Source organism: Pseudomonas sp. PHC1 (assembly GCF_046487845.1).
Taxonomy (GTDB): Bacteria; Pseudomonadota; Gammaproteobacteria; order Pseudomonadales; family Pseudomonadaceae; genus Aquipseudomonas; species Aquipseudomonas sputi.
Window position 1 is genome coordinate 171,304 of record NZ_JBJXHJ010000003.1, and the last position, 57,671, is coordinate 228,974.

Consider the following 57,671-nt stretch of genomic DNA (forward strand, 5'->3'; position numbering starts at 1 on the left):
AGTTGCTGGTGTGCTCCAGCGCCCTGACCGAAGACTTCTACAAGGCTTTCCTGCGTAAATCCGCTTCGCAAGTCGAGCTGGTATGGGTCGGTCGAGCGATGGTGTTGCTGGTTGCACTGATCGCCATCGCGATGGCCGCCAACCCGGACAACCGTGTGCTGGGTCTGGTGTCCTACGCCTGGGCCGGTTTCGGTGCTGCCTTCGGTCCGGTGGTGCTGATCTCGGTGATCTGGAAAAAGATGACCCGTAACGGCGCACTGGCCGGCATCCTGGTCGGCGCGATCACCGTGATCGTGTGGAAGCATTTCGAACTGCTGGGCCTGTACGAAATCATCCCGGGCTTCATCTTCGCCAGCCTGGCGATCTACCTGGTCAGCCTGATGGGCCAGCCGAGCGCCGGCATGGTTCAGCGCTTTGAAGCAGCCGAGAAGGATTTCCATCTGAACAAGTGATGGGAATGAGCTGAGGCTCACAAGAAAACGGCTCGTTTCCTACCAGGAAGCGAGCCGTTTTTTATTGCCTGCGATTTTTCCGAAGGAAAAGTCTGTAGTCGAATGCGCCGATTGTTGAAGGGAATATCGAAGTTTCAAGTAGGGCAAATCTGATTTTCCAGTCACTCAACCTGCACCCCTTGCCCCTCATGCAGAATCGCCCGCCCTCCATCTGCAGAGAGACATCGGATGTTCGCGCCTGCCAATCAACCGCGTTTCACGTTGACCGTCGAAGGCGCCCAGTTTGACCTCAAAGTCCTTGAGTTCACGGGCAAGGAAGCCATCAGCCAACCCTTCCGTTTTGACCTGGAGCTGGTCAGTGAACGGCCGGATCTGGATCTGGAAAGCCTGCTGCACTGTCAGGCGTTTCTGGGTTTTGATGAAGACGGTTCCGGTATCCACGGTCAGATCTATCGGGTCGGGCAGGGGGATTCCGGCAAGCGTCTGACCCGCTATCACGTCAGTCTCGTTCCGCGTCTGGCCTATCTGGGGCATCGGATCAATCAGCGAATCTTCCAGCACCAGAGCGTGCCGCAGATCGTGACGCAGATCCTCAAGGATCACGCGATCCTGAGCGATGCCTTCGCGTTTCGTCTCGGCAGCGATTACCCGCCCCGTGAATATTGTGTGCAGTACGCCGAGAGCGATCTGGCGTTCATTCAGCGGCTGTGTGCCGAAGTGGGCATTCATTTCCATTTTCAGCACAGCCCGGACGGACATCTGTTGGTGTTCGGCGACGATCAGACGGTATTCCCGCGTCTGGCCGGGCCGACGCTGTACCTGCCGGGCAGCGGCATGGCCGCATCGGCACCGGCGATCAAGCGTTTCACCGTACGCGTTGAAACCCGCACCAGCGTGGTCACCCGGCGTGATTACGACTTCACCAAACCCCGGCTGGCGCTGCAAAGTCGCGCCGAAAGCGAACAGCGCCCGGTGCTGGAGGATTACCACTTTCCTGGCCAGTTCACCGAGCGCGAAACCGGCAAGCAACTGGCCCAGCGCACCCTTGAACGACATGTCGCCGACTACCGTCAGGCCGAGGGCCGCAGCGATCAATCCGCCTTGGTCAGCGGACATTTCCTGCAACTGAGTGAGCATCCGCGCCAGGATTTGAATGATCTCTGGCTGCTGACCTCGCTCGAACACCATGGCCGGCAGCCGCAAGTGCTGGAGGAATCGGTGACCAGCGATGGCGAAGAATTCCAGGGTTACCGTAATACCTTTCTCGCCACGCCGTGGGACGTGTTCTTCCGCCCCCCCATCGGCCCGGAAAAACCACGGATGCTTGGCTATCAACCGGCCGTGGTCACCGGCCCGAAAGACAGTGAAATCCATTGCGACGAATATGGCCGGGTCAAGGTGCAACTGGCCTGGGATCGCGACGGTGAACTCAACGAGCATTCCAGCTGCTGGCTGCGGGTCGCCAGCGGCTGGGCCCATGATCGTTATGGCAGTGTGCTGATCCCCCGGGTCGGCATGGAAGTGCTGGTGGGGTTCATCGATTCCGACGCCGACAGACCGCTGGTCATGGGTTGCCTGCCGAACGCCGCCACGCCGGTGCCGCTGGAGCTGCCGGCCGACAAGACCCGCAGCATTTTCCGCAGTCAGAGTAGTCCGGGCGGCGGGGGCTACAACGAATTGCGCATCGAGGATCGCAAAGGCGCCGAGGAAATCTACCTGCGCGCCCAACGAAACTGGACGCAGCACGTGTTGAATGATCAGCAGGTGCAGGTCGACAACCAGCGCAGCGTCGTCGTCACGGGCCTTGCTAAACATGAACTGAAAGCCGATGAGCAGCGCATCACCCACGGCCAGCGTCAGACCGAAGTGAAGCAGGACGACCACCTCACGGTGACCGGCGACCGGCACATCCGCGTGAACAATCAGGCGATCAACGCCAGTGCTCAATTTCACGTCAGCGCCGGCCAGCAAGTGGTGATCGACGGCGGGGCGAGCGCGACGATTCAGGCGGGCGGGCAGTGGATCAACATTGGCCCCGGCGGAATCTTCAGCAGCGTGCCGATTGTGGTGGGTGGCGCGCCGATGGCGGCGATGAGTGCAGCGCCGACAGTGCCCGGCTTGCCGGAAAACCTGATGGCGGCACCGGCAGCTATTCTGACTGCCGCGCAAATCATGAGCCTGAAAGGTGATGCGCCTTTCTGTGAAGAATGCGAACGCTGCAAGGACGGTGTCTGTGCGGCCTGATCAATGGTTGAAGGATGTGCCGCTGAAACCGTCGGAGCAGTTGTTCGCGATTTTCAGCAGTTCCAGTGCGGTAGAGCCGCTGAAAGCCTGGCCGTCGAATGCGCAGGTGCCGAAACCGATCTGGGCGGAAACGATCTACGCCGAGTGGGATGCGGTGATGCCCTACGTGGGAATCGTCGAAGCGGACAGTGAGTTTCTGGATTGGGTGGCGACCACGGAGTCTCGCGACTGGGGTTGGTTGGCCGTATCTTCGGCGGGGCTTGAAGCGGTGGTCGAGCACTTCCGCAGTTTGACCCAGGTGCTGATGCCTGACAGGAAAGCGGTGTTTTTCCGATTTTGGGATGGGCGGTATTGGTTGCCGATCCTTGAGTGGCCCGAGGTGGATGCCGGGCGATTACTGCCGGTCCTCTCGCGAGGATTAATCAACGGTCAGGCCGTCGAGATCGGGGGCAGGGCGCGGGTCTCGGGTCGGGAGTTTCCTTGGTGGTCGGTGCCGGAAAAGCTGCTGGCGCAATTCGGCGATGATGCCCGGATCAACAACGCCTTGCAGTGGTTGAGCGAGGAGCAGCCGGCGTTGTTCGAAGCGTTCCCCGCCGATGTCTTGCGCTGCAAGGTTGTCAGATTCTGTGCGGCTTCAGCGTCGGACGAATCGTCGGCTTCGGCATTGCTGGACTACTTGCGGGACGAATCAGAGTGAAATTTCCGGGCAAAGGCTTCGGACGTTTCCTGCGAGTTGCGGCGGTTTGCGTGAACTGGTGGGTGATGAGGTGTGGGGTTAGTCTTTTGGCTGTCACCGCCAATCGGTGACGGGGCGTAGGAGCCCCTTCCTCATGGTGCAACAGCTTTGTCGTTTGTTTGCGGCACTTGAATCGTGTCCGTAACATCGTTCGCGGCGGCTATGCGCAGGACACGCTTCGGCGTGGCCGAGGTCCATGAGTGCTCGGTTCTCCTACTCCTGCGTATGGCTGCCACCCTACCTGTAGGAGGGTGCGGCGGTGGCCCGCATTCACACTCATGGAGGTTACAAATGAAAAATCTGCATCCCGATCCACCCTACGAGCCCTTCATCCCCCACCCCGACAACCGCCTCATGGCGCTGACCAGCAACTGCAACGACATGCCCACCCTGTTCATCGACACCCACGCCCCGCTCGACATCCTGATGGACGCCGCCAACTACCGCATCCGCGCCGTGATCCAGGTCCTGGAAAACATGTGCATGCGCGGCTCGGTCGAGTGCGACTCGGTCATCCTCAGCGACTTCGCCCAGCTCTGCGTGATTCCGCTGCGTGACGGCTGTGATGTGCTGGATGTGATTGGCAAACGCCTACACGCCATACCGTCCTGACTCGATCGTTCCCACATCGAGGCGTCAAACCGTCTACGTGGGAATGCCTCCAGGGATGCACCGCGTTCCAGGCGTCCACCGCAATTGTGGCTGATACCCCATGCGACGCGGAGCGTCACGGGCTGCATTCCCACGCGGAGCGTGGGAATGATCATTAGTGCAGCGGCACGCCACTCAGCTGCGAGCCCCTGACTTGCCGCCCGGTAAAAGGTAAACTTCACGGCCCTCGCAGGAGCAGCCATGAATTATCGTCACGCCTTCCATGCCGGCAATCACGCCGATGTGTTCAAACACCTGACCTTGACCCGCCTCATCGCCCTGATGTCGCGCAAGGAGCAGCCGTTTGCCTATCTCGACAGCCACGCCGGCATCGGTCTGTATGACCTGCAGGGCGATCAGGCCAATCGTACCGGCGAGTACCTGGAAGGCATCGCGCGGTTGTGGGATCAGCCGGACCTGCCGACGCTGACCGCTGACTACATGAGGGTGCTGCACGAGATGAACCCGGATGGCCAGTTGCGCTATTACCCGGGTTCGCCGGAGCTGGCGCGGCGTCTGACCCGTTCCCAGGATCGTGTGTTGCTCAACGAGAAGCACCCGGAAGACGGCGTGCTGCTCAAGGACAACATGAAGGGTGACCGCCGTGTGGCCGTGCATCTGGGCGAGGGCTGGCATGTAGCGCGGGCGCTGCTGCCGGTGGCCGAGAAGCGTGCAGTGATGTTGATCGATCCGCCGTTCGAGAAACTCGACGAGATGCAGCGTTGTGCGGCGTCGCTGAAAGAGGCGATCTCGCGGATGCGCCAGACCGTCGCGGCGATCTGGTATCCGGTGAAGGATCAGCGCGCGCTGCGTCGTTTCTATCAGGATCTGGCCGGCACCGGTGCGCCGAAACTGCTGCGGGTCGAACTGCTGGTGCATCCGCTGGACACGCCGAACAGCCTGAACGGTTCTGGCCTGGCGATTGCCAATCCGCCGTGGGGGCTGGAGGAAGAATTGCGTGAGTTGCTGCCGTGGTTATCCAAAAAGCTTGGGCAGACCCAGGGTGGATGGCAGATGGACTGGTTGATCGCCGAGAGCTGATCAACCGTCAATCGCTCCCGCACATAGCGCGGGAGCGATCAGGGCGGGCTTAGTTACCCGCCAGACTCGGTGGCATGCACACGCCCGTGCCGCCAATCCCGCAGTAGCCTTCCGGATTTTTCGCCAGGTACTGCTGGTGATAGGTCTCGGCGAAGTAAACGGTCGGCGCCTGTTCAATCTCGGTGCTGATTTCACCCAGGCCCGCCTTCGACAACTCAGCCTGATAGACAGCCTTGCTCTTCAGTGCCGCGTCCAGTTGCTCCGGATGGGTCGCGTAGATCACCGAACGGTACTGGGTGCCGATGTCATTGCCCTGACGCATGCCCTGCGTCGGGTTGTGCAATTCCCAGAACATCGCCAGCAGCTCTTCGTAGCTGACCTTGGCCTTGTCGAACACCACCAGCACCACTTCAGCGTGGCCGGTCAGGCCCGAGCAGACCTCTTCGTAGGTCGGGTTCGGCGTGAAACCGCCGGCGTAACCGACCACGGTACTGACCACGCCTTCGCGCTGCCAGAAGCGGCGCTCGGCACCCCAGAAGCAACCCAGGCCGAAGATCGCGAAGTCGACGTCCTGAAAGAACGGGCCCAGCAACGGCGTCTCGGTGAAAACAAAGTGTTTTTCAGGCAGGGCCATCGGGGTTTCGCGGCCAGGCAGAGCTTGTTCTTTAGTCGGTAGCACGTTTTTGTTCACCAGAATTTCCGAGCGCAGAACCATGATCGTTCCTCTCAGTCAGGATGGGAAGTCTATAAGCAGACCCACAGTGTGCCCAATGATGCCCGGTTAATCACCAGGCAAAATGTGCGGATAGTGTCCTGTGGGTTACAGAGAGAGCGGGCCACGCGGGTAGCGCTTGAGCGCCTGGATCAGCTCGCCGCCCGGAATCGGCCGGTCGAACAGGTAGCCCTGGCCGACGTCGCAGCGGTGCCGACGCAGGAACGCCAGCTGCTCGGCGGTCTCGATGCCTTCGGCCACGACCTTGAGTTTCAGGTTGTGGGCCATGGCGATCACGGCGGAAGTGATTTCCATGTCGTCCTGGTTGTCCGGAATTTCATGGATGAAGCTGCGATCGATCTTGATGATGTCGATCGGGAATTTCTTCAGGTAGCTGAGCGACGAGTAACCGGTGCCGAAGTCGTCCATGGCCAGGGTCAGGCCCAGGCGCTTGAGCTGGTCGAGCTGCAAGTGGGTGTCTTCGGTGGCTTCCAGCAGCAGGCCCTCGGTCAGCTCCAGCTCCAGCAGATTGGCCGGCAGTGCTTCTTCCTTGAGGATGTTGGCGATGGAGGCCACCAGATCCGGGTCGGAGAACTGCTTGGGCGACAGGTTGATCGCCACTTGCAGATTGCCCATGCCAGCGGCGGTCAGCGCCTTGCTCATGCGGCAGGCCTGGCGGGCGATCCACTTGCCGATCGGTATGATCAGTCCGGTTTCCTCGGCGACGCTGATGAACTGGTCCGGGCGGATCATGCCGCGCTCCGGGTGGTTCCAGCGCAGCAGCGCTTCCATGCCCAGCAACCGACCGCTGCGCAGGCACAGCTTCGGCTGGTAGAACACGTCCAGCTCGTTCTGGGTCAGGGCCCGGCGCAGGTTGTTCTCGACGAACAGTTTGTAGCTGGCTTCGGCGTTCAGCGCTTCGGTGAACACCTGCACCTGATGTTTGCCGTTGGCCTTGGCCTTGTGCAGGGCCAGACCGGCGTTGCGCATCAAGGTCTGCGGGTCGCGACCGTGCAGCGGTGCGCAGGCCAGGCCCACGGAGCCGGTGACGCTGATCAGCTGGTTGTCGACGAACATCGGTTTATCCAGCGTCGCCAGCAATTGGTTGGCGATCTGCTGCCCGGTGGCAAGGTCAGTGTCGTCGAGCAACACGGCGAATTCGTTACTGGCGAACCGTGCCAGGCTGCCGCTCGGGCTCAGGCTGTTGCGCAGGCGCCGGGCCAGGCTGATCAACAGTTTGTCGCCGGTCTGGTGGCCGAGACTGTCGTTGATTCGCTTGAAGTTGTCGATGTCCACCAGCAGCAGGCTGATCGGGGTATCGCTATCCCGGGCGAAGCGTTCATCCAGATTGCGGATAAATGCAGGCCGGTTACCGAGGTTGGTCAGGTTGTCGGTGTAGGCCAGGCGCTCGATGCGCTGCTGCGCCAGTTTGGTCTGGGTGATGTCTTCGTAGATGCCGATGTAGTGCGTCAGCTCACGGTTGTCACCGTAGACCTTGGAGATCGACAGCTGGCCCCAGTAGGGTTCGAGGTTCTTGCGGCGGCTCTTGAACTCGCCCTGCCAGCTGTTGCTCTTGGCCAGCGCCGAGGGTGCGTCGAACAGCAGCTCGCTTAAGTTTTCCAGGGCTGGCAGCTCCGACAGGCGCTGGCCGTGGACTTCCTCGGTGGTGTACTGGGTGATCGCCGTGAAGCTCGGATTGACGTATTCGACCACGCCGTCGCAATTGACCAGCAAAAAGGCGTTGGCACTTTGCTCGACCGCGCGCTGGAACAGGTGCAGCGCGCTGGTGGCGGTGCGGCGGTTGTGATTGTTGATGACCTGGGCGAACTGGTCGGCGAGTTCACCGGCAAAGGCGATTTCGTCGGACTGCCAGGCGCGGGTGACGCCGGTCTGCTCCAGGCACAACACGCCCACCACCTGGCCGTCGACGCGGATGCTGGCGTCGAGCATGGCATTGACGTCGCGCGGGCGCAGGGCTTCGGCCATTTCCCGGGTGCGCGGGTCGCGCATTGCGTTGTGCGCGTCGATGGCGCGACTGCCGTGCAGGGCGTCCATGTAATCGGGGAAGCCGCTGACGTCGATCACCTCCGGCAGGATGTATTCCTGGGTGGCGCGGTGGTAGGCCGAGATCGGTATCAGCTTCTGGCCTTCGAGGTTCCACAGGCTGGCGCAGTCGATTTCATAGATATCGCAGGCGCAGCGGGTAATCAGCTCGGCAGCTTCCTGCAGGGAGTTCTGGCTGCTGTAGCGCTGGCGGGCCAGCAACAGGATCAGATCCTGCTGGGCGCGCACCCGCTCCAGATGTTGCAGCTGTTCCTGCTGGGCACGCTGATTGAGCTCAAGGGCAATTTGCAGGCGCGAATTCTGGGTTTCCAGGTCGACGGACGGCAGCGGTTGTGCTTCCTCGAATACATTGTCGACCACCATCAGGTAACCGCGCAGCAAGTGGCGGTTGTGCTGTTTGTAGGCTTCACCGAGTTCAAGAATGCTCAGCGCGCCAGCGGTGGTATGCAGGGTGTAGCGCACCAGATAATGCGGGCTTTCGCCAAGTTGCTGCTGGATCGCGTCATGCAACTGATAGCGTGCTTCGGGCTCCATCAGGCTGGCATAGGGTGAACCGACCAGGGCGCAGAGTTCGACGGCAGGCTGGCCGAACTGGCGTTCGCAGTTGGGGTCGAGAAACAGCATCGCCCAGCTGGCTTCATTCAAGCGCTCGAAACGCAGCATGCCGAGCCGCGAGGGCACAGGCAACTGCGTCACTACCTCGGCCACCATACGGCTGGCGGCATCGGGTTGGCTCTTCATGAAGGGAACTCGCTTGGAAATTTGCTGAACGCGCCGGGCTCTCGCCCTCTTTACTGTTGCCTGCGGCAAGGTTGCATCATTGCGGCACCGACTGACAAGAGACATGAAGGCCAAGTGCTATAAGAATATGTCGGCTGCAATGAACATTTCTCCAGCGGTTGCCGGAAAGTAATGCCGTTCAGTGCGCAGAGTGCCGTTCCAGAGCCCTCCGGCATCCGGAACGGTCGTGCCGCTGGATTCATCGCAACGCAATGTCGATGGATTGCAGGTGCCTGCCATCCCGATCGTGATAGTTGACCCGGATCCGCCCGGTCTCGACCACCATGTGCGCGAAGTTGTCCTGGCTGACGACCTGGCTGGTCAGTTCGTGCCGGTATTCGCCTGCCGCGGTCTGCGCCAGTGGCTGATCGAGCGTGAAGGTCGAGAGGGTGGCATAGGGCAACAGTTTGCTGTTGCTCAGTGGCGAGGACACGACGGTGTGCACCTCGAAGTCCGGGTCTTCGCTGTGGGTCAGGCGACTGGTCAGTGAGCCATGCACATCGCCGGAAATGAACACGACATTCCTGAGTCGATGCTGGCGGATGGTTTCCAGCAGGCGCAGGCGCTGTTCGGGGAAGCCCGCCCACGCATCATCGCCGTTCATTTTGCGGTCGGGATAGAACATGACGCTGGTGACCACAAACTTGACCCGCGCCGGGCTATTGACCAGCCACTTGCACAGAGCCTGTTCCTGTTCTTCATCGAGGATGCGGCGGTTCTCGGTCGACAAGTTGCGGCGAGTTCGACTGTCCGTCACAAACCATTCGATATCGCCGTCGCTGAATGGATACCAATAGTGCTTGAGCGAAGTGCGGTCGATTGTGCCGTTAGTTGTTGTCGAGCAGATTGGGCTGTGACTCGCTTGATAAACATCGTAAGCCGCCATTGCATTGCGATAGAGGGGTTTATCGTGCTCGTTGGCGTTTGCTGGCCAGTTGTCTTGTATTTCGTGATCGTCCAGGATCATGTAGGTCGAAGTGCCGGACATCAACCGTCGGATATTAGGCAGGGAAAACGCCGCACGATACTTCGCAATGAACTCGTCATAGTCACGATCCGGGGCGAACAGGTTCAAGTCGTCGGCGTAGATCTGATCGCCACACATCATGATCGCGCTGATTGCCGGTTGTGCGCCCTCGATCAGTTGGCTGATGGAGGCGAAGATCCGGTCGCCCGGATGAGGGAGCACCGGGATGCCGGCGGTCATGCGCAGGTAACGGCATGAGCCGAGGATGTAGGCGCGCGGCTGCAAGGGCTGGTGGCTGAAAGTGCGCAGGCGATAGGTTTCCCGTGGCCATTGCAGCGGCAACTCCGCCACGCTGTGGATGGTGTGGACGGGACTCATCGGGCTGAACCAGCCGGTCTGGTATTCGTATTCGGTGTCAGCCTCCAGATGATCGAGTACGAGCACTTCCGTCATGTCGCGGGTTGAATCAAGTTTGACAAACTGACCGGGTTGCCATTGTTTCGAATCCAGTGACCGATAACGAATACCGGCAAATACGGCCGCGTTATGTTGCAGTTCACCACGAATAAAAATCCGCGCCTGATTAGTTGTTGTGTGGCCGATGATCGGGCCGACAGTAGGTTTGTGCATGTTCGAATCCATTCGAATAAGTATTGGTTATGAACTAAGTTGCTCGGGTTTATTGGTGCAACTTTTATTCGCCAAGGTTAGTTGCCTGCTGCTGAAAAATATCGATAGGAAATGGACTAAGTTCGTGGCTTATATCAGCACCCTTTGTGGGAAAAGTTCAGGCGGCCGTTATTTCAGGCAAAAAAAAGCCCCGCCAAACTGACGGGGTTGAGGTACGAGCGTGTGGCGCTCGAAAACGTGGAACACGTTCGGCCCTCCGTTGCCGGAGGGCCGAACGCTTTACAGCAGGATGGTGCGGATGTCCGCCAGCAGGTCGCTCAGACGCTTGGTGAAGCGTGCAGCAGCGGCGCCGTTGATCACACGGTGATCGTAGGACAGCGACAGTGGCAGCATCAGTTTCGGCTGGAAGGCTTTGCCGTCCCAGACTGGCTGGATGGTTGCCTTGGAAACACCGAGGATCGCCACTTCCGGCGCGTTGACGATCGGCGTGAAGCCGGTGCCGCCAATGTGGCCGAGGCTGGAAATGGTGAAGCAGGCGCCTTGCATCTCGTCCGACGAGAGCTTCTTGGTCCGGGCTTTTTCAGCCAGGGAAGCGGCCTCGGCGGCCAGTTGCAGCAGGCTCTTCTGGTCGACGTTCTTGATGACCGGTACCAGCAGGCCATCCGGGGTGTCGACGGCGAAGCCGATGTTCACGTATTTCTTGCGGATGATCGCCTTGCCGCTTGGTGCCAGCGAGCTGTTGAAGTCCGGCAGTTCCTTGAGCAGGTGGGCGCAGGACTTGAGCAGCAGCGGCAGAACGGTCAGCTTGACGCCGGCCTTCTCTGCAACGGCTTTCTGGGCGGTGCGGAACGCTTCCAACTCGGTGATATCCGCCGAGTCGAATTGCGTGACGTGCGGCACGTTCAGCCAGCTGCGGTGCAGGTTGGCGGCGCCGACCTGCATCAGGCGGGTCATCGGCACTTCTTCGATTTCGCCGAAACGGCTGAAATCGACGACCGGAATCGGCGGGATGCCCGCGCCACCGGTTGCGCCAGCCGCAGCGGCCGGTGCTTCCTTGGCCTTCTGCATCATGGCTTTGACGTACACCTGCACGTCTTCTTTCAGGATGCGACCGTGCGGACCGCTGGCGCCAACGGCACTCAGCTCGACGCCGAATTCGCGAGCCAGCTGACGCACGGCAGGGCCGGCGTGAACCTTGGCGCCCGGCTTGGCAGGAGCGGCAACCGGAGCGGCAGCAGCAGGTGCAGCGGCGGCCGGAGCAGCAGCGGCTGGTGCTGGAGCGCTCGGTGCAGCAGCGGCAGCTGGAGCCGGGGCAGCAGCCGGAGCGGCGCCTTTGACTTTCAGCTTGAGGATCAGGTCGCCAGTACCGACTTCGTCGTCCAGCTTGATGGAAACGCTTTCCACCACGCCGGCGGCAGGCGACGGGATTTCCATGCTCGCCTTGTCGGATTCCAGGGTGATCAGCGACTGGTCGGCTTCAACGTTGTCGCCAGCCTTGACCAGCACTTCGATGATCTTGGCCTTGCCGGCCGAGCCGATGTCCGGAACGTGGATGTCCTGAACACTGTCGGCAACCGGTGCGGCTGGAGCAGCGGCAGGCGCCGGCGCAGCGGCAGCGGCTGGAGCGGCAGCCTGGGCCGGAGCGGCCGCAGCAGGGGTTGCAGCACCCGCCACTTCCAGATCCAGGATCAGGTCGCCAGTGCCGACTTCGTCGTTCAGCTTGACGCTGATGGCCTTGACCACGCCAGCGGCAGGCGACGGGATTTCCATGCTCGCCTTGTCGGATTCCAGGGTGATCAGCGACTGATCAGCCTCGACGGTGTCACCGACCTTGACCTGGATCTCGATGATCTGGGCCTTGCCCGACGAACCGATGTCCGGCACGTGCACTTGCTGAACCGAAGCGGCAGCAGGGGCTGCGGCAGGCGCAGCCGGTGCAGGCGCGGCGGCCGGTGCAGCTTCGGCCTTGGCGGCAGGAGCGGCAGCCGGAGCAGGGGCCGCTTGCGCGGCGCCCTCGACTTCCAGTTCCAGCAGTTCGTCGCCTTCTTTCAGGCGATCGCCCAGCTTCACTTTCAGGCTCTTGATGACGCCGGCCTTCGGGGCCGGCACTTCCATGCTGGCCTTGTCCGATTCCAGGGTCAGGATGCTCTGGTCGGCTTCGATACGGTCGCCGACCTTCACAAACAGTTCGATTACTTCACCTTCACCGCTGCCGATGTCAGGTACGCGAATGAGTTCGCTCACAGAGTTTCTCCTCAGCAGTCCAGTGGGTTGCGTTTTTCCGGGTCGATGCCGAACTTGGTGATGGCCTCGGCCACGACTTTAGGTTCGATATCACCACGGTCAGCCAGTGCTTCCAGGGCTGCCAACACCACGAAATGACGGTCGACTTCGAAGAAATGACGCAGTTTCTTGCGGCTGTCGCTGCGGCCGAAACCGTCGGTGCCCAGGACTTTGAATTCCTTGGACGGTACCCACTGACGGATCTGCTCGGCGAACAGCTTCATGTAGTCGGTCGATGCGATGACCGGACCCTTACGGCCGCTCAGGCATTCTTCGACGTAGCTTTGTTTAGGCTTCTGGCCAGGTTTCAGACGGTTGCTGCGCTCTACGGCCAGGCCGTCGCGACGCAGTTCGTTGAAGCTGGTGACGCTCCATACGTCGGCGCCGATGTTGAACTCTTCACGCAGGATCTTCGCCGCTTCACGCACTTCACGCAGGATGGTGCCGGAGCCCATCAGCTGTACGTGGTGCGCCGCGTCGCGAGTGTCTTCTTCGAGCAGGTACATGCCTTTCTTGATGCCTTCTTCGGCACCGGCCGGCATGGCTGGCTGCTGGTAGGACTCGTTCATCACGGTGATGTAATAGAAGATGTCCTGTTGCTCTTCGGTCATCTTCTTCATGCCGTCCTGAATGATCACCGCCAGCTCGTAGCCGTAGGTCGGATCGTAGGTGCGGCAGTTCGGGATGGTGGCAGCCAGCAGGTGGCTGTGACCGTCTTCGTGCTGCAGGCCTTCACCGTTCAGGGTGGTACGGCCGGCGGTGCCGCCGATCAGGAAGCCACGGGTACGGCTGTCGCCGGCAGCCCAGGCCAGGTCGCCGATGCGCTGGAAGCCGAACATCGAGTAGAAGATGTAGAACGGCAGCATTGGCTGGTTGTGGCTGGAGTACGAAGTACCGGCGGCGATGAAGGAACTCATGGCGCCCGCTTCGTTGATGCCTTCTTCAAGGATCTGACCTTTCTGGTCTTCCTTGTAGAACATCACCTGGTCTTTATCGACTGGCTCGTAGAGCTGGCCGACGGACGAGTAGATGCCCAGCTGACGGAACATGCCTTCCATACCGAAGGTACGGGCTTCGTCCGGGATGATCGGCACGATGCGCGGGCCGATTTCCTTGTCCTTGACCAGTTGCGCGAGGATCCGCACGAAGGCCATGGTGGTGGAAATTTCACGGTCGCCGGAACCGTCGAGGATCGCCTTGAGGGTGTCCAGGTCCGGAGTCGGCACGCTGAAGCTCTGGGCGCGACGCTGAGGCACGAAACCGCCCAGTGCGGCACGGCGCTCGGCCAGGTAACGGGCTTCGGCGCTGTTTGGCTCCGGCTTGAAGAACGGCAGGTTTTCCAGCTCTTCGTCTTTTACCGGGATGTCGAAGCGGTCGCGGAACAGCTTCAGGCTGTCGACGTCGACTTTCTTGGTGTTGTGCGCGGTGTTCTTCGCTTCGCCCGCACCGGTACCGTAACCCTTGATGGTCTTGGCCAGGATGACGGTCGGTTGTTCCTTGTGGTTGACTGCTTCGTGGTACGCCGCGTAGACCTTGTACGGGTCGTGGCCGCCACGGTTGAGTTTCCAGATCTCGTCGTCGGACAGATCGGCAACCATCGCCTTGAGCTCAGGCGTGTTGAAGAAGTGCTCGCGAACGAACGCGCCGTCTTTGGCTTTGTAGTTCTGGTACTCGCCGTCGATGACTTCGTCCATGCGACGTTGCAGGATGCCGTCGACGTCCTTGGCCAGCAACGGGTCCCAGAAACGGCCCCAGATGACTTTGGTCACGTTCCACTGAGCACCGCGGAACACGCCTTCGAGTTCCTGGATGATCTTGCCGTTGCCGCGAACCGGGCCGTCGAGGCGCTGCAGGTTGCAGTTGATGACGAAGATCAGGTTGTCCAGCTTCTCGCGGCCGGCCAGGGAGATCGCGCCCAGGGATTCCGGCTCGTCGCACTCGCCGTCGCCCAGGAAGCACCAGACTTTCTGTTTGCCCGGCTGGATGAAACCGCGGTGTTCCAGGTACTTCATGAAGCGTGCCTGGTAGATCGCCTGGATCGGCCCCAGACCCATCGATACGGTCGGGAACTGCCAGAAGTCAGGCATCAGCCAAGGGTGCGGGTAGGACGACAGGCCCTGACCGTCGACTTCCTGGCGGAAGTTGTTCATCTGGTCTTCGGTGATGCGGCCTTCCATGAAGGCACGGGCGTAAACGCCTGGCGAGGTGTGGCCCTGGAAGTAGATGAGGTCGCCGCCGTGTTCGTCGGTCGGGGCCTGGAAGAAGTAGTTGAAGCCGATGTCGTACAGGGTCGCACTGGAAGCGAAGCTGGAGATGTGACCACCCAGGTCAGAATCTTTCAGGTTCGTACGCATTACCATGGCCATCGCGTTCCAGCGTACCAGCGAGCGAATGCGGCGTTCCATGAACAGGTCGCCAGGCATGCGTGCTTCGTGGGTAACGGGGATCGTGTTGCGGTAAGGCGTGGTGATCGCGTAAGGGAGCTGCGAACCGCTGCGGGTCGCCAGTTCACCCATACGGGTCATCAGATAGTGAGCACGGTCTTCGCCTTCTTTGTCGAGAACCGATTCCAGGGCGTCCAGCCATTCCTGGGTTTCGACGGGATCGAGGTCTTGCATGGCTTGCTCCAGGGCGGAAAGGCTTCCAGAATCGGTTGCCTGAGTTTGCGACTGGCCTTGTGGGCAGACGATTTAAAATTCTTGGATTGCCGACAGGTTGTTCCGGCGGCGTGTAGTTTTACTACAAATCATCCGGCATTTCAGCCTTTCGAATGTATAGACGAGTAGTAAAACTACAGATGAAAGGCTTGTGGCCTCCAACTGCGTTGTGAGAATAATCGTTAAGGTTAGTCTTTAGCTATCCGAAAAAGGTGAAAGTTTGATGCTGACTGCCAAAGAAAAAGAAATTTCAGCTATTTCTCACTTTTGTTCGACAGTCCTTCGCGTAGCGGTTTTTCATTCATCACTACAAGCGGCCATTTACACGCCGATCAAGGATAGACCATGACCCTGCCCGCGCTTGCCGAACTGCCCGCCATTCTCCTGCCGTTGGTCAGCCGATCGGAGCAGTCGTTCCGTACGGCCGTCGCGCAACTGGAAGACGATCACGGCTTCTCGTCCTGGACGCCGGAACGCTGGGCGCAGTTCGCCCGCGTCAGTGCCGCCAGCGATTTCGTCATTGAACAGAGCGTTCGTGACCCTTTGATGTTGTTGTCGCTGGTGCAGTCCGGCGAACTTGACCGGCCATTCGCCCCCGGCGAATTGTGTGGGCAGATCGCACAGGCGGTCAGCACCGCGCAGACCGAAGATGAACTGGGCCGCGTCCTGCGCCGTCAGCGCGCCCGGCATCAGGTGCGGATCATCTGGCGCGACCTCAACCGTCAGGCCGATCTGGTGCAGACCTGCCGCGATCTCTCGGACATGGCCGATGCCAGCATCGACCAGGCCTATCAATGGTTGTACCGCCGCCATTGCGACCAGTTCGGCACGCCGACCGGCCGGCGCAGCGGCGAACCACAGCAAATGGTGATCCTCGGCATGGGCAAGCTCGGCGCGGTCGAGCTGAACCTGTCCTCGGACATCGACCTGATCTTCGCCTACCCCGAGGGCGGCGAAACCGTCGGCGTGAAGCGCCCGCTGGACAACCAGGAATTCTTCATCCGCCTCGGCCAGCGCCTGATCAAGGCGCTCGATCCGATCACTGTCGACGGTTTCGTGTTCCGCGTCGACATGCGCCTGCGCCCGTATGGATCGTCCGGCGCGCTGGTGCTGAGTTTCAATGCGCTGGAGCAGTATTACCAGGATCAGGGCCGCGACTGGGAACGCTACGCGATGATCAAGTCGCGGGTGGTGGCCGGCGATCAGGTGGCGGGCGAGCAATTGCAGGAAATGCTGCGGCCGTTCGTGTACCGGCGCTATCTGGACTTCTCGGCGATCGAAGCGCTGCGCACCATGAAGCAGCTGATCCAGCAGGAAGTGCGGCGCAAGGGCATGGCCGACAACATCAAGCTTGGCTCCGGCGGTATCCGTGAAGTCGAGTTCATCGCCCAGGCCTTTCAACTGATTCACGGCGGTCGCGACCTGAGTCTGCAACAGCGGCCTCTATTAAAGGTGTTGAGCACGCTCGAAGGGCAGGGCTATCTGCCGCCGGCGGTGATCGGCGAGCTGCGCGAAGGTTACGAATTCCTGCGTTACACCGAACACGCGATCCAGGCGATTGCCGACCGCCAGACCCAGATGCTGCCGGACAGCGCTCAGGATCAGGCGCGTATCGCGTTCATGCTCGGTTTCGCCGACTGGGAGGCGTTCCACGAGAAGCTGATGTTCTGGCGCGGTCGCGTGGCCTGGCACTTCGCGCAAGTGATCGCCGATCCCGACGAGGACGCGGGCGTCGAGAGTGAAGTGGTGGTTGGCGGCGAATGGCTGCCGCTGTGGGAAGAGGCCCAGGACGAAGAGGCGGCCTGTCGCCAACTGGAGGAGGGCGGTTTCGCCGACGCAACCAAGGCCCTGAGGGCGCTGGCGAGCCTGCGTACCAGCCCGCAACTGCGGGCGATGCAGCGTCTGGGGCGCGAACGTCTCGATGCCTTTATTCCGCGCCTGCTCGCTCAGGCGGTGGAGCATGAAAATCCCGATCTGGTGCTGGAGCGGGTGCTGCCGCTGGTCGAAGCGGTGGCCCGGCGTTCGGCTTATCTGGTGCTATTGACAGAAAACCCCGGCGCGCTGCGCCGCTTGTTGACGTTGTGCGCCGCCAGTCCGTGGATCGCCGAACAGATCACCCGTTTCCCGCTGCTGCTCGATGAATTGCTCAACGAAGGTCGTCTGTTCAAGCCGCCGCTGGCGCCGGAACTGGCCGCCGAGTTGCGCGAGCGCCTGACACGAATCCCGGAAGACGACCTTGAACAACAGATGGAGGCCCTGCGCCATTTCAAACTGGCGCACCGCTTGCGCGTCGCCGCCTCGGAAATCGCCGGCAGCCTGCCGTTGATGAAAGTCAGCGATTACCTGACCTGGCTGGCGGAGGCGATTCTGGAACAAGTGCTGGCCCTGGCCTGGCGCCAGACCGTGGCCAAGTACGGCACGCCGCTGCGCACCGATGGCACGCTGTGCGATCCCGGCTTCATCATTGTCGGTTATGGGAAAGTCGGCGGGATCGAGTTGGGGCATGGTTCGGACCTGGATCTGGTGTTCATCCACGATGGCGATCAGCAGGCCGAAACCGATGGCCCGAAACCCATCGATGGCACGCAGTTCTTCACCCGGCTCGGCCAGCGGATCATCCACTTGCTGACGGCGCAGACCAACTCCGGCCAGCTGTACGAAGTGGACATGCGCCTGCGTCCGTCCGGGGCGTCCGGGTTATTGGTCAGTTCGCTCGGCGCATTTGCGCGCTATCAGGAAAACGAAGCCTGGACCTGGGAACATCAGGCCCTGGTGCGAGCCCGGGTGCTGGTGGGCAGCCAGGATGTCGGCCAGGCGTTCGAGAACGTCCGGGCCCAGGTGCTGGGCAAGGCGCGGGATCTGGCGAAACTGCAACAGGAAGTGAGCGAGATGCGCGCCAAGATGCGCGATAACCTCGGCAGCAAGAGCACCGCCGCCGGTACCGGGGCGAATGCCTTCGAGGCCACGGCGCCGTTCGACCTCAAGCAGGACGCCGGAGGTATCGTCGATATTGAATTTATGGTGCAATACGCGGCCCTGGCGTGGTCGCAGGCCCACCCGCCGTTGCTGCGCTGGACGGACAATATCCGCATTCTGGAAGAGCTGGAACACGAAAGGCTGATGCCTGCCGAAGATGCCAGTCTGTTGCGCGAGGCCTACAAGGCCTATCGTTCCGCTGCCCACCGGCAGGCCTTGCAGAAGGACGCCGGGGTGATACCGGGCGATCAGTTCGCGGACGAACGGCGGCAGGTGATGCGGATCTGGCGTGAGCTGGGGCTAAGCTGATTCTCGAGACGGGGAGGCGTAAGGCCTCCCCGGTTCGTTTATGGAAACCACATGAATATTCTGATCGTTGGGCCCAGTTGGGTCGGTGACATGGTGATGGCGCAGACACTGTTTCAGTGTCTCAAGCAGCGCCACCCGCAGTGCGAAATCGACGTGCTGGCCCCCGAGTGGAGTCGGCCGATCCTCGAACGCATGCCCGAAGTGCGCAAGGCCTTGAGCTTCCCGCTCGGCCACGGCGCGCTGGAGCTGGCGACCCGTCGGCGGATCGGCAAATCCCTGGCCGGCCAGTACGACCAGGCGATCCTGCTGCCGAACTCGTTGAAGTCGGCGCTGGTGCCGTTCTTCGCCGGCATCCCGAAGCGCACCGGCTGGCGCGGCGAATTCCGCTATGGCCTGCTCAATGACGTGCGCACGCTGGATAAAGAACGTTATCCGCTGATGATCGAGCGTTTCATGGCGCTGGCTTACGAGCCGAATGCCGAGCTGCCGAAACCCTATCCACGCCCGAGCCTGCAAATCGACCCGGTCACCCGCGAGGCGGCGCTGGCCAGGTTCGGCCTGACCCTCGACCGCCCGGTGCTGGTGTTGTGCCCCGGTGCCGAGTTCGGCGAAGCCAAGCGCTGGCCGTCCGAGCATTACGCCAAGGTCGCCGAGGCGCGGATTCGCGAAGGCTGGCAGGTCTGGCTGTTCGGTTCGAAGAACGATCACGCGGTCGGTGAAGACATCCGCGCGCGGCTGATTCCGGGGCTGCGCGAGGAATCGGTGAACCTCAGCGGCGGCACTTCGCTGGCCGAGGCCATCGACCTGATGTCCTGCGCCGACTCGGTGGTCTCCAACGACTCCGGCCTGATGCACGTGGCTGCTGCGCTGAATCGCCCTTTGGTGGCGGTCTACGGTTCGACCTCGCCGGGTTTTACCCCACCACTGGCCGAGCACGTGGAAATCGTCCGTCTGGGCCTCGATTGCAGCCCTTGCTTCGATCGCACCTGCCGTTTCGGCCATTACAACTGCCTGCGCCAGCTGATGCCGGACGCGGTCAACGATGCCTTGCAGCGTTTGCAGGGCTCTGTGGTCGAGGTTCATTAACTTGCGGGTATTGCTGATCAAGACTTCATCGCTGGGCGACGTGATTCATGCGTTACCGGCGCTGACCGACGCCGCCCGGGCGATTCCCGGGATCAAGTTCGACTGGGTGGTGGAAGAAGGTTTCGCCGAGATTCCGACCTGGCACCCGGCCGTGGGCAAGGTGATTCCGGTGGCGATCCGCCGCTGGCGCAAAAACCTCTGGAAAACCATCACCAGCGGCGAATGGAAGCGTTTCAAGCAATCCGTTCGGGCGAACAAATATGACCTGGTGATCGATGCTCAGGGCCTGCTGAAAAGTGCCTGGCTGACTCGCTACGTCAAAGCTCCGGTGGCCGGTCTCGACAAGGGCTCGGCCCGTGAGCCGATCGCCGCGCGTTTTTATGACCGCAAACTGGCGGTGGCCCGTGGGCAGCACGCCGTCGAGCGCGTGCGCCAGTTGTTCGCGATTGCTTTGGGTTACGACTTGCCCAAGGGGCTGGGCGATTACGGCCTCAACGTTGAGCGCCTGGTCGAATTGCCGCGCAAGAATGCCTACGTGGTGTTCCTCCACGGCACCACCTGGGACACCAAACACTGGCCGGAGGCCTACTGGCGCGAGCTGACCGAGCGAGTCGGCTACCTCGGCGTCGGGATCAGACTGCCGTGGGGCAACCCGCTGGAAAAGGCACGGGCCGAGCGCATCGCCGCCGGTTTCAAACACGCCGAAGTGCTGCCGAAGCTGAACCTGGCCGGGGTCGGCAAGGTGCTGGCCGGCGCCCAGGCCTGCGTCGCGGTGGACACCGGTCTCGGCCATCTGGCCGCAGCGCTGGATGTGCCGACGATTTCCCTGTTCGGCCCGACCAATCCGGGCCTGACCGGCGCCTACGGCGAGCTGCAGATTCACCTCGGCAGCGATTTCCCGTGCGCGCCGTGCCTGCAAAAGAAATGTACGTATCAACCGACCGCGCAGGATGCCCGTCAGTTTGACCTGAAACGCGAGTGGCCCCTGTGCTTCACGCGTCTGAATCCCGAGCGTGTTGCCAGCCGACTGAGCACGTTGTTGATGGCTGAGGAGCTGCGCTGATGCAATTGGCTTTTGTCCTGTACAAATATTTCCCGTTCGGCGGTTTGCAGCGCGATTTCATGCGCATCGCCCTCGAATGCCAGAAGCGCGGCCATCAAATTCGCGTCTACACCCTGATCTGGGAAGGTGACGTGCCGCCCGGTTTCGAAGTGCTGGTGGCGCCGGTCAAGGCGTTCTTCAATCATCGGCGCAACGAAAAACTCAGCGCGTGGATGGAAGCGGACCTGGCCAAACGCCCGGTGGATCGCCTGATCGGCTTCAACAAGATGCCGGGGCTGGACGTCTATTACGCCGCTGACGGGTGCTTCGAAGACAAGGCGCAGAACTTGCGCCATTCGCTGTATCGCCGCTGGGGCCGCTACCGCCACTTCGCCGAATACGAGCGCGCCGTGTTCGCCAAGGATGCGAAAACCGAAGTGCTGATGATTTCCGAAGTCCAGCAGCCGCTGTTCATCAAGCATTACGACACGCCGCTGGAGCGCTTCCACCTGCTGCCGCCGGGTATCGCTCAGGATCGTCGCCGTCCGGCGGATGCCGACCAGATTCGCGCCGGTTTCCGCGCCGAATTCAACCTCAAGGACGACGAACTGCTGCTGGTGCAGATCGGCTCCGGGTTCAAGACCAAGGGCGTCGATCGCAGCCTGAAAGCGCTGGCCGCGCTGCCTGCCGAGCTGAAGACACGCACCCGGCTGTTTGTAATCGGCCAGGATGACCCCAAATTGTTCCAGATGCAGAGTGCAACGCTGGGCCTGGGCGACAACGTGACGTTCCTCAAGGGGCGCAGCGATATCCCGCGTTTCCTGCTCGGCGCCGATCTGTTGATTCACCCGGCGTACAACGAAAACACCGGCACGGTGCTGCTTGAAGCGCTGGTCGCCGGGTTGCCGGTGCTGGTCAGCGCGGTCTGCGGTTATGCCCATTACATTGCCGAGGCCGATGCCGGGCGCGTGCTGGACGAGCCGTTTGATCAGACGCAACTGACGCAATACCTGACTGACATGTTGAACGACGACGCTGCACGGGCGGCCTGGAGCCGCAACGGTCTGGCCTTCGCCGAGACGGCCGACCTCTACAGCATGCCGCAGCACGCGGCCGATGTGATTCTGGCGGAGCACGCTTAAATGAAGTTGATGCTGGCTGAACCGTTCAAGAGCCTGTGGGCCGGGCGCGACCCGTTCGCCGAGGTCGAGGGCTTGCAGGGCGAGGTGTACCGCGAGCTGGAAGCCCGCCGGACGTTGCGCACGGAAGTCGACGGCAATGGCTTTTTCGTCAAGATTCACCGCGGTATCGGCTGGGGCGAGATCTTCAAGAACCTGCTGACCGCCAAGCTGCCGGTACTCGGCGCGGGCCAGGAGTGGAAAGCCATCCAGCGTTTGCAGGAAGTCGGTGTGCCGACCATGACCGCCGTCGCGTACGGCGAGAAGGGCAGCAACCCGGCGGATCAGCATTCGTTCATCGTCACCGAAGAACTGGCGCCGACCATCAGTCTCGAAGACTTCAGCATCGACTGGGTCAAGCAGCCACCGCAGCCGAAACTCAAGCGGGCGCTGATCGCCGAGGTTGCGCGCATGACCGGCATGATGCACCGCGCCGGGGTCAATCACCGCGACTGCTACATCTGCCACTTTCTGCTGCACACCGACAAACCGGTCACCCCGGAAGATTTCAAACTCTCGGTGATCGACCTGCACCGTGCCCAGACCCGTCCGGCGATCACCCAGCGCTGGCGCAACAAGGATCTGGCGGCGCTGTACTTCTCTGCGCTGGACATCGGCCTGACCCGTCGTGACAAATTGCGCTTCCTCAAAGGCTACTTCCAGCAACCGCTGCGCCAGATCCTGGCTGAAGAAGCGCCGTTGCTGAGCTGGCTCGAAGGCAAGGCCAACAAGCTCTACGCGCGCAAGCAACGCTACGGGGATGCGCTCTGATGGCGGGTTGGAATCTGGAGCCTGAGTACCGTGAACTTGCGCAGTATTTCGGTAGCCTCGAAGCGGTATTCGCCCTTCAGGGCGAGCGCCTGACCCGCGATCCCTTGTCCGAAGTCATTCGCGTGCAGCTCAACGGCGTCAACTATTACGTCAAGCGCTACAGCGGTGCCGGCAAGGGCCTGCGGCGTTATCTGGGCAAGCCCCGGGTGAAGATGGAGTGGCAAAACCTCAAGCGCTTCGCCAAGTGGGGCATTCCCACGGCTGAAGTCGTGGCGTGGGGGCTGGAACGCAAAGGCATGGCTTACGATCGCGGGGCGATGATCACCCGTGAACTGCCGCGCACCGAAGACCTGTCGGCACTGGCCGAGCGCAACGATCCCAAGCTCAAGGATCGCGCCTGGGTCGACGGCGTCAGCCGGCAACTGGCCGGTTATACCCGCGTCATGCACGACCACCGCTTCACCCATAACGATCTGAAGTGGCGCAACCTGCTGATCGACGATCAGGCGCAGCTGTTTTTAATCGACTGCCCGAACGGCGATTTCTGGCGCGGTTTCTGGCTCAAGTACCGGATCACCAAGGATCTGGCCTGCCTCGACAAGGTCGCCAAGTATCACCTGTCGAACACCCAGCGCCTGCGCTTCTACCTGCAATACCGTGGATGTGATCGGCTGAATGCCGCCGACAAGCAACGGATTCGCCACGTGGTGAGATTTTTCGAGGGACGCGAATGACTGATTTTCTGGCTGCTGAAGACCGTGCGCTCCTGGAGCGCAATGGTCTCGGCACGTTCGATGCGCTGTGGTCCAAGCAGCTCGACGCCGTGGATGAGCCCAACACCGATGGCGGCGGCTGGAGCAGCGTGTTTCGTCTGGAGCTGGAAGGGCATGGCTATTACCTCAAGCGCCAGTGCAATTACCTGACCCGCACCTTGCACGCGCCATTCGGCGAGCCGACGTTCGCCCGGGAGTTTCGCAACATCAGTCGTTACAACAAGCTTGGCATTCCGGCGTTGCAGGCGGCGTTCTTCGGTGAGCGCAAGGTCAACGGCGAAGTCCGAGCGATCCTGCTGACCCGCGCGCTGGACGGCTGGGACGATCTCGATTCGCTGTTGCAGCGCTGGTCGGACCTGGAGGTTGCGCAGCAATCGGCAATTCTCAAGTCTTGCGGACTGTTGGCGCGCCACCTCCACGGCATGCGTCAGGTACACGGCTGCTTCTATCCCAAGCACATTTTTCTGCGCGCCGAGGGCGATGGCTATCTGGCGCAGTTGATTGACCTGGAAAAGACCCGCCCGTTGCTGTTCGGCCTGCGTGACCGGGTCAAGGACCTGGAGCCACTGCTGCGCCGTGCGCCGGAGTGGAGCGAAGCGCAATTGCGTGAGCTGCTGGCGGCGTATCTCGATCAGGCGACGGACAGTTCGCTGGTGGATGCCTGGGTCACGCGGCTGACTGCGCGGCGCAGTCGCAAGGAGACCCGCTGATGCAGCTGTCCGACCTGAAAAATGCCGGGCGCACGCCGAGTCTGCCGCTGACGGTTTCGCTGGCCGATGCGGCGGGCGCTGCCGATTTGCAATTGCTCAGTCTGTTGCGGGTGTTGCCGGGGCAGCGTTACGTCGGTGCCGGTGTGTGGCGCGGACGTCCGGTGCTGGCCAAATTGCTGGTCGGCAACAAGGCCGCGCGGCACTTTCAGCGTGAACTGGAAGGCGTGAAGTTGCTCGCCGCTCAGGGCATGACCACGCCGTTGTTGCTGGCCGATGGCCTGAAGGATGGCGAAGGCGGCTGGTTGCTGTTCGAGTTCCTTGAAGGCGCCGAAAGCCTGGGTGATGCCTGGAGCAAGGTCGAATCCCTGCCGGTTTTGGCGGATGAACAATCGGCGGTGCTGGCCGAAGCGCTCGGCGCGATCGGTCAGTTGCACGGCAAGGGCCTGTGGCAGGAAGACCTGCACCTGGACAACCTGCTGCGCCACGGCGGTCATCTGTATTTGATTGATGGCGCGGGTATCCGTGCGGAGACTGTTGGCCAGCCGTTGTCCCGGCAGAAAGTGCTGGAAAATCTCGGGGTGTTCTTTGCCCAGTTGCCCAAGTCGCTCGAGCCGTTCACCGAAGAATTGCTGGTGTATTACCTGCTGAGCAACAGCGAACACGCGCTGCCACTGGAAGCCTTGCAAAAGCAGATCGACAAGGTGCGCGCCTGGCGCTTGAAGGATTACCTGATCAAGGTCGGTCGTGAATGCACGCTGTTCAGCGTCAAGCGCGGTGCTTTTGGTTTGCGGGCAATTCGCCGCGAGGAAGAGTCCGCGATGCAGCCGGTGCTGGAGCAGGCCGATGCCTTGCTCGATCAGGGCCACCTGTACAAAACCGGCGGCGCGGCCAGTGTCGGCAAGGTCGAGGTTGCCGGGCGTGCGCTGGTGATCAAGCGTTACAACATCAAGAATTTTGCCCATTGGCTCAAGCGTTTCTGGCGTCCGAGCCGCGCCTGGCACTCCTGGCGCGAAGGCAATCGTCTGATGTTCCTCGGCATCGCCACGCCAAAACCGCTGGCGGTGCTGGAAACACGGTTTTTCTGGCTGCGCAGCAAGGCCTATCTGATCACCGAGTACCTGGCCGGGCCGGACATCATCGAGCGTTTTGCGCCTTACGTCGAAAGCGGCGCGGCGCCGGAAGCCGAATTGCAGGCCCTGGACCAACTGTTTGCCCGGCTGATCGCCGAACGTATCAGCCACGGCGACTTCAAGGGGCACAACCTGTTCTGGCAGGAAGACCGCTGGGCGCTGATCGATCTGGATTCGATGTGCCAGCACGGCTCGCTGGGCAGTTTCGCCCCGGCCTATGCCCGGGATCGCGCGCGGTTCATGCGCAACTGGCCTGAGAACAGTGCGCTGTATCAGGTGATTGATCAGCGTTTGCCCAGGGATGTGTCGGGCGCTGCATGATTACTTTCGCCAGCGTGTAGGGCATTTCTGCAGTTGAATCCGGGTGAGGGTTGTAGCGACAAATCCTTGTGACTTGTCCTACGGCCTTTCCGGAACCCATGAACTGCCCTTTGCAAAACCCCGATGCTAGTTTGCCCCGACGATCCCGGAGGGCAAATCTTGACCATCAAAAACGCTATTACCCTTGGCGCATGTTTCCTGGCGTTGTCCGGCTGCGGCACCGCTGTCACGGTGTTGCAGGACGACGCGGCTGCCACGCGTGGCCTGCGCAAACAGAAAACCTACTGTCAGTCGATTCCGCGCCTCTACAGCGGGCTTGCCCATGATTTCTGCCTGCTGCACGCGCCGCCCGACCCTACCGGCATTCTGGTGCCGGTCGTCCTGCTCGACCTGACCCTGTCCGGCGTCTTCGACACGGCGTTTTTGCCGTATACGATCTATCGCCAGGCGGTGGACGGGAATATCAGTATTTATTGGCGGCCAGGCCGTGGATAGGCCCATGGACAAGGGTTCTGTGGGTTGAACGACATGGGGCAATTCGCACAGGGTCATTCCCGCCACGTTTACGCTATAATCCCGCCCTTTAGCTGTCTCTCGCCCGGTGCGAGGGCACATCATTTTTCAAGGCGCATCGCGCCTGAATGCAGACTAAAGAGGCTAGACCCCTGTGGCATTGACGATTCTTGGCCTGTCCGGCGCCCTTAGCCATGATCCTTCAGCAGCCTTGTACATCGACGGCAAGCTGGTCGCGGCGGCTGAGGAAGAGCGCTTCGTACGCGATAAACATGCAAAGAACCGCATGCCCTACGAATCGGCGAAGTTCTGTCTGGAGCAGGCCGGCATCAAGCCGTCCGACGTTGACGTGGTGGCGATTCCGTTCGCTCCGATCAGCATTTTCGGCAAGGCTCGCTGGCAGTACGCCAAGCGTTACTGGTACGCCCCGGACCGTGCACTCGACGCCATCCTGATGGGCAACCGTCGCTACAAGCGCTATCGCAACAAAATCGTCTGGTGCCTGGAGCAACTGGGCTTCGATCCGAAGAAAATCAAGATCGAGCCGGTTGAACACCACCTGGCCCACGCTTCCAGCGCCTACCACTGCTCGGGTTTCAAAGAGAAAACCGCGATCCTCGGCATCGACGGCAAGGGCGAGTACGCCACGACCTTCTTCGGTTATGGCGAGAACGGCAAGATCCACAAGATCAAGGAATTCTTCGATCCGGACTCCCTCGGCGGCCTGTATGGCGCGATCACCGAGTTCCTCGGTTTCGACATGCTCGATGGCGAGTTCAAGGTCATGGGCATGGCGCCGTACGGCGACGCCAGCAAATACGATTTCTCGCGCCTGGCCTCGTTCGAGAACGGCGAGCTGGTGATCAATACCGATTACGCCAACGTGATCGGCCTGCGTCGTTATAAAGAGAAGGGCAAGGGTTACTACTTCTCGCCGAAGCTGATCGAGTGGTTGGGTCCGAAGCGCGAAGGCGACATCGCCGACGAGCCGTACATCCACTACGCCGCCAGCATTCAGGCGCTGTTCGAAAAAATCGCGCTGCAGATGATCGACTACTACCTGGGCGACGTGCTCAAGGAAACCGGCAAGCTGGCCTACGCCGGTGGCTGTGCGCTGAACGTCAAGCTCAACCAGAAAATCATCGCCCGTGACGACGTCAAGGAACTGTTCGTACAGCCTGCCTCCGGCGATGCCGGCACCGCAGTCGGCGCAGCTGCCTATGTGTCGAACGCCCGTGGCGTGCCGGTCGAGAAGATGGAACACGTCTACCTCGGCCCGTCGTACAGCAACGAAGACGTGATCGCCGCGTGCGCCCGTCACGAGAACAAGCCAACCTGGCGCAAGCTCGACAACATGCCGGAGCAGATCGCCAAAATCATGGTCGATGGCAATCCGGTGGCCTGGTTCCAGGGCCGCATGGAGTTCGGTCCGCGTGCACTGGGCGGTCGTTCGATCATCGGTTGCCCGAGCGTGGCTGGCGTGGCTGACCGCATCAATCACCAGATCAAGTTCCGCGAGCGCTGGAGGCCTTTCTGCCCGTCGATGCTCGACACCGTGGCACCACAGATGATCAAGATCGATCACCCGGCGCCGTTCATGACCTTCACCTTCGAAGTGGCTGAAGAGTGGAAGACCCGCGTACCGGAAGTCGTCCACGAAGACGGCACGTCCCGGGCCCAGGTGCTCAAGCGTGAGTACAATCCGCGCTACTACGACATGATGAAGGCTCTGGAAGTGCTGACCGGTAACGGCGTATCCCTGAACACCTCGCTCAACCGTCGTGGTGAACCGATGATCTGCTCGCCGACCGACGCCCTGAACATGTTCTTCGGCTCGGATCTGCAGTACCTGATCATGGAAGACATCCTGGTGGTCAAAGAAGGCGCTAACGCTTATGACACGCTCGGCTGAACGCCATGTGCTGCAGTTCTGTCACGGCTATGACGGGCCGTTCCTGGACTGCGCGCGGCAGTACGCCAGCCTGTTCGCGGGCACCGGTTATCGGGTCACCACGGTCTTTCTGACCGGGCCGGCCGATAGCGAGGTGGCCGCGGCCTGCGCCTCCGATGAAGTGTTGTTCATGGAATACAGCTCCAAGGCCATTCGTGGCCTGAAGCTGGGCGCCATCGGCGATCTGCGCAAGATCGCCGCTTCCCGCAATTTCAGTTTCTGCATCGCCCATCGCTTCAAGCCGATCTATATCGCCTTGCTCGGCACTTCGCTGCCGGTGATTGGCGTGCATCACGCGTTTGGCGATTACCAGCGCGGTTCGCGCAAACTGTTTGCGCACATTTTCCGCAAGCGTCTGAGCCTGCTCGGCGTGTCCGATGCCGTACGCGACGACATGCGCCGCTGCCTGCCGAAATGGCCGGTGGCGCGCATCCAGACCCTCTACAACCGCATCGATGTCCCGACGTTGCAGATGAGTCAGGTGTCCGCCCGTGAAGCCCGCGAGACCCTCGGTCTGTCGGCGGATGCATTCATTGTCGGCAACGTCGGACGTCTGCACCCGGACAAGGATCAGGCCACGCTGCTGCACGGTTTTGCTGCGGCGTTGCCCGGTCTGCCGGCCAACAGCCAGTTGGTGATTCTCGGCAAGGGCCGTCTCGAGGATGAACTCAAGGCGTTGGCCCGTGAACTGGGCGTCGGTGATCGTGTGCTGTTCCTCGGTCAGGTACCGGACGCGCGCAATTACTTCCGGGCGTTCGATGTGTTTGCCCTGAGCTCCGACCACGAACCGTTCGGCATGGTGCTGCTGGAGGCCATGGCCGCCGGCGTGCCGTTGCTGGCCACGGCGTGCGGCGGGGCGAAGGAAGTGGTCGAAGGCGTCGGGATTCTGTTTCCGCTGGGCGATGCCGAACATCTGGCCCAGGGGCTGAAACATCTGGCCGGCATGGACGAGCAGCAGCGTCGTCAATGCGCCGAGATGATGTTCGACCGCCTGCGCGAGCGCTTTTCCGACCGCGCCGTACGCGACACCTTCTGGCATTTGCCGCAAGTTACCGATCTGGCACCGAGGGGCTGATGCTCAACCGATTTCAGGGCTGGCGCGAACGTGGCTGGTCGCCCGTTGACGCCTCAACTTATGCACAGGCCTGGCAGCGTTTTGGCGGCAGCGTCGCGACTCATCCCATGGTGGTCGAGCGTCTGGCGGGTCTGGCCGGCATTCCGGTGCGCTATCTGGCCTGGGAGCAGCAGGGCGAAGTCAAAGCCGCGATCCCGACCTGGGGCCGCGACCTGGCCTTGTCCAAGGACGTGCTCAAGCGCAACGGCAAGAAAGGCCTGTTCGACCTCGGCAACGCCGAACTGATCCTGCCGGCCGCCGCCGATGCCCAGGCGCCGCTGCGCCATCGTGGTCGCTACCTGTCGGCACTCAACGAAAACCGTTTCAGCGGCCTCAAGTTGCAGACCGAGCAACTGGCCATGGCCCGTACGCCCGAAGAACTGTCGAAGAAGTTTCGCTACAACCAGCGTCGTGAACTGCGCCTGCTGGAAGAGGCGGGCGGCGTGGTGCGGCCGGTCAGTGAGTTCTCGAGTGCTGAACTGGCAGCCATTTATTGCGACCTGTTCCAGCGCCGCTGGGGTTTCCCGGCCACTGGCGCGGCGCGGATGGCGGAAGTCATCGAGCTGCTGCGCGAGCTGTTGATCGGTTCGGTGATCTTCCTCAACGACGCGCCGATCGCCATTCAACTGGTCTACCGCGTCGAAGCACCGGAGTGGATCAGCGTCGAGTACATCAACGGCGGTGTCGATCCTGAAACCCGTGAGTTCAGCCCCGGCAGCGTCCTGAGTTTCCTCAACACGCAAAGTGCCTGGGAACAGGCGCGAGCGCTGAACAAGCCGCTGCGCTTTTCCTTCGGTCGCGCCGACCGTGAATACAAGGATCGCTGGTGCAATCCTGTGCCGGTCTTCACCGTATGAGTCAGCCCATGAGCCGCAAACAGCAACTGCTCAAGCGTCACCGGCGCAACAAACGAATCGGCCTGCTGATCGCACTGATCGTGTTGATCGCCCTTGGCGTGCTGGTGGCCTGGTGGCTGCCGCTGGTGCTGGCGGTGCTCGGCTGGATGGCCCATGAGGCGTGGTTTGCCGATCACCTGTTCTATTCGCCGAAAGACGATTACCAATACAGCTTTCCGCCGTTCACCCCGCAGCCCAAGGTGCATTTGAACGGCGAACAGTTGCGTCTCGACGAGGGCGTGATGCTGGTGGACGACGCTACGCTGATCCTCGCTGTGAAGGTTAAAAGCAGCTGGCTGGGACGCTTCTTCGATCCGCGAGTCGAGTTGACCGGTGGCACCCATCCCGATGCGCAGACGTTCGAGCGCGGCGTCAACGGCCTGCGCTATCTGAATCTCAGCGGTCAGGCGCAGGCCCTGTCGCAAGGCCAGTTGCGCCTGCGCGGGCGCTTTTGCCGGGTGTCTGGCGAGCCGGTGCTGTGGGCGCTGGAGCAGCCGGACTACCGCCAGCAGCGGGTGATGGTCATCGCCCCGCACGCTGACGATGCCGAACTGGCCGCCTACGGTCTGTACAGTCAGGCCAAGGAAGCCTGGGTCGTGACCCTGACCGCCGGCGAGATCGAAGCCGAACACTATCGACAGATGGGCCTGAACAAGGTCGAGGCGGCGCGGCTCAAGGGGCGTCTGCGCGCCTGGGACAGCCTGGCCGTACCGCGCTGGGCCGGTGTGCCGCAGGAACACTGCGTGCAGCTCGGGTATTTCTGCCTGCAACTGGCGGCGATGCAGGCTGCGCCGAATCAACCGGTGGGCTCGCGGGAAGCCGATCTGAACGACACGCGGATGTTCCGTCAGCTCAATCCGTTTGCCTTGCCCGGCGATGCCGATGGCGCGCCGACCTGGAACAATCTGCTGGCCGACCTGCGTGACGTGCTGTTGCGTGCGCGCCCGGATGTGATCGTGCTGCCGCACCCGACGCTCGATCCGCATCCCGATCACATCTGCGCCCAGGAAGCCGTGCTGGAAGCCTTGCGCGGCCTTGACTGGCAACCGACCTTGCTCGGTTACGCCAACCACTTGCACGACAACGACCGCTGGCCGATGGGCGACAGCGGGGAGGGCATCGCCTTGCCGCCGACGTTCGAGGCGACCCTCGCAATGCAGCCGCTGTGCCTGCCGCTGTCGATCGAACTGCAACGGGACAAGGCCATGGCGCTGGGCATGATGCATGACCTGCAACCTCCCGCGCCGTTCAAGCGTCGCCTGCGCCGGTTGTTTCAGCGACTGCTGGCCGGTCGGCGTCCGTCGGTCTACGGCGAGAACGAATTTTTCCGCAAAGCGGTCAGGCGCCAGGAGTTGTTCTGGGTACTGAAGCAGAGCGAAACAGGGGCGACGGGATCGCCCCAGGGAGAGGTATGAGTCAACGCGCAAAGGTGCTGCAGCTGCAGCCCGACTACAACGTCAAATCCCATGATTTCGCCGACCTCGCCGAACAGATCGTCAAGGCACTGCCAACCGATCGTTACGAAGTGACCGCCGCCTTCCTGCGCGGCAAGCCCGGGCCGGGCGAAGCCGTCAGCCGGGCCGACCGTTCGGTGTATTTCGAGTTTTCCGACAAGTCCCTCAAGGGCATGCGTCTGCGGGCGATGTGGCAGCTGTACAAGTTCTGCCGCCGGGAAAAGTTCGACGTGGTGATCTGCAACCGTTTCAAACCGGTGAACATGATGCTGACGCTCAACCGCTGGTTGAAAGTGCCATTGTGCATCGGCATTTCCCACGGCTTCGGCGAGTACGACCGCTTCTACCGTCGTCGTCAGACTCAGCGCCTGATCGACCGGCACTGGCGTTTTGTCGGCGTGTCGCCGGCGGTCAAACAGTATTTGCTGGACTGCGAATGCGGTTTCACTGACCAGAACACGTACGCAATCACCAACGCCATCGACATCGAACAGGCCGAGGGTTTGCAGCACAGCCGCGAACGTGCGCGCGAGTTGCTGGGCATCGATCCGAAGGTGCGCCTGATCGGGGCGCTGGGGCGGCTGGTGTCGGTCAAGGGCCACACTTATCTGTTGCAGGCTTTCGCCCAACTCAAAGACAAATACCCGAACACCCAGCTGGCCATCATTGGTGCCGGACGCCTGCAGGCGCCGTTGGCCGCCGAGATTGAACAGTTGGGCCTGAGCGGCCGGGCGCATCTGCTGGGCTTCAAGGAAAACGCCCTGCAATACGTGCGTGCGTTCGATATCTGGACCATGCCGTCGCTGGCCGAAGGCCTGGGTCTGGCCTTGCTGGAAGGCATGAGCGGGCACCTGCCGGTGATTGCCTCGAACGTGCCGGCCATGCTGCCGCTGATCGAAGGTGCCGGTGGCTTGTCGATCACGCCCAAGGACGTGCCAAGCCTGATGGCGGCACTGGACACCTACCTCGCGCTGTCGGATGACGAGCTCAAGGCCAAGGGTGAGCAGGCTTACCGCTATTTGCAGGAACAGCACGACATCGAAGTCTTCCGCCAGGAATACCTGAACCTGATCGACTCCGGCCTTGAGCAGGCCCGCAAGGAACAGCCATGAGCGCCGAGCAACCCCTCGTCACCGTCATCATCGCGTCCTACAACCACGGGCCGTACATCGAGGAAAGCATCCTCAGCGTCCTGAACCAGACCTACAAGAACATCGAGCTGCTGGTGGTCGACGACGGTTCGAGGGACGACAGCGTCGAGCGTATCCAGGCCTTGCAGGAACAGCACGGCTTCGACTTCCGGGTGCAGCAGAACCAGGGGCTGACCAATACGCTCAACGGCGCGATCGCGCGGGCCAAAGGCAGCCTGATCGTACCGTTCGGTTCCGACGACATCATGTACCCGGACCGTATCGCGACACAGGTCGCTTATATGGATGGCAAGCCGGAAGTGGGCATTTGCGCCGGCAACATCGAGCTGATGGACGCCGACGGCAACCTCTACCCGGAAAAACGTCAGCGCCGGGACGTGCCGTTCCGGCGTCTGGATTTCGATGACATGTTTCTGGAACGCAAGCCGTATCCGCCGGCACCGACCCTGATGATCCGTCGTGAGGCGCTGGACAAGGTGGGTGGCTTCGATCCGACGATTCGGCTTGAGGATCTGTACATCGAGTTGAAAATCACCCGCGCCGGTTACTTCATTGACGGCCTGAACGTGGTGATGGCGCGCTACCGCAAGCACGCCACCAACTCCTACAAGAACCACCGATTCATGATCGAAAACATCCTGCGCACCTACGCGCTGTTCAGCGATCATCCGCTGTACGACGAAGTGCGCTACAAGTCGCTCAATTCGATGTTCCTGAAAACCGCCAACCGTGACCGCAAGCTGGCGCGGGAGCTGCTGGCGCAGATTCCTTTCAAGGCCTGGAACAAGAAGACCTGGCGCGGGCTGAGCCGGTTACTGTTTTCGCCGCTGGAAAAAGACTGAGGTCGTTGTCGCTCGCATTCAGCGAGCGACTTTTTCCGCCAGTTGCTTGCTGCCTTTTTGCCGCTGGCGAATCCATTGCACCAGTTTCCTGCCCGCGTTCATGCCTGGCTGTTCGATGTAAAGGAACGTCGCGCTGCTGACCAGAATCAAGAGGCACGTGCAGGCCGCCATCAACGGCAGGTAAACCCAGGCCTCCCGCGCATCGAGGTGCAGTATCAGCGGCAGGCGCTGGACCATCAGCCAGAGCACGAAACCATGGAGCAGGTAAGTGCTGTAGCTGATTTCCCCCAGCCAGCGGATGCTGCGCGGCTTCAAGGCGCCGAACAGGGTGTTGCCCGAAGCCACGATCACGAAAAACAGCGACAGCAGAAACAGCGGCGCGGTCTTGAACGCCCGGTTGAACACGGTGAAGGCCAGTGCCAGAGCCGCCAGGGCGATCACGCTGGCCAGCGTCGTGCGGCTCCAGGCCACCAGCTGCGGGCGCCGGACCCAATAAGCGGCGGCAATTCCGCCGAGAAAACTGGCCAGGAAATGCTTCTTGAGCGAATGCTCCCAACCGACCAACTGGTACAGCGCATAGATCCCGATCAGGCACAGCACCACCTGCAGCCAGTTGCCGCGATAAACGAATACCAGGGCTGCCAGTGGCAGCGCCAGATAGAAAAACACTTCATAGGCCAGCGTCCAGGTGACGTTGGAGATCAGCATGCCGGTCTGCGGATACTGGTTGACGTCGGGGCGATCGAACGTCAGCCACAACAGGCCCTGTTTGAGCAGTTGTGACAGCGGCTCCTTCAGTTGCCAGTCCTGCAGGTAGAACACGGTGACGAACACCGCCAGCATCAATGGCAGATACAGCGGATACAACCGGAACACCCGCGAAATACCAAAGGCCAGCCAGTCATGCTGACGGCCCTGGGCCAGCAGGCGACTCCAGAACAGGAAACCGGTAATCATGAAGAACAGGGCCACGCTGCCCTGGCCCAGCATCGAGTAGAAATTGCTCGGCGGAAATTCGAATACGCCCGTGCGCAGAAAGATCCAGGTGATGATCGAGTGATGCACGAATACACCGAATGCCAGATAGCCGCGAAGGCCATCAATACTGGCATAGCGGCTTTCACCCGAATGCTGCAGATGGCGTGCGATTTTCGGCACGGCTCGCAGCAGCAACGCGGCGGTGACGATGGCCAGCAGATAGGCGGCCAGCGCAATGAACGGACTGGTCTGAATCATCAATGAACCCGAGCCGGCGTGTTACCGGCCAGCACTTGCCTGTGCAGATTGTCTACGGCGGATTTCGACGCCGTTACGGCGTACCCCTGGAGCAGCGCTTCGAGGTGATCCTCGAACAGCCAGCGTTTGTCGACGGTGTAGCGTTGCATGTGGCGCAGATTACGCTGGCGCAGTGACAGGCTGAGGGGCGAAGGGTAGATCCGCAGGTCGGCCAGATCGATCAACCCGAACTCGCCATCCTCCAGCACCAGCACATTGCCCAGATGCAGCGAGCGGAAATACACGCCCTGTTCATGCAGGCCGGCCATGAATTTGCCGAAACGTTCCACCAGCGCCTGTCGCACGGCCGGCGCGGTGATGCCCTGCAAGACCTGGCGCAGGGTATGGCCCGGCAGCGGGGTGTAATGCACGGCGCTGCTGCCGTCGTCCAGGCGATACAGGTTCAGCACCTGCGGCGTGGGAATGCCCATCCGGCGCAATTGCTCGCTGTTGACGGCAAACCGTTCGGAATACGGATTGAAACTGCCCGAGGTGTACCAGCGGCGGCGACGGAACAGCTTGAGAAAGCTGCCATCGGACAGGCGCAGGACTTTGGGCCCCAACCCGTCCTCCTCGATGACCTGAGCGTCGCTGCTCAGCAGTTGCAGAGCGGATGCCGAGAGTTTCTGTACCGGTATTGTCAGGAGACGCCGGGCCCGCTGATTGATGCTCAGGGCCGCAATCAGTGCCAGCGGAATCCACAGCAGGAACCAGTGCTCCTTGGGGCGCGAAATGATCCCGCCGCCCTCGGTCAGCCCGGCACCGATGCCGAACACCAGCCAGGTCGAGGCAATGATCAGCAGTGGCTGAACCCGTAGCCGCCAACTGCTCAGCAATCCCCAGGCCTGAAAAAACAGCCAGGGCAGCATGCCGAGGATGCCGACGTAATAAAGCACGCCCAGCGCAAAGCTGTGCGGTTCCTGGAAGTTGTAACCGACACCCGGGTCAATCGCCAATGCGGCGTTGTAGCCGTGGCCGATCCATGGGTGTTCGGCAATTTTTTCCAGGGCTTGCTGCCAGATTTCGAAACGGTAGGAGTCACCGCGTTCGATGATCATCTTCGAGAACAACACCGACACGGTTGCGCCACCGACCGCCAATGTCCCCAGCAGCACCAGCGAGCGACGGTTCCAGCAAATCAGGCTCAGCCACAATGCCGCCATGGTCAGCGCCACCAGCGGGGTGCGCGAGCCCGTTCCGATCACGGCCATGAACATGATCAGCATCGCGGGGATGCTCAGCCAGTACAGTCGGCGATTCTTGCAGGTCATGCTCAGGCTGAGCCAGTAGGCACAGAAAAATCCGAACAGATGGGAGCTGAGCAACGGGTTGTCGAACGCGCCGCCGCCAATCAGGCGCGCGCCGGGTTCAGAGTGGAGCACGAATGGAATCAGGAAACTGATCGTTGCGACCAGGGCCACCAGCGCCGCGGCGAACAGTAACGGCGAAAGGATGTCGCTGCGGTAGCGAACCAGCAGGAAACACCCGGCGAACAGCATCAGGGTATGCAGTGGAGGCTTGAACATGCCGCCTATCGGTTCGTCCTGCGGCCCCCAGCAAAGGCTCAGCAGTGCCCAGGCGGCGAACAGCAGCAGCGCGATGAACACCGGCTCACGCAGCATTTCCTTGAGTTCTCGCGGGCGCAGGCACAGTGCAATCAGCGTCGGAATGCTGAACAGGCCATAAAACAGCTTGTGATGAAGACTGCGACCCGGCAGGAAAAACAGCGCGCACAAGAGCAGGAAGTAGCCGATGGGAAGTATCCACAGGCTGATGAAATCGAAAATTCGATTGGACGTACTGCTGAAGCCGCGAAGTTGCATGCTGAGAGATTCAATCCTGAAGTTGATCGGCCATTTCGATGATGGCTATTTGATGCTGAAAAAGACGCCTAACAATAACAGCCTTTGGCCGATTGCCAGAACCCTGAAGAAGCTGTGCTAAAGTCAGCGTCCTTTTTATCGACTTTCGCGTGATATGACCGACTCCAGTCCCGCCGCAAGCCCTTCGAGCTTGAAAATCTACTTCCGCCTGCTCGGCTATGTCCGGCCGTACATCAGTCTGTTCCTGATCAGCATCGTCGGTTTTCTGATTTTTGCCTCGACCCAGCCGATGTTGGGCTACATCCTCAAGTACTTTGTCGACGGTCTGTCCAATCCCGAGGCCGTGCTGTTTCCGACCGTGCCGTACCTGCGCGATCTGCAACTGTTGCAGGCCGTTCCGCTGCTGATCATCCTGATCGCTGCGTGGCAGGGACTGGGCTCCTATCTGGGCAACTATTTCCTGGCCAAGGTTTCCCTGGGCCTGGTGCATGACCTGCGGGTGCAACTGTTCAACAACCTGCTGGTCCTGCCCAACCGTTACTTCGACAAGCATAACTCCGGTCACCTGATTTCGCGTATCACCTTCAACGTGACAATGGTCACGGGGGCGGCAACAGATGCGATCAAGGTCGTAATCCGTGAAGGCATGACGGTGATCTTCCTGTTCGCCTCCCTGCTGTTCATGAACTGGAAGCTGACGCTGGTGATGATTGCGATTCTGCCGCTCATCGCCGTGATGGTGCGGACCGCGAGCAAGAAATTCCGCAAGCAGAGCAAGAAGATCCAGCTGGCCATGGGCGACGTGACCCACGTGGCGTCGGAGACCATCCAGGGTTACCGAGTGGTACGCAGCTTCGGCGGTGAAGCCTATGAAGAGAAGCGCTTCTTCGATGCCAGCCAGGGCAATACCGACAAACAGTTGCGCATGACCCGTACCGGGGCCATCTACACGCCTCTGCTGCAGTTGGTGATCTACAGCGCCATGGCGATCCTGATGTTCCTTGTGCTGTACCTTCGCGGCGACGCGTCTGCCGGTGACATGGTCGCCTACATCACGCTCGCGGGTCTGCTGCCCAAGCCGATCCGTCAGTTGTCCGAAGTCAGTTCGACCATCCAGAAAGGCGTGGCCGGTGCCGAAAGCATTTTCGAGCAACTGGACGTCGAGCCGGAAGTCGATACCGGCACGGTCGAGCGCGACTCGGTCAGCGGGCGCCTCGATGTACGCAACCTGAGCTTCACCTACCCAGGCACCGAGCGTCAGGTGCTCGATGACATCAGCTTCTCGGTCGAACCGGGACAGATGGTGGCGCTGGTGGGGCGTTCGGGCAGCGGCAAGTCGACCCTGGCCAATCTGATTCCGCGCTTCTATCACCACGACAAGGGCGAGATCCTGATCGACGGCGTCGAGGTCGAGCAGTACAAGCTGCTGAACTTGCGCCGCCATATTGCCCAGGTCACCCAGCACGTGACGCTGTTCAGCGACACCGTGGCCAACAACATCGCCTATGGCGATCTGGCCGGGGCGCCGCGTGAAGACATCGAGAAAGCTGCGCGTGATGCCTACGCGATGGACTTCATTGCGCAACTGCCCGAAGGCCTGGACACCCAGGTCGGCGAGAACGGCGTGCTGCTGTCCGGCGGCCAGCGCCAGCGTCTGGCAATTGCCCGCGCCCTGCTCAAGAATGCGCCGTTGCTGATTCTCGACGAAGCCACCTCGGCCCTCGACACCGAGTCCGAGCGGCATATTCAGGCCGCGCTGGATCAGGTGATGAAAGGCCGCACCACACTGGTGATTGCCCACCGTCTGTCGACCATCGAGAAAGCCGACCTGATTCTGGTCATGGATCAGGGCCGGATCGTCGAGCGTGGCACCCACGACGACCTGTTGGCACAGAACGGCTACTACGCGCGTCTCAATGCCATGGGTCTCGATGCCCCGGCCGAAGACATCGCCTGATCCCGCCTCGATAACGCCGGGCGCGCCATGCGCCCGGCGATTTGTATCCAGACCTTTACCCTTCTTGACCAAATCGGCATAAAACCCGGCATCGCGCTTGTTAAGGTTCCTGAACGAACTCTGACTTCAAATCGAAGGGGCCATCTTCTTCGCGCGGGTGCAGGCATGCTGCAACGTTATCTCTGGAAATTGCTGCCCAAGCAGCGGCGGCCGTTGCCGGCACGGGATTTCTGTACGCAACGCACCCGACGTCTGGTGCGCCGGGTCTATGCACGCGACTACGAGATGCTCGGCTATGAATGAAGCATTATCGGGTTCCCTGCCAACTCCGGCCATTCGTCCCTATTTACTGACACTCCCGGCTCGGTCCCGGCCTGCGCTGAAGTCGCAGCAACCGCGCTGCCTGTGGCTGACCGGGTTGTCCGGTGCCGGCAAGTCGACACTGGCCAATGCGCTGGAGCTGCATCTGCATCAATTTGGTCTGCATACATTCCTGCTCGATGGCGACAATCTGCGCAGCGGACTTTGCCGGGATCTGGGCATGGCCGAGGCCTGCCGCCGGGAAAACATCCGGCGCACCGCCGAAGTGTCGAAGTTGATGGTGGAGGCCGGGCTGATCGTGATCGTCGCGGCCATCGCGCCGTTTCGAGTCGAGCGGGACGCGGCCCGTGGGCTGTATCGGGCGGCGCGAGAAGGTCGGATCAAGGACTTTACAGGGATCGACAGTCCGTATGAGGCGCCGCTGGCCGCCGAGTGCCGGATCGATACCGATGCGGTCGAGCTGGACGATGCCTGTCATCGGCTGGCCACTTTTCTGCTCAAAAAATGAGCATGAAAGCCTGTCGCTTCATCCTGTTGCAGCCGCCGCACAAGCCTTCGCCAACCCTGTGTTAATATCGCGCCCCTGTTCATTTTGTATGTGGGTTGCTCCATGAAGTTGTCCATGCCGCGATTCGATCAAGCCCCTGTCTTGGTGGTCGGCGATGTCATGCTCGACCGTTACTGGCATGGTGGTACCTCACGGATTTCCCCTGAGGCGCCGGTTCCTGTCGTTAAAGTCGAGCAAATCGAAGACCGCCCGGGCGGTGCCGCCAACGTTGCCTTGAACATTGCCGCGCTGGGTGCGCCGGCGTCGCTGGTCGGTGTGACCGGTGACGACGAAGCCGCCGACAGCCTGAGCAACAGCCTCAAGGGGGCGGGCGTGCGAGCCTTGTTCCAGCGCATCGCGCACCAGCCGACCATCGTCAAGCTGCGGGTCATGAGCCGGCACCAGCAATTGTTGCGTATCGATTTCGAAGAACCGTTCGCCACCGACGCACTGGCCCTCGGCGCCCAGGTCGACGACCTGCTCGAAGGCATCAAGGTGCTGGTGTTGTCCGACTACGGCAAAGGCGCGCTGAAAAACCATCAGGCGCTGATCCAGGCCGCGCGTGCCAAAGGCATTCCGGTGCTGGCCGATCCCAAGGGCAAGGATTTCTCGATTTACCGAGGCGCGAGCCTGATTACCCCGAACCTCAGCGAATTCGAAGCCATCGTCGGCGGTTGCGCCGATGAGCACGAACTGGTGACCAAGGGCGCGACACTGATGCACGACCTGGATCTCGGCGCCTTGCTGGTGACCCGTGGCGAACACGGCATGACCCTGCTGCGTCCGGATCATCCGGCGCTGCACTTGCCGGCGCGGGCCCGTGAAGTGTTCGACGTGACCGGTGCCGGCGACACGGTGATTTCTACTCTGGCCGCGGCGATTGCTGCCGGCGAAGAGCTGCCCCACGCGGTGGCGCTGGCCAACCTGGCGGCGGGCATCGTGGTCGGCAAGTTGGGTACAGCGGCGATCAGCGCTCCGGAACTGCGTCGCGCCATTCAGCGTGAAGAAGGTTCCGAGCGTGGCGTGCTGGGTCTGGAGCAACTGCTGCTGGCCGTGGCCGATGCCCGTGCGCACAACGAGAAGATCGTGTTCACCAACGGCTGCTTCGACATCCTGCACGCCGGCCACGTGACCTATCTTGAGCAGGCGCGAGCGCAAGGCGATCGTCTGATCGTCGCAATCAACGACGATGCGTCGGTCAGCCGCCTGAAAGGGCCGGGCCGGCCGATCAACAGCGTTGACCGGCGCATGGCGGTTCTCGCCGGTCTCGGTGCGGTGGACTGGGTCATCAGCTTCGCCGAGGGCACCCCGGAAAACCTGCTGCGCGAGGTCAAGCCGGACGTGCTGGTGAAGGGCGGCGATTACGGTATCGACCAGGTTGTCGGCGCTGACATCGTCAAAGCCTACGGCGGCACCGTCAAGGTGCTGGGGCTGGTGGAAAACAGCTCGACCACGGCGATTGTGGAAAAAATCCGCGGTAACTGATGGGGGCCTGATCGCTCCCATGTTCCGCTTGGGAGTGCCTCCATGGATGCTCTGCGTCCGCTTCCGAGACGCAGAGCGTCTCCGGCTGCATTCCCACGTGGAGCGCGGGAATGATCAGGGTCGGGCCGCCTTGTGCGGCACGATCTTCTTCAGCAATTGCTTTGCCTTGCCGCGCAACCGGGCCAGTCCCGTGTCCTTGGGCGGCGGTGTCAAACCCTGCTGGCGCAGCCAGTCTTTCCAGCGAATCCGCTCATCGCGCACCAGCCAGCCGTCCTGTTTGGCGAAACTCTCCGCCAGATACAGACCGCGAGTGCCCGCCGGATACAGCTGACCCTTCTTCAGCGTATACAGCTCAGGCAGCGGTTCGCCGTCTTGCAACGGCATCAAGTACAGGTCGGGGCGTTTGCGGTCGAGCCGGGCCACCAGTTGGTCGCCTTCCAGCCGCTCATCGACATGGAACAGGCTGAGGTTCTTGGCTTCCTTGGGCACGTCCAGCCGCAAGTCGTAGATCAACTGCAGGGACGCCGTCGGCAAGTGCACGTAGGCCCTCGGCCGTTCGAGCAATTGCAGATTGGCGCAGCGCACCGGCCGCGCCGAGCCGGACAGCGGCGTCAGGCGAAAGGGCAGGGCCTCGCGATAATGCAACGCCGATGCGTACGGCGCCGGCAGCCAGGTGTCGTTGAAGCGCCCGCCGAGCCAGCCTTCCGGGGTTTCCAGCAGGCATTCTTCGGCGATCTCCTGGATCGCGGTGTGCAGCGGAATATTCAGCTCATGCGCCGGTACGTAACCGGAAATCAGCTTGAGCACGACATCGCCGCGATCCTGCCGACGTTGGCGCACCAGCACCCAGTAATCGCGATTCTGCCAGTGCAGGGTCAGGCGCACCGAGACGCCGAGGTTGGCCAGCTCCAGCGCAAAACGCTCGGCATCGGCCACGCTGACCGGTTTGCGCCGCTGCAGAGTCTGGGCGAAATTCAGCGGCATGCCGACGCTCTGGTAGGTCAGGCCTTCCGGCGTGGCTTCGACGAACAACGGCAGCGTCTTGAAGTTGCTGGGGTTCTTTCTGATGAGCGTACGCGGCATGTCGGCTCCTGCTTAAGGCCGCGAGGCGGCGTCAGTGATCACGAAGGACCTGGGCAACGGTCGCAACGTTATGGGCGAGGTGCAGCGGATTGATGGTCCCGACGATAGCACTGGCCACGCCGGGCTGGGCGAACAGCAACTCGAAGCTGGCGCGCACCGGGTCCATCCCGGGGCTCAGGCACACATGACCGCTGGCCAGGGCCTTCTTTACCAGAATGGCTTTGCCGTGGGCAGCAGCATAGTCAATGACCGCCTTCTCGTTTTGTTCGTTCAGATTGTAGGTGACCATCGCGCAGTCGCCTTGCTCCAGTGCCTTGAGGCCACCGTCGACGGTTTTGCCGGAGAAGCCGAAGCCGCGAATCTTGCCCTCGGCCTTCAGCGCCGCGAGGGTTGCGTAGACCTCGCTGTCATTGAGAATCGCCAGGTCGTTGCCGTTGGAATGCACCAGCACCAGGTCGATAAAATCCGTTTCCAGCCGTTGCAGGCTGCGCTCAACCGACATCCGCGTGTGAGCGGCGCTGAAGTCGTGGGTCGACTGGCCGTCGACAAATTCTTCGCCGACCTTGCTGACGATCACCCAGTCCTGACGCTGGCCGCGCAGCAGCGGGCCGAGGCGTTCTTCGCTGCGGCCATAGGCCGGGGCGGTGTCGATCAGGTTGATACCCAGCTCGCGCGCCTGCTTGAGCAACATGCGTGCGGCTTCGTCGTCGGGGATCTGAAAGCCGTTGGGGTATTTCACGCCCTGGTCGCGGCCGAGTTTGACGGTGCCCAGGCCGAGCGGCGAAACCAGCAGTCCGGTGCTGCCCAGCGGGCGATGCAAATCGTGCAGGGTCGGCAGGCTCATGGCAGCAGTTGCTCCCAGGCGGGAACGCCCATCGGTGGTTTTGGCAATTCTGGCAGCGGAGCAGGGTGGCTCGGCTGAATACCGTCGCGTTCCAGGGAGGCGATTACCCGGTCAGCGAAGTCCGGCGCCAGGGCCAGTTTGGTTGGCCAACCCACCAGCAGGCGACCTTCTTCGGCGAGGAAGGCATTGTCCGGACGGGTCAGGCCGGTTTGCAACGGTTCGGCGCGATCGACGCGCAGGGTCGCCCATTGCACGGTGCTCAGGTCGATCCATGGCAATAGCTGACCGAGTTCTTTCTGGGCGGTGGCGATCTGTTGCGCCGGCTCGCGCGCCACGCCTTCGGATTCGGCAATGTCGCCGCCCAGATACCAGACCCACTGACCGTCGGCTGCCGGGTGGGTGGTCACGGTAATGCGCGGCTTGGTACCGCCGCCGAGGCAATGTGCGTACAGCGGCTTCAGGCCCGGGCCCTTGGCAATGATCATGTGCAGCGGCCGGCGTTGCATGGCCGGTTGGCTCAGGCCCAGCGTGCCGAGCAGGTCGGCCGTGCCGGCACCGGCACTGAGGACAATGCGCTGGGCGCGGATCTCGCGGCCGTCGACTTTCAGGCCAACCAGCACGCCGCTTTCGAGCAACGGCTCGAGGGTCTGACCAGCGAGCAGGCCGTCGCCCGACAAATCGGCCAGGCGCTGAATCAGGCTCGGTACATCGATCACCAGTTCGGCGAGACGGTAGACCTTGCCCTTGAAGCGTTTGTCCTGCAGGGCCGGCGGCAGTTGATCGCCCTTGACCTGATCGACCCGGCCACGCACCGCTTTGCTGGCAAAGAAACTGGTGAGGTTGCCGGCCAGGGTGCCGGGTGACCACAGGTAATGGGCCTCGGACAGCAGGCGCACGCCGCTCAGGTCCAGCTCGCCGTTGCCGGCCAGGGCTTCACGCCAGCGGCGCGGCATGTCGGCGATGGCTTCCGAGGCACCGGTCAGCGCACCGTGCAGCGCGTACTTGGCGCCACCGTGGATGATGCCCTGGGACTTCACACTCTGGCCGCCGCCGAGGCTGGCGCTTTCCACCAGCACGGTCGAGAAACCCTGGCGACGCAGGCGCGCGTTCAGCCAGAGACCGGCGACACCCGCGCCGACAATCAGCACGTCGGTGGAAATTGGAGATGGCATGCAACGACCTCAGTGTTCAAGACGAGGGCGCAGTATACAGACTCGGGGAAAGGGGGGATTTGTCGATGATCAACAGAGGGAAGGCGTGAGCCCTTACAGGCGCGAGTGCTTACAAGGGCTCAAGTCAGGATCAATGGCCGGCGGTTTTCGAGAACAGCTGAATCACCACCACGCCGAGCACGATCAGCGCCATCCCGAGCATCGCCGGGATATCCAGCTTCTGCCCATAGATGAACAGCGCGGCGACACTGACCATCACGATGCCCATGCCGGCCCATACCGCGTAGGCCACGCCCACCGGCACGCTGCGTACCACGAGGGTCAGCATCCAGAACGCGATGCCATAACCGACGATGACCAGCAGCAGCGGCAACGGCGTGCTGAAGCCTTTGACGGCTTTCATCGAGACAGTGGCGATCACTTCGGCGCAGATGGCAATGGCCAGGTAGGCGTAGGCGGTCATGGTTTGATCCTCATGTGAAACGTTGCTCTTGGGTCGGCATTCTAGAGACTCCCCAGATGCGGTAAAGTCATTACCTATCTGTTTACAAGATGGGTCGGCCTGATGAGCATGCAGTGGAATCTGGAGCAATTGCGGGTGTTTGTCGGCGTTGCCGAGCAGCGCTCGTTTTCTGCCGTGGCGCGTCAGCAACGCAAGGCGCAGTCGGCGATCAGCAGCGCGATTGCCATGCTCGAAGACGACCTCGGTGTCAGTCTGTTCGAGCGTAGCAGCGGTCGCCAGCCGGTTCTCACCGAGGCCGGGGAGGCGCTGTTGGAAGAGGCGCGGGAAGTGCTGCGTCAATGCGAGCGCCTGAATGGCCGGGCCGTGGCGATGATGCGTGGGCAGGAAGCGCAGCTGCGGGTGGCGCAGGACGAGGCGATGCCCTATCAGGCGCTGGTGGAAAGTTTTGCCGCGCTGGCCGAGCAGTTTCCCAGTCTGGAAGTCCAGCTGACCAGCGCCGCCCAGGGCGAAGTCTCGCGCAAACTGGTGGAACGCCGGGCCGATCTCGGGCTGTTGTTCTATCACGATGAAATCCCTGAAGCGCTGGAGCGCCGGGTGTTGGGCAGTGTGGAAATGGTCACGGTCTGCGGCGTCAACCATCCCTTGGCATCGCAGGCTTACGTCACCTGCCAGCAACTGGCGCAGCATCGGCAGTTGTTGATGTCGACCCAGACCAGCATTTATCCCGGCAACGAACCGGCGAGCCCGCAGGTATGGCGCGCTGACAGTTTCTACGTGATGGCCGAATGGCTGGTGCGTGACCTCGGCTGGGCCTGGCTGCCGCGCCACGTGGTGCAGTACTCGGCGTATCAGGACCTGATGGTGGAACTGGACAGCGAATGGACGCCGCCGGCGTTGGTGGTGGAACTGGTCTGGCGCCGCGACGAACCGCTTGGCCCGGCCGCTCGCTGGCTGGCGGAGCGATTTGCCATACACCTGCGGGCGATCGGCGGCAAAAGCCGATAAACTCCGCCGCCATGAATAGAACTCTCTACACCGCGCTGTTTTACCTGGGGCTGCCATTGGTGGCGATTCGGCTGTGGCTGCGTTCGCGCAAGGCGCCGGCGTATGCCAAGCGGATTGGCGAACGATTCTCCTATGGCATGCCGGCCCTGCAACCGGGCGGCATCTGGGTTCACGCCGTGTCGGTGGGCGAGAGCATCGCCGCCGCGCCGATGATCCGTGCGCTGCTGCAACGTTATCCACAACTGCCGATCACCGTGACCTGCATGACGCCGACCGGTTCGGAACGCATTCACGCGCTGTTCGCCAACGAGCCACGCATCCAGCACTGCTACTTGCCTTACGACTTGCCCTGCGCGGCGGCGCGTTTTCTGGATCGCGTGCAGCCGAAACTGGCAGTGATCATGGAAACCGAACTGTGGCCCAACCACATTCACCAATGTGCCAAACGCGGGATTGCGGTGGCATTGGCCAACGGGCGCCTGTCAGAGCGTTCGGCCAAGGGCTATGGCCGGTTCAGCCAACTGACCGCGCCGATGCTCGCCGAGATGAGCCTGTTCGCCGTGCAGACCGAGGCCGAAGCCCAGCGCTTCCGTGATCTCGGTGCGCGCCCTGAGACAGTCGAAGTCACCGGCTCGATCAAGTTCGACCTGACTATCGACCCGCAACTGCTGCAACGCGCCGCTGAACTGCGCGACCAATGGCAGGCGCAGGAGCGGCCGGTGTGGATCGCCGCCAGCACCCATGAAGGCGAAGACGAGGTGGTGCTGAACGCCCATCGGCGCCTGCTGGCCAACCATCCCGATGCGCTGCTGATTCTGGTGCCGCGTCACCCGGAGCGTTTCAACTCGGTGTTCGAGTTGTGTCAGCGTGAAGGCTTGGCCACGGTGCGCCGTTCGACCGGTGCGAATGTCGATGCGCAGACTTCGGTGCTGCTCGGCGACACCATGGGCGAGCTGCTGTTTCTCTATGCCCTGGCCGACAGCGCATTCGTCGGCGGCAGCCTGGTGCCCAACGGCGGGCACAACCTGCTGGAGCCGGCCGCGCTGGCGAAACCGGTGATCAGCGGCCCGCACCTGTTCAACTTCCTCGACATTGCCGCGCAATTGCGCAGCGCCGGGGCGTTGGCCGAGGTGGATGACGCCGAAGGTCTGGCGACAGAAGTGCAGCGTCTGTTTGAACTGCCGCGTGACGCACAGCGCATGGCAGAAGCCGGGCTGAGCGTGATGCGCCGCAATCAGGGCGCGTTGCAGCGCTTGCTCGATGGCCTGGGAAGGTTGATCGACCGCGCATAAAAAAACGCAGCCTCAGGGCTGCGTTTTTTGTTCAGGGCCGGGCCTTGAGCTGGGCTTCGGCAGCCTTGGCCAGATCCGGCGGCAGGAAATCCTTGTCCGGGTTGTAGTCGGCCTTCAGGTAGCGGGTCAGATCCTGCAAGTCACCCGGGTTCAACGTCCCTGCCGCCTGTTTCAGGCGCAGGTTATCGAGGATGTAGTCGTAGCGGGTGTTGTTGTAGTTGCGCACCGAGGTGTAGAGCTGACGCTGAGCGTCGAGCACATCGACGATGTTGCGAGTGCCCACCTGATAGCCGATTTCCGTGGCTTCCACCGCGCTCTGGTTGGAGATGATCGACTGGCGGCGCGCCTGCACCTGCTCGACGTCGGTGTTCACTGCACGGTGCAGGTTGCGAGTGTTCTCTACCACTTGCCGACGCAGGCCTTCACGCTGCTGTTCGGTCTGGTCGAGCCGTGAATAGGACTCGCGCACTTGCGAACTGGTCAGCCCGCCGCTGTAGATCGGGATGTTCAGTTGCAGGCCCACGGTGCTTTGCTCGACGTTGCCACTGTAAGGCGTACCGAACGCGTTCGGGTTGGAGAAACCGAGGGCGTCGTTGTCGCCTTTTTCGTATTTGGCCACGGCGTCGAGGGTCGGCAGGTGGCCGGCCTTGCGCTGTTTCAGGGTCTGTTCGGCGGAGCTGACCGCGTAGTTGCTGGCCAGCAGATTGAGGTTCTGTTTCGCGGCGGTATCGACCCAGGCCTTGGCGTCGTTCGGTGCCGGCGGCAGGATCGGCAGGGTGTGGACGATGCCCTGGATCGAGTTGTACTGGCGGTTGGTCAGGGTGATCAGCGCTTCGAACGCATCATCGACCTGACGCTGGGCGACGATCCGGTTGGCCCGTGCGGTGTCGTAACTGGCTTGCGATTGCAGCACGTCGGTCTTGTCCGACAGGCCCACGTCGAAGCGCTCGTTGGACTGGTCGAGCTGGCGCTTGAACGCGGCTTCCTCGGCCTTGGTCGAGGCCAGGTTGTCCTGGCTGCGCAATACGTTGAAGTAGCTTTCGGCGGTTTGCAGGATCAGGTTCTGCTCGGTGGCCGAGAGTTGCAGCGCGGCCTGCTCGTTGACGTCCTTGGCGGCCTGGTACTGGAACCAGCGATCGGCGCGGAACAGCGGTTGTGCCAGGGTCGCCTGATAGGAGTGCGCGCTGCGATTGGCGATGGCCGAGGGCTGGTCGATCGACGTGCGCACGTTGGCGACTTCAGCACCGCCGGACAGATTCGGCAGCAGCCCGGCGCGGGCCTGGGGCACGACCTCTTTCTGCGCGCCGTACTGGGCGCGGGCGGCGGCCAGGTCGGCGTTGTTGTCGACGGCTTCCTGATAGACGCTGACCAGATCAGTCTTGGTCGATAAAGGCGCTTCTGCTGCCCAGGCCGTTGCGGTGGACGCACAAGACACGGCGACAGCCAGTGAGAGTTTGCGCAGCATGAGGCGATCCCTAGCATGAATATTATGGAAATAATCCGGGCGCCAAAGGTAAGGCGCGGCCCCTGCAGCGTCAAGGCGCAGCATGGCGTAGCGAGTGTAGTTGCGCAGGCGGCAGGCAACAATCTGCCAATTGCGCCATTCATCATGGTGTTTGCCGCGGTGTTGGCGTTCTTTGCCGGTTGTGTCTAGACTGGCCGGGTTCTTGTCGGGGTGCCTTGATATGAGGCTGAGATCGAATAATTTCGGATCCCGTTGAACCTGATCAGGTTAGCGCCTGCGTAGGGAACAAGATTTCTCGTCACCCGGCGAGTCCTCTTGTGCTTCGTCCGGGATATTGTTCGACAATCGAACGCTCGACGACGATGCACAGCACCAGTCCTGGTGCGTCCGTGCCTTTCAGGTTCTGCTCCGACAATCCACTGCCTGGATGCTGTCTGGAGAGCCCGTGATGACTACAAAATCTAAAAACGCGATCAACCTGAGTGACTCGGCCAAGGTCGACGAGCAGTCGGTTCAACCGTTCACCCGTTCGCAAAAAGTCTACGTTCAGGGCTCCCGCCCGGACATCCGCGTGCCGATGCGCGAAATCACCCTCGATGTGACCCCGACCGACTTCGGCGGCGAAATCAACGCGCCGGTCACCGTCTACGACACCTCGGGCCCGTACACCGATCCGAACGTGGTGATCGATGTGCGCAAAGGTCTGGGTGATGTGCGTTCGGCGTGGATCGACGACCGTGGCGACACCGAGCGCCTGCCAGGCCTGAGCTCCAACTTCGGCCAGGAACGCCTCGCCGACCCTGAGCTGACCAAGCTGCGCTTCGCCCACGTCAACAACCCGCGCCGCGCCAAGGCCGGTGCCAACGTCAGTCAGATGCACTACGCCCGCAAAGGCATCATCACTGCGGAGATGGAATACGTCGCCATCCGCGAAAACATGAAGCTGCAAGAGGCCCGCGCTGCCGGCCTGTTGAAGCAGCAGCACGCCGGCCACAGCTTCGGCGCGAGCATCCCGAAAGAAATCACCCCTGAGTTCGTCCGTGAGGAAATTGCCCGCGGCCGCGCAATCATTCCCGCCAACATCAACCACGTCGAACTCGAGCCGATGATCATCGGCCGTAACTTCCTGGTGAAGATCAACGGCAACATCGGCAACAGTGCGTTGGGTTCGTCCATCGAAGAAGAAGTGGCGAAACTGACCTGGGGCATTCGCTGGGGTTCGGACACGGTGATGGACTTGTCCACCGGCAAGCACATCCACGAAACCCGCGAGTGGATCATCCGCAACTCGCCGGTACCGATCGGCACCGTGCCGATCTATCAGGCGCTGGAAAAGGTCAATGGCGTCGCCGAAGACCTGACCTGGGAATTGTTCCGCGACACGCTGATCGAGCAGGCGGAGCAGGGCGTCGACTACTTCACCATCCACGCCGGCGTGTTGCTGCGCTACGTGCCGCTGACCGCCAAGCGGGTGACCGGCATCGTGTCCCGTGGCGGTTCGATCATGGCCAAGTGGTGCCTGGCTCACCACAAAGAGAACTTCCTCTACACCCACTTCGACGAAATCTGCGAAATCATGAAGGCCTACGACGTCAGCTTCTCGCTGGGCGACGGCCTGCGTCCGGGCTCGATTGCCGACGCCAACGACGAAGCGCAATTCGGCGAACTGGAAACCCTCGGCGAACTGACCAAGATCGCCTGGAAGCACGACGTGCAATGCATGATCGAAGGCCCGGGCCACGTGCCGATGCAGTTGATCAAGGAGAACATGGACAAGCAGTTGGAGTGCTGCGACGAGGCGCCGTTCTACACCCTCGGCCCGCTGACCACCGACATTGCGCCGGGTTATGACCACATCACCTCCGGCATCGGTGCGGCGATGATCGGCTGGTTCGGTTGCGCGATGCTCTGCTACGTGACGCCGAAGGAACACCTGGGGCTGCCGAACAAGGATGACGTGAAGACCGGGATCATCACCTACAAGATCGCGGCCCATGCGGCGGATTTGGCCAAAGGACATCCGGGCGCGCAGATCCGCGACAACGCCTTGAGCAAGGCGCGTTTCGAATTCCGCTGGGAAGACCAGTTCAACCTCGGTCTGGACCCGGACACCGCCCGTTCGTATCACGATGAAACCCTGCCGAAGGATTCGGCGAAGGTCGCGCATTTCTGTTCGATGTGCGGGCCGAAATTCTGCTCGATGAAGATCACACAGGAAGTCCGCGAATACGCGGCCAACCAGCGGATCGATGCGGTCGACGTGGATGTCGCCCAGGGCCTGGCGGAGCAGGCCGAGCGGTTCAGGAAGGAAGGCAGTCAGCTGTACAAAAAAGTTTGATCCCGCACTGATCGTTCCCACGTCTAGGCGTCGAACCGTCTGCGTGGGAACGATCACAAAGATCTCAATGACAAAAAATACTCCTCCGAGATAACACCCTTGAGCATTCAACCCGGTACTTATTCCCCCGATCTCGCCGTGTCCGCCGACAAGCGTGTGTTCGGCGGTCGTGATCTCTTTTCCCTGTGGTTTTCCCTCGGCATCGGCCTGATGGTGTTGCAGACCGGCGCGTTGCTGGCGCCGGGGCTGGGCCTGTCGGGATCACTGCTGGCGATTTTCCTTGGCACCCTGGTCGGCGTCCTGTTGCTGGCTGCCGTTGGCGTGATCGGCAGCGACACCGGCCTGTCGTCGATGGCCGCGCTGAAACTCAGCCTCGGCAGCAAAGGCGCGAGCCTGCCGGCGCTGCTCAACCTGCTGCAGCTGATCGGTTGGGGCTCATTCGAAATCATCGTCATGCGTGACGCCGCCAGCCTGCTCGGCACTCGTGCATTCAGCGAAGGTTCGCTGTGGGCCAGTCCGATGTTGTGGACGCTGTGCTTCGGTGCGCTGGCGACCTTGCTCGCGGTCAGCGGACCGTTGACGTTCGTGCGCAAGATCCTGCGCAAGTGGGGCATCTGGCTGATTCTGGCCGCGTGCCTCTGGCTGACCTGGAATCTGTTCGCCAAGGCCGATCTCGCCGCCTTGTGGGCGCAGGCCGGGGATGGCTCGATGCCGCTCGCCGTGGGTTTCGACATTGCGATTGCGATGCCGCTGTCGTGGCTGCCGCTGATTGCCGACTACTCGCGTTTCGGCAAGCGGGCGAAGAACGTATTCGGCGGCACGGCGATCGGTTTCTTCATTGGCAACTTCTGGCTGATGAGCCTGGGCGTGGCCTACACCCTGGCCTTTGCGCCAAGTGGTGAAGTCAACGCGCTGCTGCTGGCACTGGCCGGTGCCGGCCTGGGCATTCCGCTGCTGCTGATTCTGCTGGACGAGTCGGAAAACGCATTCGCCGACATTCACTCGGCGGCGGTTTCCAGCGGGATTGTGTTGCGTCTGAAAGTCGAGCATCTGGCGCTGGCCATCGGTGTGATCTGCACCCTGATCGCCTTGCTCGCGCCGTTGGCGCAGTACCAGAACTTCCTGCTGTTGATCGGTTCGGTGTTCGCGCCGCTGTTCGGCGTGGTGCTGGTGGATCATTTCATCCTGCGCAAGCGCAGTGCTCAGGTGGCGTCGGCCGCGTTGCGCTGGCCGGCGCTATTGGCCTGGCTGGGTGGCATCAGCACCTATCACCTGCTGGCCAATCTGTATCCGGATGTCGGCGCAACCCTGCCGGCGCTGGTGCTGGCAGGGCTGCTGCAATTCGTGCTCGGCCGGGCTTTCAGTTACGGCCGGGAAACAGCTCGGGCTTGAGAATGCCGTTCAGGCGCGGGTAAGGGATCTTCAGTTCGACGTGGCCCAGCGCATAAGGCGCAATGGTGGTCACGTCGTACTTGAGGATCACACCGCCGTAGGTCAGTGCCAAGTTCGGGGTTTTGACGAACGGCCAGCTCTTCACGAATTCCGGTTCCTGATCGAGCTTGGTGCTGATCAGCCAGCTGTTGTGCGCGACTTGCGCCGCTTTCCAGAACGCCTCTTCCTGACCCGGCAGCAACATGTCCGAGAGGGTCAGTACCTTGTGCTGCTGGCGCGAATAGTTGATGAAACCGCGTCCCGGCGTACCGTGGGCACCGCCGGTGTCCAGGTAGCTCGAGGTTTCGATGATCACCAGACCGTCATGCTGCTCGCGTACTTTCGCCTGCAAATAGCTGCTGTTGCGCGGGCCGGCGTTGGCCAGGAACTGCTCGCGATACGCTGCCAGCGTCGGCGCCACCGGGGCGTTCGGTGCGGTGCGGGTCATTTGCAGCAGGCGTTTTTCGATGATGCCGTCCAGCGCCGGTTCTGCCGGGAAGCGCAGCGTATCGATGTTCACCAGCGGGCAGTCCTGGTTGGAACAACCCGGTTTCAGCGTTTCCGAGGCGTCGCGGGTGGTTTCCAGCGGCGTGCGGTAGTTGGGCTGGAACAGGCTGGCGCAGGCGCCCAGGGTCAGGGCGATGGCGGCCACGGAGGCGATTTTGAAAAGCGACATGGGCGTCCTTTCTGAAGCAGGGGAAGGCAAAAAGTTACCGCTTCGACTCTCAACGAAGCGGTCAGTTCGCCACTAAGCTAATTAGAGTGGGTTTCGCCTCCACCGTCCATCCCGCTGACAGTAAAGGGGCTGCATCAAACGTCACGGGCGCGTTAGGATGGCGTGAAGTCGAGGTTGCCGGTAAGGCGCCTCGTGTTGGATTTGCAGTAAAGAGGATGCTCATGACCGATTTTGCCAAAGCCATTCCCACCGCCGTCGATATCGTGCGACGCGAGCAGTGCTACAAGGGCTTCTACAAGCTCGACCGTCTGCACTTGCGCCACGAACTGTTCGCCGGTGGCATGAGCCGCGAAATCAATCGTGAGCTGTTCGTGCGCCACGATGCCGTGTGCATGCTGCCTTACGATCCGCAGCGCGATGAAGTGGTGCTGATCGAACAGTTTCGTGTCGGCGCTCTGGGCAAGGCGGACAACCCGTGGCTGGTGGAACTGGTCGCCGGTCTGATCGACAAGGACGAACAGCCGGAAGAAGTTGCTCACCGCGAGGCACAGGAGGAAGCTGGGCTGGACATCAAGGCCTTGTGGCCGATGACCAAATACTTTCCGTCGCCGGGTGGCAGCAACGAATTCGTGCATTTGTATCTGGGGCGTTGCAGCACCGAAGGCGCGGGCGGCCTGCATGGGCTGGAGGAAGAAGCCGAAGATATTCGCGTCACGGTCTGGGCCTTTGAAGATGCCTTGCAGGCCGTACGTGACGGACGGATTGCCAATGCGGCGAGCATCATCGCCTTGCAGTGGCTGGCGCTCAATCGCGCCGAAGTGAGGGGGCTATGGTCGTAAACAAGTTGCGCGATCGCTACCGCGTCGACCTCGTGGGGCTGCAAGCCGCCTGCGAGGCGAACTACGCGCGCCTGATGCGACTGTTGCCGGACATGCGCAGCGACCCCGAAGCCCGGCGCATCGCCGTGACCCAGGGCGACCAGATGCTTGGCGTGCTGACTCTGGAAGTGCTGCAGGCCTGTCCGTACACCACGACCCTGCAAGTGCGCCAGGAACACAGCCTGCCGTGGCTGCCGGTGCCGCAACTGGAAGTGCAGGTCTATCACGACGCGCGCATGGCCGAAGTGGTCAGCGCCGAGCATGCGCGACGTTTTCGCGGCGTCTATCCTTACCCGAATGCGGCCATGCATCAGCCGGATGAAAAGTCCCAGCTCAATCTGTTCTTGGGCGAATGGTTGAGTCACTGCCTGGCGTGCGGACACGAATACGCGGCGGTCCGATAACCGCCGCAAGTTGTGAACTGCGTCCGGTTCGCCGGTTTCTCTTTGCGCTGTCCCCCCGCATAATTGCCGCACCTATCCAGTCCCGTGATCCCCGGGGAGAACGCCTTGCCGAGCGTATCGACTTTGACCACCGCCGATACGGCGTTGCTGGTGCAACTCTCTGACAGTCACCTGTTCGCCGAGGCGGATGGAACGCTGCTGGGCATGAACACCCGCGAGAGCCTGCAAAAAGTCATCGAGCTGGTGCTCGAACAGCAACCGCGGATCGACCTTATTGTTGCCAGCGGCGACCTGTCCCAGGACGGTACGCTGGAGTCTTATCAGCTGTTTCGCCAGATGACGGCGCAGATCGATGCGCCGGCCCGCTGGATCCCCGGCAACCACGACGAACCGCACATCATGGCGCAGGCGACGGTGAAGAGTGCATTGCTGGAGTCCGTGGTGGATGTCGGCAACTGGCGCGTGACCCTGCTCGATTCGGCAGTGCCCGGATCGGTGCCGGGGTATCTGCAGGATGATCAACTGCAATTGCTCGCCCGTTCCCTGAGCGAAGCGCCGGATCGCCATCATCTGGTGTGCTTCCACCACCATCCGGTGTCGATCGGTTGCGCCTGGATGGAACCGATCGGTTTGCGCAATCCGGAAGACTTTTTCGAGGTGCTCGATCGTTTCCCGCAGGCCCGCGCCGTGTTGTGGGGGCATGTCCATCAGGAGATCGATCGCGAGCGCAACGGCGTGCGGCTGATTGCCTCGCCGTCGACCTGCATTCAGTTCGAGCCGGGCAGTGAAGACTTCAAGGTCGGCGAGCAGGCGCCGGGGTATCGCTGGTTGCGGTTGTGTCCGGATGGTCGGCTGGAGACTGGCGTGGAACGTGTCACCGGTTTCAAATTTCAGGTGGATTACGGCTCCAACGGTTACTGATGGACGGGGGCAGCGCTGATTTCCTCGGGTGCTGGCCCAACACCCCTCGACTCCCTGTAAACTCCGCTTTCTTCAGCCGACGCCCAGGGAGCTCAAATGTCCGGTTCGATTCTCTATATCCATGGTTTCAACAGTGCGCCGGCCTCGAAGAAGGCCTGTCAGTTGGTCGAGGTGATGGAACGGCTGGGCCTGAGCGATCAACTGCGTGTCCCGGCGCTGCATCACCACCCGCGCGAAGCCATCGGTCAGCTGGAACAGGCAATCGCCGAACTGGGGCGGCCATTGCTGGTGGGAAGCTCGCTCGGCGGCTACTATGCGACTCACCTGGCCGAGCGCCATGGCCTGAAAGCCCTGCTGGTCAACCCGGCCGTCAGTCCGCACCGGATGTTCGACGGATACCTGGGCACCCAGAAAAACCTGTACACCGACGAAACCTGGGAGCTGACCCACGATCACGTGACGGCCCTGGCCGAGCTGGAAGTGCCGGCACCGCAGGATCCACAGCGCTATCAGGTGTGGTTGCAGACCGGGGATGAAACGCTGGATTATCGCCTTGCCCAGCAGTATTACCGGGCTTGTGCCTTGCGCATTCAGGCCGGCGGCGACCACAGTTTCCAGGGTTTTTTTACACAATTGCCGGCATTGCTCAGCTTTGCCGGGATTGGCGCCGATACCTATCAGGCAATCGATTTCACCGCACTGTGAAGTCTTGCCCCATTTCATTGAATTACTGACGACGAGACCCTATGGCCACTCCCAGCGCTAGCTCCTATAACGCCGACGCCATCGAAGTCCTCTCGGGCCTCGACCCGGTGCGCAAACGCCCCGGCATGTACACCGACACCAGTCGGCCGAACCACCTTGCCCAGGAAGTCATCGACAACAGCGTCGACGAAGCCCTGGCCGGCCATGCCAAATCGATCCAGGTCATCCTCCACGCCGATCACTCGCTGGAAGTCTGCGACGACGGCCGTGGCATGCCGGTCGACATCCACCCGGAAGAGGGCGTGTCGGGCGTCGAACTGATCCTCACCAAGCTCCATGCGGGCGGCAAGTTTTCCAACAAGAACTACCAGTTCTCCGGCGGTCTGCACGGGGTGGGTATTTCGGTGGTCAACGCCTTGTCCACCCAGGTGCGGGTGCGGGTCAAGCGTGACGGCAACGAATACGAAATGACCTTTGCCGACGGCTTCAAGGCCACCGATCTGCAAGTGATCGGCACTGTCGGCAAGCGCAATACCGGGACCAGCGTGTACTTCGCGCCGGACCCGAAATACTTCGATTCGCCAAAATTCTCCATCAGTCGCCTCAAGCACGTGCTCAAGGCCAAGGCCGTTCTGTGCCCGGGGCTGCTGATCAGCTTCGAAGACAAAGGCACTGGCGAGAAGGTCGAGTGGCACTACGAAGACGGCCTGCGCTCCTACCTGGTGGATGCGGTCAGTGAATTCGAGCGTCTGCCGGATGCGCCGTTCTGCGGCAACCTGGCCGGTACCAAGGAAGCGGTCGAGTGGGCCTTGCTGTGGCTGCCGGAAGGTGGCACCTCGGTCACTGAAAGCTACGTCAACCTGATCCCGACGGAGCAGGGCGGTACCCACGTCAACGGTCTGCGTCAGGGGCTGCTCGATGCGATGCGCGAATTCTGCGAATTCCGCAGCTTGCTGCCGCGCGGCGTGAAGCTGGCGCCGGAAGACGTCTGGGAGCGCATCGCTTTCGTTCTGTCGATGAAAATGCAGGAGCCGCAATTCTCCGGCCAGACCAAGGAGCGTCTGTCGTCCCGTGAAGCGGCGGCGTTTGTCTCCGGTGTGGTCAAGGACGCGTTCAGTCTGTGGCTCAACGCCAACCCGGAAACCGGTCTGGCGCTGGCCGAACTGGCGATCAGCAACGCCGGCCGTCGCCTGAAAGCCAGCAAGAAAGTCGAGCGCAAGCGCATCACCCAGGGCCCGGCATTACCGGGCAAGCTGGCCGATTGCGCCGGGCAGGACCCGATGCGTTCCGAGCTGTTCCTGGTGGAAGGTGATTCCGCCGGCGGCTCGGCCAAGCAGGCGCGGGACAAGGAGTTCCAGGCGATCCTGCCGTTGCGCGGCAAAATCCTCAACACCTGGGAAGTCGACGGCAGCGAAGTGCTTGCCAGCCAGGAAGTGCACAACATCGCGGTGGCCATCGGTGTCGATCCGGGCGCCGAGGACATGAGCCAGCTGCGCTACGGCAAGATCTGTATCCTCGCCGACGCCGACTCCGACGGTCTGCACATCGCCACCTTGCTGTGCGCCTTGTTCGTCCAGCATTTCCGCCCGCTGGTGGATGCCGGTCACGTCTACGTGGCAATGCCGCCGCTGTACCGCATCGACCTGGGCAAGGAGATCTACTACGCCCTCGACGACGCCGAGCGCGACGGGATTCTCGACCGTCTGGTGGCCGAGAAGAAACGTGGCAAACCGCAGGTCACCCGATTCAAAGGCCTGGGTGAAATGAACCCGCCGCAACTGCGCGAAACCACCATGGACCCGAACACCCGGCGCCTGGTGCAGTTGACCCTCGGGGACGACTTCGCCCAGACCTCGGAAATGATGGACATGCTGCTGGCGAAAAAACGTGCCGGCGACCGCAAGACCTGGCTCGAATCCAAGGGCAACCTTGCCGAGGTTCTGGCCTGATGCGGTTTGGCTGGGCCTTGGCGGGTGCGTTGCTGCTGGGTTCGATGACGGTGTCGGCAGAGCCTGTGCAAGAGCTGCGCGTGCTCGCCGAACACCCGGTCGAAGGCATGCGCGGCGGCAACCTGTCGGGGCTGGCCTTGTGCGGCAACGACCTGTGGAGCGTTTCGGATCGCGACGATGACCAGATCTACCGTCTCGACACC

Annotated in this window: 46 protein-coding genes, 1 pseudogene and 1 riboswitch (2 of these 48 only partly in view); of the genes and pseudogenes, 34 read left to right on the plus strand and 13 right to left on the minus strand. The window is 61.7% G+C overall.

Annotation, left to right across the window (positions count from 1 at the left end):
* From putP to ACKJSM_RS05850, 5 genes are all read left to right on the plus strand, one after another.
* Window positions 1–452, plus strand: partial view of a sodium/proline symporter PutP gene (gene putP / locus ACKJSM_RS05830; RefSeq protein WP_410236899.1) — the end only. The gene continues 1,033 nt to the left of window position 1, outside the view; the window shows 452 of its 1,485 coding nt (coding positions 1,034–1,485); the start codon falls outside the window, past its left edge; its stop codon occupies window positions 450–452.
* Window positions 453–680: 228 nt separating this feature from the next.
* Window positions 681–2,696, plus strand: coding sequence for a type VI secretion system tip protein VgrG (locus ACKJSM_RS05835; RefSeq protein WP_410236900.1), 2,016 nt, complete (start codon window positions 681–683; stop codon window positions 2,694–2,696).
* Window positions 2,641–3,393 (plus strand): DUF4123 domain-containing protein, encoded by a 753-nt coding sequence (locus ACKJSM_RS05840; RefSeq protein ID WP_410237067.1) that lies wholly within the window; start codon window positions 2,641–2,643, stop codon window positions 3,391–3,393. The genes ACKJSM_RS05835 and ACKJSM_RS05840 overlap by 56 nt, the downstream gene beginning before the upstream one ends.
* A gap of 330 nt (window positions 3,394–3,723) precedes the next feature.
* Complete coding sequence (locus tag ACKJSM_RS05845) at window positions 3,724–4,044, plus strand: hypothetical protein (protein WP_410236901.1); 321 nt, start codon at window positions 3,724–3,726, stop codon at window positions 4,042–4,044.
* Window positions 4,045–4,284: 240 nt separating this feature from the next.
* Complete coding sequence (locus ACKJSM_RS05850; protein ID WP_410236902.1) at window positions 4,285–5,124, plus strand: 23S rRNA (adenine(2030)-N(6))-methyltransferase RlmJ; 840 nt, start codon at window positions 4,285–4,287, stop codon at window positions 5,122–5,124.
* A gap of 49 nt (window positions 5,125–5,173) precedes the next feature.
* On the opposite strand, the gene msrA is transcribed toward ACKJSM_RS05850, so the two are convergent.
* From msrA to aceE, 5 genes are all read right to left on the minus strand, one after another.
* Window positions 5,174–5,839 carry a peptide-methionine (S)-S-oxide reductase MsrA gene (gene msrA / locus ACKJSM_RS05855; RefSeq protein WP_011332125.1) on the minus strand — a complete coding sequence of 222 codons (666 nt, stop codon included), beginning with the start codon at window positions 5,837–5,839 and terminating at the stop codon, window positions 5,174–5,176.
* Between the two features lie 105 nt (window positions 5,840–5,944).
* Window positions 5,945–8,641, minus strand: coding sequence for a putative bifunctional diguanylate cyclase/phosphodiesterase (locus tag ACKJSM_RS05860; RefSeq protein WP_236181153.1), 2,697 nt, complete (start codon window positions 8,639–8,641; stop codon window positions 5,945–5,947).
* A 238-nt stretch (window positions 8,642–8,879) separates the two neighbouring features.
* Window positions 8,880–10,277 (minus strand): alkaline phosphatase D family protein, encoded by a 1,398-nt coding sequence (locus ACKJSM_RS05865; RefSeq protein WP_410236903.1) that lies wholly within the window; start codon window positions 10,275–10,277, stop codon window positions 8,880–8,882.
* 279 nt (window positions 10,278–10,556) lie between these two features.
* On the minus strand, window positions 10,557–12,521 hold the full coding sequence (gene aceF / locus ACKJSM_RS05870; protein WP_410236904.1) for a dihydrolipoyllysine-residue acetyltransferase: 1,965 nt from the start codon (window positions 12,519–12,521) through the stop codon (window positions 10,557–10,559).
* A gap of 11 nt (window positions 12,522–12,532) precedes the next feature.
* Window positions 12,533–15,178, minus strand: a complete 2,646-nt coding sequence (gene aceE, locus ACKJSM_RS05875) for a pyruvate dehydrogenase (acetyl-transferring), homodimeric type (protein ID WP_064592997.1) — start codon at window positions 15,176–15,178, stop codon at window positions 12,533–12,535.
* 384 nt (window positions 15,179–15,562) lie between these two features.
* Here aceE and glnE point away from each other — a divergent pair, with 384 nt between their 5' ends.
* The 15 genes from glnE to ACKJSM_RS05950 all read left to right on the plus strand — a co-directional run bounded on the left by glnE (window position 15,563) and on the right by ACKJSM_RS05950 (window position 33,434).
* Window positions 15,563–18,502 (plus strand): bifunctional [glutamate--ammonia ligase]-adenylyl-L-tyrosine phosphorylase/[glutamate--ammonia-ligase] adenylyltransferase, encoded by a 2,940-nt coding sequence (glnE, locus tag ACKJSM_RS05880; protein ID WP_410236905.1) that lies wholly within the window; start codon window positions 15,563–15,565, stop codon window positions 18,500–18,502.
* 51 nt (window positions 18,503–18,553) lie between these two features.
* Entirely contained in the window at window positions 18,554–19,588 is a 1,035-nt protein-coding gene (gene waaF, locus ACKJSM_RS05885) for a lipopolysaccharide heptosyltransferase II (protein ID WP_197869262.1), read from the plus strand.
* A 1-nt stretch (window position 19,589) separates the two neighbouring features.
* Complete coding sequence (gene waaC, locus ACKJSM_RS05890; RefSeq protein ID WP_410236906.1) at window positions 19,590–20,651, plus strand: lipopolysaccharide heptosyltransferase I; 1,062 nt, start codon at window positions 19,590–19,592, stop codon at window positions 20,649–20,651.
* On the plus strand, window positions 20,651–21,772 hold the full coding sequence (locus ACKJSM_RS05895; RefSeq protein ID WP_410236908.1) for a glycosyltransferase family 4 protein: 1,122 nt from the start codon (window positions 20,651–20,653) through the stop codon (window positions 21,770–21,772). Before waaC ends, ACKJSM_RS05895 begins: the two co-directional genes overlap by 1 nt.
* Entirely contained in the window at window positions 21,773–22,579 is an 807-nt protein-coding gene (gene rfaP / locus ACKJSM_RS05900) for a lipopolysaccharide core heptose(I) kinase RfaP (protein ID WP_108559264.1), read from the plus strand.
* Window positions 22,579–23,313 (plus strand): lipopolysaccharide kinase InaA family protein, encoded by a 735-nt coding sequence (locus tag ACKJSM_RS05905; RefSeq protein WP_236181160.1) that lies wholly within the window; start codon window positions 22,579–22,581, stop codon window positions 23,311–23,313. Before rfaP ends, ACKJSM_RS05905 begins: the two co-directional genes overlap by 1 nt.
* Window positions 23,310–24,062, plus strand: coding sequence for a lipopolysaccharide kinase InaA family protein (locus ACKJSM_RS05910; RefSeq protein WP_236181161.1), 753 nt, complete (start codon window positions 23,310–23,312; stop codon window positions 24,060–24,062). The genes ACKJSM_RS05905 and ACKJSM_RS05910 overlap by 4 nt, the downstream gene beginning before the upstream one ends.
* Entirely contained in the window at window positions 24,062–25,513 is a 1,452-nt protein-coding gene (locus ACKJSM_RS05915; RefSeq protein ID WP_410236909.1) for a lipopolysaccharide kinase InaA family protein, read from the plus strand. The genes ACKJSM_RS05910 and ACKJSM_RS05915 overlap by 1 nt, the downstream gene beginning before the upstream one ends.
* Before the next feature lie 159 nt (window positions 25,514–25,672).
* The gene (locus ACKJSM_RS05920) at window positions 25,673–26,008 is read left to right on the plus strand and encodes a YceK/YidQ family lipoprotein (protein ID WP_236181163.1); all 336 of its coding nucleotides are present in this window, start codon (window positions 25,673–25,675) and stop codon (window positions 26,006–26,008) included.
* 172 nt (window positions 26,009–26,180) lie between these two features.
* The gene (locus tag ACKJSM_RS05925) at window positions 26,181–27,938 is read left to right on the plus strand and encodes a carbamoyltransferase (protein ID WP_007952261.1); all 1,758 of its coding nucleotides are present in this window, start codon (window positions 26,181–26,183) and stop codon (window positions 27,936–27,938) included.
* Window positions 27,922–29,052 carry a glycosyltransferase gene (locus tag ACKJSM_RS05930; RefSeq protein ID WP_410236911.1) on the plus strand — a complete coding sequence of 377 codons (1,131 nt, stop codon included), beginning with the start codon at window positions 27,922–27,924 and terminating at the stop codon, window positions 29,050–29,052. The genes ACKJSM_RS05925 and ACKJSM_RS05930 overlap by 17 nt, the downstream gene beginning before the upstream one ends.
* Window positions 29,052–29,948, plus strand: a complete 897-nt coding sequence (locus tag ACKJSM_RS05935; protein ID WP_236181165.1) for an antimicrobial resistance protein Mig-14 — start codon at window positions 29,052–29,054, stop codon at window positions 29,946–29,948. Before ACKJSM_RS05930 ends, ACKJSM_RS05935 begins: the two co-directional genes overlap by 1 nt.
* 8 nt (window positions 29,949–29,956) lie before the next feature.
* Window positions 29,957–31,402, plus strand: coding sequence for a PIG-L deacetylase family protein (locus tag ACKJSM_RS05940; RefSeq protein WP_410236912.1), 1,446 nt, complete (start codon window positions 29,957–29,959; stop codon window positions 31,400–31,402).
* Entirely contained in the window at window positions 31,399–32,553 is a 1,155-nt protein-coding gene (locus tag ACKJSM_RS05945; RefSeq protein WP_410236913.1) for a glycosyltransferase, read from the plus strand. Before ACKJSM_RS05940 ends, ACKJSM_RS05945 begins: the two co-directional genes overlap by 4 nt.
* On the plus strand, window positions 32,550–33,434 hold the full coding sequence (locus tag ACKJSM_RS05950; RefSeq protein WP_410236914.1) for a glycosyltransferase: 885 nt from the start codon (window positions 32,550–32,552) through the stop codon (window positions 33,432–33,434). The genes ACKJSM_RS05945 and ACKJSM_RS05950 overlap by 4 nt, the downstream gene beginning before the upstream one ends.
* An 18-nt stretch (window positions 33,435–33,452) precedes the next feature.
* On the opposite strand, the gene ACKJSM_RS05955 is transcribed toward ACKJSM_RS05950, so the two are convergent.
* Together ACKJSM_RS05955 and ACKJSM_RS05960 are read right to left on the minus strand one after the other, a co-directional pair.
* On the minus strand, window positions 33,453–34,670 hold the full coding sequence (locus tag ACKJSM_RS05955; protein ID WP_410236916.1) for an acyltransferase family protein: 1,218 nt from the start codon (window positions 34,668–34,670) through the stop codon (window positions 33,453–33,455).
* The gene (locus ACKJSM_RS05960) at window positions 34,670–36,532 is read right to left on the minus strand and encodes a bifunctional O-antigen ligase/aminoglycoside phosphotransferase family protein (RefSeq protein WP_236181170.1); all 1,863 of its coding nucleotides are present in this window, start codon (window positions 36,530–36,532) and stop codon (window positions 34,670–34,672) included. The genes ACKJSM_RS05955 and ACKJSM_RS05960 overlap by 1 nt, the downstream gene beginning before the upstream one ends.
* 154 nt (window positions 36,533–36,686) lie before the next feature.
* Here ACKJSM_RS05960 and msbA point away from each other — a divergent pair, with 154 nt between their 5' ends.
* From msbA to hldE, 4 genes and pseudogenes are all read left to right on the plus strand, one after another.
* Window positions 36,687–38,489: a lipid A export permease/ATP-binding protein MsbA gene (msbA, locus tag ACKJSM_RS05965; protein ID WP_236181171.1), complete on the plus strand. Its 1,803-nt coding sequence runs from the start codon at window positions 36,687–36,689 to the stop codon at window positions 38,487–38,489.
* 198 nt (window positions 38,490–38,687) lie between these two features.
* Window positions 38,688–38,792: pseudogene (locus tag ACKJSM_RS05970) on the plus strand (sulfotransferase); the annotation flags it as partial.
* Window positions 38,785–39,318, plus strand: coding sequence for an adenylyl-sulfate kinase (locus ACKJSM_RS05975; protein WP_410236917.1), 534 nt, complete (start codon window positions 38,785–38,787; stop codon window positions 39,316–39,318). The pseudogene ACKJSM_RS05970 and the gene ACKJSM_RS05975, both read left to right, overlap by 8 nt.
* Window positions 39,319–39,420: 102 nt before the next feature.
* Entirely contained in the window at window positions 39,421–40,842 is a 1,422-nt protein-coding gene (hldE, locus tag ACKJSM_RS05980) for a bifunctional D-glycero-beta-D-manno-heptose-7-phosphate kinase/D-glycero-beta-D-manno-heptose 1-phosphate adenylyltransferase HldE (protein WP_410236919.1), read from the plus strand.
* 114 nt (window positions 40,843–40,956) lie between these two features.
* Here hldE and ACKJSM_RS05985 read toward each other — a convergent pair whose 3' ends face one another.
* The 4 genes from ACKJSM_RS05985 to ACKJSM_RS06000 form a co-directional block, all read right to left on the minus strand.
* Window positions 40,957–41,925, minus strand: coding sequence for a metal ABC transporter ATPase (locus tag ACKJSM_RS05985; RefSeq protein WP_410236921.1), 969 nt, complete (start codon window positions 41,923–41,925; stop codon window positions 40,957–40,959).
* Window positions 41,926–41,956: 31 nt separating this feature from the next.
* Window positions 41,957–42,769, minus strand: a complete 813-nt coding sequence (locus ACKJSM_RS05990) for an aldo/keto reductase (protein WP_410236923.1) — start codon at window positions 42,767–42,769, stop codon at window positions 41,957–41,959.
* Window positions 42,766–43,941: an NAD(P)/FAD-dependent oxidoreductase gene (locus ACKJSM_RS05995; protein ID WP_236181174.1), complete on the minus strand. Its 1,176-nt coding sequence runs from the start codon at window positions 43,939–43,941 to the stop codon at window positions 42,766–42,768. Before ACKJSM_RS05995 ends, ACKJSM_RS05990 begins: the two co-directional genes overlap by 4 nt.
* Window positions 43,942–44,071: 130 nt before the next feature.
* Complete coding sequence (locus ACKJSM_RS06000; protein ID WP_085585270.1) at window positions 44,072–44,404, minus strand: DMT family transporter; 333 nt, start codon at window positions 44,402–44,404, stop codon at window positions 44,072–44,074.
* 102 nt (window positions 44,405–44,506) lie between these two features.
* Here ACKJSM_RS06000 and ACKJSM_RS06005 point away from each other — a divergent pair, with 102 nt between their 5' ends.
* The gene (locus ACKJSM_RS06005) at window positions 44,507–45,409 is read left to right on the plus strand and encodes a LysR family transcriptional regulator (protein WP_410236924.1); all 903 of its coding nucleotides are present in this window, start codon (window positions 44,507–44,509) and stop codon (window positions 45,407–45,409) included.
* A gap of 11 nt (window positions 45,410–45,420) precedes the next feature.
* Window positions 45,421–46,701: a lipid IV(A) 3-deoxy-D-manno-octulosonic acid transferase gene (waaA, locus tag ACKJSM_RS06010; RefSeq protein WP_410236925.1), complete on the plus strand. Its 1,281-nt coding sequence runs from the start codon at window positions 45,421–45,423 to the stop codon at window positions 46,699–46,701.
* Window positions 46,702–46,732: 31 nt separating this feature from the next.
* On the opposite strand, the gene ACKJSM_RS06015 is transcribed toward waaA, so the two are convergent.
* Window positions 46,733–48,166 carry a TolC family outer membrane protein gene (locus ACKJSM_RS06015; RefSeq protein ID WP_236181177.1) on the minus strand — a complete coding sequence of 478 codons (1,434 nt, stop codon included), beginning with the start codon at window positions 48,164–48,166 and terminating at the stop codon, window positions 46,733–46,735.
* A 196-nt stretch (window positions 48,167–48,362) separates the two neighbouring features.
* Window positions 48,363–48,468, plus strand: a riboswitch (TPP riboswitch).
* Window positions 48,469–48,614: 146 nt separating this feature from the next.
* Here ACKJSM_RS06015 and thiC point away from each other — a divergent pair.
* Window positions 48,615–50,504, plus strand: a complete 1,890-nt coding sequence (thiC, locus tag ACKJSM_RS06020; RefSeq protein WP_108559280.1) for a phosphomethylpyrimidine synthase ThiC — start codon at window positions 48,615–48,617, stop codon at window positions 50,502–50,504.
* Window positions 50,505–50,603: 99 nt separating this feature from the next.
* Window positions 50,604–51,896: a putative hydroxymethylpyrimidine transporter CytX gene (gene cytX / locus ACKJSM_RS06025; protein WP_410236926.1), complete on the plus strand. Its 1,293-nt coding sequence runs from the start codon at window positions 50,604–50,606 to the stop codon at window positions 51,894–51,896.
* Here cytX and ACKJSM_RS06030 read toward each other — a convergent pair.
* The gene (locus ACKJSM_RS06030) at window positions 51,865–52,611 is read right to left on the minus strand and encodes an RsiV family protein (RefSeq protein ID WP_410236927.1); all 747 of its coding nucleotides are present in this window, start codon (window positions 52,609–52,611) and stop codon (window positions 51,865–51,867) included. The genes cytX and ACKJSM_RS06030 overlap by 32 nt on opposite strands.
* Before the next feature lie 221 nt (window positions 52,612–52,832).
* Between ACKJSM_RS06030 and ACKJSM_RS06035 the strand changes: the two genes are divergently transcribed.
* From ACKJSM_RS06035 to ACKJSM_RS06060, 6 genes are all read left to right on the plus strand, one after another.
* Window positions 52,833–53,450, plus strand: a complete 618-nt coding sequence (locus tag ACKJSM_RS06035; protein WP_236181180.1) for an NUDIX domain-containing protein — start codon at window positions 52,833–52,835, stop codon at window positions 53,448–53,450.
* On the plus strand, window positions 53,441–53,893 hold the full coding sequence (locus ACKJSM_RS06040) for a DUF1249 domain-containing protein (RefSeq protein ID WP_236181181.1): 453 nt from the start codon (window positions 53,441–53,443) through the stop codon (window positions 53,891–53,893). Before ACKJSM_RS06035 ends, ACKJSM_RS06040 begins: the two co-directional genes overlap by 10 nt.
* 105 nt (window positions 53,894–53,998) lie before the next feature.
* On the plus strand, window positions 53,999–54,814 hold the full coding sequence (gene cpdA, locus ACKJSM_RS06045; RefSeq protein WP_410236929.1) for a 3',5'-cyclic-AMP phosphodiesterase: 816 nt from the start codon (window positions 53,999–54,001) through the stop codon (window positions 54,812–54,814).
* A 96-nt stretch (window positions 54,815–54,910) separates the two neighbouring features.
* Window positions 54,911–55,519 carry a YqiA/YcfP family alpha/beta fold hydrolase gene (locus tag ACKJSM_RS06050; RefSeq protein ID WP_410236930.1) on the plus strand — a complete coding sequence of 203 codons (609 nt, stop codon included), beginning with the start codon at window positions 54,911–54,913 and terminating at the stop codon, window positions 55,517–55,519.
* Window positions 55,520–55,560: 41 nt separating this feature from the next.
* A complete protein-coding gene (gene parE / locus ACKJSM_RS06055) occupies window positions 55,561–57,468 on the plus strand; it encodes a DNA topoisomerase IV subunit B (protein ID WP_236181184.1) in 1,908 nt (635 codons plus the stop codon).
* Window positions 57,468–57,671, plus strand: the 5' portion of a protein-coding gene (locus ACKJSM_RS06060) for an esterase-like activity of phytase family protein (protein WP_410236931.1). 786 nt of this gene lie beyond the right edge of the window; 204 of the gene's 990 nt are visible here — the first part of the coding sequence; the start codon lies at window positions 57,468–57,470; the stop codon falls past the right edge of the window. Before parE ends, ACKJSM_RS06060 begins: the two co-directional genes overlap by 1 nt.

Bases quoted from the DNA above. Each gene is read 5' to 3' on its own strand.
- glnE (WP_410236905.1), top strand. From the start codon at position 15,563: ATGACCCTGCCCGCGCTTGCCGAACTGCCCGCCATTCTCCTGCCGTTG.
- ACKJSM_RS06015 (WP_236181177.1), bottom strand. From the start codon at position 48,166: ATGCTGCGCAAACTCTCACTGGCTGTCGCCGTGTCTTGTGCGTCCACC.
- ACKJSM_RS06040 (WP_236181181.1), top strand. From the start codon at position 53,441: ATGGTCGTAAACAAGTTGCGCGATCGCTACCGCGTCGACCTCGTGGGG.
- ACKJSM_RS05930 (WP_410236911.1), top strand. From the start codon at position 27,922: ATGACACGCTCGGCTGAACGCCATGTGCTGCAGTTCTGTCACGGCTAT.
- ACKJSM_RS05950 (WP_410236914.1), top strand. From the start codon at position 32,550: ATGAGCGCCGAGCAACCCCTCGTCACCGTCATCATCGCGTCCTACAAC.
- waaA (WP_410236925.1), top strand. From the start codon at position 45,421: ATGAATAGAACTCTCTACACCGCGCTGTTTTACCTGGGGCTGCCATTG.
- ACKJSM_RS05915 (WP_410236909.1), top strand. From the start codon at position 24,062: ATGCAGCTGTCCGACCTGAAAAATGCCGGGCGCACGCCGAGTCTGCCG.
- ACKJSM_RS05860 (WP_236181153.1), bottom strand. From the start codon at position 8,641: ATGAAGAGCCAACCCGATGCCGCCAGCCGTATGGTGGCCGAGGTAGTG.
- ACKJSM_RS05895 (WP_410236908.1), top strand. From the start codon at position 20,651: ATGCAATTGGCTTTTGTCCTGTACAAATATTTCCCGTTCGGCGGTTTG.
- rfaP (WP_108559264.1), top strand. From the start codon at position 21,773: ATGAAGTTGATGCTGGCTGAACCGTTCAAGAGCCTGTGGGCCGGGCGC.
- ACKJSM_RS06035 (WP_236181180.1), top strand. From the start codon at position 52,833: ATGACCGATTTTGCCAAAGCCATTCCCACCGCCGTCGATATCGTGCGA.
- ACKJSM_RS05975 (WP_410236917.1), top strand. From the start codon at position 38,785: ATGAATGAAGCATTATCGGGTTCCCTGCCAACTCCGGCCATTCGTCCC.
- ACKJSM_RS05910 (WP_236181161.1), top strand. From the start codon at position 23,310: ATGACTGATTTTCTGGCTGCTGAAGACCGTGCGCTCCTGGAGCGCAAT.
- ACKJSM_RS05985 (WP_410236921.1), bottom strand. From the start codon at position 41,925: ATGCCGCGTACGCTCATCAGAAAGAACCCCAGCAACTTCAAGACGCTG.
- ACKJSM_RS05845 (WP_410236901.1), top strand. From the start codon at position 3,724: ATGAAAAATCTGCATCCCGATCCACCCTACGAGCCCTTCATCCCCCAC.
- msrA (WP_011332125.1), bottom strand. From the start codon at position 5,839: ATGGTTCTGCGCTCGGAAATTCTGGTGAACAAAAACGTGCTACCGACT.
- parE (WP_236181184.1), top strand. From the start codon at position 55,561: ATGGCCACTCCCAGCGCTAGCTCCTATAACGCCGACGCCATCGAAGTC.
- ACKJSM_RS05865 (WP_410236903.1), bottom strand. From the start codon at position 10,277: ATGCACAAACCTACTGTCGGCCCGATCATCGGCCACACAACAACTAAT.
- ACKJSM_RS06000 (WP_085585270.1), bottom strand. From the start codon at position 44,404: ATGACCGCCTACGCCTACCTGGCCATTGCCATCTGCGCCGAAGTGATC.
- ACKJSM_RS06005 (WP_410236924.1), top strand. From the start codon at position 44,507: ATGAGCATGCAGTGGAATCTGGAGCAATTGCGGGTGTTTGTCGGCGTT.
- aceE (WP_064592997.1), bottom strand. From the start codon at position 15,178: ATGCAAGACCTCGATCCCGTCGAAACCCAGGAATGGCTGGACGCCCTG.
- ACKJSM_RS05905 (WP_236181160.1), top strand. From the start codon at position 22,579: ATGGCGGGTTGGAATCTGGAGCCTGAGTACCGTGAACTTGCGCAGTAT.
- ACKJSM_RS05940 (WP_410236912.1), top strand. From the start codon at position 29,957: ATGAGCCGCAAACAGCAACTGCTCAAGCGTCACCGGCGCAACAAACGA.
- ACKJSM_RS05945 (WP_410236913.1), top strand. From the start codon at position 31,399: ATGAGTCAACGCGCAAAGGTGCTGCAGCTGCAGCCCGACTACAACGTC.
- ACKJSM_RS05835 (WP_410236900.1), top strand. From the start codon at position 681: ATGTTCGCGCCTGCCAATCAACCGCGTTTCACGTTGACCGTCGAAGGC.
- ACKJSM_RS05935 (WP_236181165.1), top strand. From the start codon at position 29,052: ATGCTCAACCGATTTCAGGGCTGGCGCGAACGTGGCTGGTCGCCCGTT.
- ACKJSM_RS06030 (WP_410236927.1), bottom strand. From the start codon at position 52,611: ATGTCGCTTTTCAAAATCGCCTCCGTGGCCGCCATCGCCCTGACCCTG.
- ACKJSM_RS05990 (WP_410236923.1), bottom strand. From the start codon at position 42,769: ATGAGCCTGCCGACCCTGCACGATTTGCATCGCCCGCTGGGCAGCACC.
- ACKJSM_RS05955 (WP_410236916.1), bottom strand. From the start codon at position 34,670: ATGATTCAGACCAGTCCGTTCATTGCGCTGGCCGCCTATCTGCTGGCC.
- ACKJSM_RS05850 (WP_410236902.1), top strand. From the start codon at position 4,285: ATGAATTATCGTCACGCCTTCCATGCCGGCAATCACGCCGATGTGTTC.
- ACKJSM_RS05840 (WP_410237067.1), top strand. From the start codon at position 2,641: ATGCGCCTTTCTGTGAAGAATGCGAACGCTGCAAGGACGGTGTCTGTG.
- ACKJSM_RS05960 (WP_236181170.1), bottom strand. From the start codon at position 36,532: ATGCAACTTCGCGGCTTCAGCAGTACGTCCAATCGAATTTTCGATTTC.
- thiC (WP_108559280.1), top strand. From the start codon at position 48,615: ATGACTACAAAATCTAAAAACGCGATCAACCTGAGTGACTCGGCCAAG.
- ACKJSM_RS06050 (WP_410236930.1), top strand. From the start codon at position 54,911: ATGTCCGGTTCGATTCTCTATATCCATGGTTTCAACAGTGCGCCGGCC.
- ACKJSM_RS05995 (WP_236181174.1), bottom strand. From the start codon at position 43,941: ATGCCATCTCCAATTTCCACCGACGTGCTGATTGTCGGCGCGGGTGTC.
- waaF (WP_197869262.1), top strand. From the start codon at position 18,554: ATGAATATTCTGATCGTTGGGCCCAGTTGGGTCGGTGACATGGTGATG.
- hldE (WP_410236919.1), top strand. From the start codon at position 39,421: ATGAAGTTGTCCATGCCGCGATTCGATCAAGCCCCTGTCTTGGTGGTC.
- msbA (WP_236181171.1), top strand. From the start codon at position 36,687: ATGACCGACTCCAGTCCCGCCGCAAGCCCTTCGAGCTTGAAAATCTAC.